Origin of the sequence: Amycolatopsis sp. MtRt-6, from assembly GCF_017308975.1 — a bacterium.
In the GTDB taxonomy this organism is placed as follows: Bacteria; Actinomycetota; Actinomycetes; order Mycobacteriales; family Pseudonocardiaceae; genus Amycolatopsis.
The window spans coordinates 1-43,672 of sequence record NZ_JADWPD010000054.1; the positions used below are offsets into that span (position 1 = coordinate 1).

Annotated in this window: 37 protein-coding genes and 1 pseudogene; 13 read left to right on the plus strand and 25 right to left on the minus strand. The window is 72.5% G+C overall.

Features of this window, described 5'->3' with window-relative positions; genetic code table 11:
- The first annotated feature begins 304 nt into the window (after nt 1–304).
- A pseudogene (locus I4Q55_RS47645) lies at nt 305–1,539 on the plus strand (IS30 family transposase).
- 127 nt (nt 1,540–1,666) lie between these two features.
- Here the strand turns inward: I4Q55_RS47645 and I4Q55_RS47650 are convergent.
- Nucleotides 1,667–2,551, minus strand: coding sequence for a cobalamin biosynthesis protein (locus I4Q55_RS47650; protein ID WP_206797583.1), 885 nt, complete (start codon nt 2,549–2,551; stop codon nt 1,667–1,669).
- A 41-nt stretch (nt 2,552–2,592) separates the two neighbouring features.
- A complete protein-coding gene (locus I4Q55_RS47655; RefSeq protein WP_206797585.1) occupies nt 2,593–3,297 on the minus strand; it encodes a FadR/GntR family transcriptional regulator in 705 nt (234 codons plus the stop codon).
- A gap of 102 nt (nt 3,298–3,399) precedes the next feature.
- Here I4Q55_RS47655 and I4Q55_RS47660 point away from each other — a divergent pair, with 102 nt between their 5' ends.
- The 4 genes from I4Q55_RS47660 (at nt 3,400) to I4Q55_RS47675 (ending at nt 6,175) form a co-directional block, all read left to right on the plus strand.
- Complete coding sequence (locus I4Q55_RS47660; RefSeq protein ID WP_206797586.1) at nt 3,400–3,894, plus strand: gluconokinase; 495 nt, start codon at nt 3,400–3,402, stop codon at nt 3,892–3,894.
- Nucleotides 3,891–5,258 (plus strand): gluconate:H+ symporter, encoded by a 1,368-nt coding sequence (locus I4Q55_RS47665; RefSeq protein ID WP_206797588.1) that lies wholly within the window; start codon nt 3,891–3,893, stop codon nt 5,256–5,258. The genes I4Q55_RS47660 and I4Q55_RS47665 overlap by 4 nt, the downstream gene beginning before the upstream one ends.
- Before the next feature lie 93 nt (nt 5,259–5,351).
- The gene (locus tag I4Q55_RS47670) at nt 5,352–5,675 is read left to right on the plus strand and encodes a helix-turn-helix transcriptional regulator (RefSeq protein ID WP_206797590.1); all 324 of its coding nucleotides are present in this window, start codon (nt 5,352–5,354) and stop codon (nt 5,673–5,675) included.
- Nucleotides 5,672–6,175 (plus strand): SRPBCC domain-containing protein, encoded by a 504-nt coding sequence (locus I4Q55_RS47675; protein WP_206797592.1) that lies wholly within the window; start codon nt 5,672–5,674, stop codon nt 6,173–6,175. The genes I4Q55_RS47670 and I4Q55_RS47675 overlap by 4 nt, the downstream gene beginning before the upstream one ends.
- A gap of 56 nt (nt 6,176–6,231) precedes the next feature.
- Here the strand turns inward: I4Q55_RS47675 and I4Q55_RS47680 are convergent, their stop codons facing one another.
- Genes I4Q55_RS47680 through I4Q55_RS47705 form a run of 6 tightly spaced genes read right to left on the minus strand, consistent with a single transcriptional unit; the run spans nt 6,232 to nt 12,907 of the window.
- Nucleotides 6,232–7,200 carry an N-acetylglucosamine kinase gene (locus I4Q55_RS47680; RefSeq protein ID WP_206797593.1) on the minus strand — a complete coding sequence of 323 codons (969 nt, stop codon included), beginning with the start codon at nt 7,198–7,200 and terminating at the stop codon, nt 6,232–6,234.
- The gene (locus I4Q55_RS47685; RefSeq protein WP_206797594.1) at nt 7,197–8,462 is read right to left on the minus strand and encodes a 6-phospho-beta-glucosidase; all 1,266 of its coding nucleotides are present in this window, start codon (nt 8,460–8,462) and stop codon (nt 7,197–7,199) included. The genes I4Q55_RS47680 and I4Q55_RS47685 overlap by 4 nt, the downstream gene beginning before the upstream one ends.
- The gene (locus tag I4Q55_RS47690) at nt 8,459–9,349 is read right to left on the minus strand and encodes a carbohydrate ABC transporter permease (RefSeq protein WP_206797595.1); all 891 of its coding nucleotides are present in this window, start codon (nt 9,347–9,349) and stop codon (nt 8,459–8,461) included. Before I4Q55_RS47690 ends, I4Q55_RS47685 begins: the two co-directional genes overlap by 4 nt.
- Nucleotides 9,346–10,329: a carbohydrate ABC transporter permease gene (locus I4Q55_RS47695; RefSeq protein ID WP_206797596.1), complete on the minus strand. Its 984-nt coding sequence runs from the start codon at nt 10,327–10,329 to the stop codon at nt 9,346–9,348. Before I4Q55_RS47695 ends, I4Q55_RS47690 begins: the two co-directional genes overlap by 4 nt.
- Complete coding sequence (locus I4Q55_RS47700; protein WP_206797597.1) at nt 10,326–11,684, minus strand: extracellular solute-binding protein; 1,359 nt, start codon at nt 11,682–11,684, stop codon at nt 10,326–10,328. The genes I4Q55_RS47695 and I4Q55_RS47700 overlap by 4 nt, the downstream gene beginning before the upstream one ends.
- An 11-nt stretch (nt 11,685–11,695) precedes the next feature.
- On the minus strand, nt 11,696–12,907 hold the full coding sequence (locus tag I4Q55_RS47705; RefSeq protein ID WP_206797626.1) for an ROK family transcriptional regulator: 1,212 nt from the start codon (nt 12,905–12,907) through the stop codon (nt 11,696–11,698).
- A 221-nt stretch (nt 12,908–13,128) separates the two neighbouring features.
- Here I4Q55_RS47705 and I4Q55_RS47710 point away from each other — a divergent pair, with 221 nt between their 5' ends.
- Nucleotides 13,129–13,605: a hypothetical protein gene (locus tag I4Q55_RS47710; RefSeq protein WP_206797598.1), complete on the plus strand. Its 477-nt coding sequence runs from the start codon at nt 13,129–13,131 to the stop codon at nt 13,603–13,605.
- A gap of 105 nt (nt 13,606–13,710) precedes the next feature.
- On the opposite strand, the gene nudC is transcribed toward I4Q55_RS47710, so the two are convergent.
- The 5 genes from nudC to I4Q55_RS47735 are packed head-to-tail and all read right to left on the minus strand — an operon-like array spanning nt 13,711 to nt 20,679.
- Nucleotides 13,711–14,724 (minus strand): NAD(+) diphosphatase, encoded by a 1,014-nt coding sequence (nudC, locus tag I4Q55_RS47715; protein ID WP_206797599.1) that lies wholly within the window; start codon nt 14,722–14,724, stop codon nt 13,711–13,713.
- A complete protein-coding gene (locus I4Q55_RS47720; RefSeq protein ID WP_206797600.1) occupies nt 14,724–16,103 on the minus strand; it encodes a pitrilysin family protein in 1,380 nt (459 codons plus the stop codon). The genes nudC and I4Q55_RS47720 overlap by 1 nt, the downstream gene beginning before the upstream one ends.
- Nucleotides 16,100–17,392, minus strand: a complete 1,293-nt coding sequence (locus I4Q55_RS47725; protein WP_206797601.1) for a pitrilysin family protein — start codon at nt 17,390–17,392, stop codon at nt 16,100–16,102. The genes I4Q55_RS47720 and I4Q55_RS47725 overlap by 4 nt, the downstream gene beginning before the upstream one ends.
- A 9-nt stretch (nt 17,393–17,401) precedes the next feature.
- A complete protein-coding gene (locus I4Q55_RS47730; RefSeq protein ID WP_206797602.1) occupies nt 17,402–18,970 on the minus strand; it encodes a DUF2207 domain-containing protein in 1,569 nt (522 codons plus the stop codon).
- Nucleotides 18,971–18,972: 2 nt separating this feature from the next.
- Nucleotides 18,973–20,679 (minus strand): DUF2207 domain-containing protein, encoded by a 1,707-nt coding sequence (locus I4Q55_RS47735; protein WP_242548034.1) that lies wholly within the window; start codon nt 20,677–20,679, stop codon nt 18,973–18,975.
- 500 nt (nt 20,680–21,179) lie between these two features.
- On the opposite strand from I4Q55_RS47735, the gene I4Q55_RS50470 reads away from it, so the two are divergent.
- Entirely contained in the window at nt 21,180–22,328 is a 1,149-nt protein-coding gene (locus I4Q55_RS50470) for a neutral zinc metallopeptidase (RefSeq protein ID WP_206797604.1), read from the plus strand.
- Nucleotides 22,329–22,436: 108 nt separating this feature from the next.
- On the opposite strand, the gene I4Q55_RS47745 is transcribed toward I4Q55_RS50470, so the two are convergent.
- A complete protein-coding gene (locus tag I4Q55_RS47745) occupies nt 22,437–23,378 on the minus strand; it encodes an RDD family protein (protein WP_206797605.1) in 942 nt (313 codons plus the stop codon).
- A gap of 35 nt (nt 23,379–23,413) precedes the next feature.
- On the opposite strand from I4Q55_RS47745, the gene I4Q55_RS47750 reads away from it, so the two are divergent.
- Entirely contained in the window at nt 23,414–24,421 is a 1,008-nt protein-coding gene (locus I4Q55_RS47750) for a stage II sporulation protein M (RefSeq protein WP_206797606.1), read from the plus strand.
- 1 nt (nt 24,422) lies between these two features.
- Here I4Q55_RS47750 and I4Q55_RS47755 read toward each other — a convergent pair whose 3' ends face one another.
- Genes I4Q55_RS47755 through I4Q55_RS47775 form a run of 5 tightly spaced genes read right to left on the minus strand, consistent with a single transcriptional unit; the run spans nt 24,423 to nt 29,655 of the window.
- Entirely contained in the window at nt 24,423–25,715 is a 1,293-nt protein-coding gene (locus I4Q55_RS47755) for a DUF58 domain-containing protein (protein WP_206797607.1), read from the minus strand.
- A 1-nt stretch (nt 25,716) separates the two neighbouring features.
- Nucleotides 25,717–26,688, minus strand: coding sequence for a MoxR family ATPase (locus tag I4Q55_RS47760; protein WP_206797609.1), 972 nt, complete (start codon nt 26,686–26,688; stop codon nt 25,717–25,719).
- Entirely contained in the window at nt 26,685–27,824 is a 1,140-nt protein-coding gene (locus tag I4Q55_RS47765; RefSeq protein ID WP_206797611.1) for a DUF4350 domain-containing protein, read from the minus strand. The genes I4Q55_RS47760 and I4Q55_RS47765 overlap by 4 nt, the downstream gene beginning before the upstream one ends.
- Entirely contained in the window at nt 27,821–28,462 is a 642-nt protein-coding gene (locus tag I4Q55_RS47770) for a DUF4129 domain-containing protein (RefSeq protein WP_206797613.1), read from the minus strand. Before I4Q55_RS47770 ends, I4Q55_RS47765 begins: the two co-directional genes overlap by 4 nt.
- Entirely contained in the window at nt 28,456–29,655 is a 1,200-nt protein-coding gene (locus tag I4Q55_RS47775) for a hypothetical protein (RefSeq protein WP_206797614.1), read from the minus strand. Before I4Q55_RS47775 ends, I4Q55_RS47770 begins: the two co-directional genes overlap by 7 nt.
- A 250-nt stretch (nt 29,656–29,905) precedes the next feature.
- On the opposite strand from I4Q55_RS47775, the gene I4Q55_RS47780 reads away from it, so the two are divergent.
- On the plus strand, nt 29,906–30,925 hold the full coding sequence (locus I4Q55_RS47780) for a neutral zinc metallopeptidase (protein ID WP_206797615.1): 1,020 nt from the start codon (nt 29,906–29,908) through the stop codon (nt 30,923–30,925).
- Here I4Q55_RS47780 and I4Q55_RS47785 read toward each other — a convergent pair.
- Together I4Q55_RS47785 and I4Q55_RS47790 are read right to left on the minus strand one after the other, a co-directional pair.
- Nucleotides 30,918–31,352, minus strand: coding sequence for a hypothetical protein (locus tag I4Q55_RS47785; RefSeq protein ID WP_206797627.1), 435 nt, complete (start codon nt 31,350–31,352; stop codon nt 30,918–30,920). The genes I4Q55_RS47780 and I4Q55_RS47785 overlap by 8 nt on opposite strands.
- Before the next feature lie 81 nt (nt 31,353–31,433).
- Complete coding sequence (locus I4Q55_RS47790) at nt 31,434–32,513, minus strand: TrkA family potassium uptake protein (RefSeq protein WP_206797616.1); 1,080 nt, start codon at nt 32,511–32,513, stop codon at nt 31,434–31,436.
- 91 nt (nt 32,514–32,604) lie between these two features.
- Between I4Q55_RS47790 and I4Q55_RS47795 the strand changes: the two genes are divergently transcribed.
- The gene (locus tag I4Q55_RS47795) at nt 32,605–32,967 is read left to right on the plus strand and encodes a hypothetical protein (protein ID WP_206797617.1); all 363 of its coding nucleotides are present in this window, start codon (nt 32,605–32,607) and stop codon (nt 32,965–32,967) included.
- A 143-nt stretch (nt 32,968–33,110) separates the two neighbouring features.
- Here the strand turns inward: I4Q55_RS47795 and I4Q55_RS47800 are convergent, their stop codons facing one another.
- Nucleotides 33,111–36,347 carry an ATP-dependent DNA helicase gene (locus I4Q55_RS47800; protein ID WP_206797618.1) on the minus strand — a complete coding sequence of 1,079 codons (3,237 nt, stop codon included), beginning with the start codon at nt 36,345–36,347 and terminating at the stop codon, nt 33,111–33,113.
- A gap of 229 nt (nt 36,348–36,576) precedes the next feature.
- Nucleotides 36,577–39,750, minus strand: coding sequence for an ATP-dependent DNA helicase (locus I4Q55_RS47805; protein WP_206797628.1), 3,174 nt, complete (start codon nt 39,748–39,750; stop codon nt 36,577–36,579).
- 172 nt (nt 39,751–39,922) lie between these two features.
- Between I4Q55_RS47805 and I4Q55_RS47810 the strand changes: the two genes are divergently transcribed.
- A complete protein-coding gene (locus I4Q55_RS47810) occupies nt 39,923–40,246 on the plus strand; it encodes an MGMT family protein (protein WP_206797619.1) in 324 nt (107 codons plus the stop codon).
- A gap of 28 nt (nt 40,247–40,274) precedes the next feature.
- The gene (locus I4Q55_RS47815; protein ID WP_206797620.1) at nt 40,275–41,132 is read left to right on the plus strand and encodes a siderophore-interacting protein; all 858 of its coding nucleotides are present in this window, start codon (nt 40,275–40,277) and stop codon (nt 41,130–41,132) included.
- 97 nt (nt 41,133–41,229) lie between these two features.
- Here I4Q55_RS47815 and I4Q55_RS47820 read toward each other — a convergent pair whose 3' ends face one another.
- Both I4Q55_RS47820 and I4Q55_RS47825 read right to left on the minus strand, forming a co-directional pair.
- Nucleotides 41,230–42,048: a uroporphyrinogen-III synthase gene (locus I4Q55_RS47820; RefSeq protein ID WP_206797621.1), complete on the minus strand. Its 819-nt coding sequence runs from the start codon at nt 42,046–42,048 to the stop codon at nt 41,230–41,232.
- A complete protein-coding gene (locus I4Q55_RS47825; protein ID WP_206797623.1) occupies nt 42,041–43,009 on the minus strand; it encodes a YafY family protein in 969 nt (322 codons plus the stop codon). The genes I4Q55_RS47820 and I4Q55_RS47825 overlap by 8 nt, the downstream gene beginning before the upstream one ends.
- A 63-nt stretch (nt 43,010–43,072) precedes the next feature.
- Between I4Q55_RS47825 and I4Q55_RS47830 the strand changes: the two genes are divergently transcribed.
- A complete protein-coding gene (locus I4Q55_RS47830) occupies nt 43,073–43,468 on the plus strand; it encodes a DUF3224 domain-containing protein (protein WP_206797624.1) in 396 nt (131 codons plus the stop codon).
- Nucleotides 43,469–43,672: the final 204 nt, after the last annotated feature.

Below are 43,672 nucleotides of genomic sequence, written 5' to 3' on the forward strand. Positions count from 1 at the left end.
TCGGCGGAGGCCAGTCGGGTCAGCACAGCCGGGATGGGAGAAGATGCAACAGCAGGCACGGCTCTCTCACAGATCATGGGCTTCGACAACCACATGATCACCACCGAGAGCCGTGCCTGCCTGCACCGACACGACTTTGCCGGAACCCCGCCCTCCGGCGGTTTCTAGGGGTGGTTGCAACACCTGAGTGTTCAGGAGTTGCTTCGTGTCCAGACGGGATCGGGATCGTGTCCCCGACTTCCTCTCCCGCCGTCCGGGTCGGCCTGGCCGGGCGTTGACCGCCGAACGAGCGGCCTACTTTGACCTGGTGGAAGCAGGGAAGCGGCCCGGCAGGTCGGGGTCAACTACCGGACTGCGAAACGCTGGCGCGCCGAGGCAGCCCAAGTCGCGGCGACGCCGCTGCCGGCACCGGCCGAGGTGTCCTCGCGGTTTCTGAGCCTGGACGAGCGGATCCGGATCGCCGACCGCCTCCACCAGCCCGGCATTTCGCTGCGGATGATCGCGACCGAGCTGGGCCGGCCAGTGTCGACCATCAGCCGCGAACTCGGCCGCAACCAACAACCCGACGGCACCTATCAACCGCACGCCGCGCACGAGCGGGCCGCCGAGCGGCGGGCTCGCCCGAAGGTCGGCAAACTGACCGCGGATCCGGCCTTGCGGGCAGTCGTGCAGGATGGGCTCGATGCCCGGTGGAGTCCGCAGCAGATCACCCGCCGGCTTCGCCGCGATTACCCTGACCGGCCGGAGTGGCATGTGAGCTGCGAAACCATCTACCAAGCCCTGTATGTGCAGGCCCGGGGTGGGTTGCGGCGTGAGGTCGCCGGCTGGCTGCGCACCGGCCGCATCGCCCGCCGATCGCACGTACGCCCGGATCAACGCCGGCCGCGGATGGCCACCCCGATGATGATGATCAGCGACCGACCCGCCGAAGTCGCGGACCGGGCGGTGCCTGGGCACTGGGAAGGCGACCTGATCATGGGCGCCCACAACCGCTCCGCAATCGGCACCCTGGTCGAACGCAACACCCGCTACGTGATGCTGCTGCACCTGCCCGAGGGCTACACCCCAACCCTGGTCCGGGATGCCCTCATAGCGAAGATCCAGACCCTGCCAACCCACCTGCGGCGGTCCCTGACCTGGGATCAAGGCAGTGAGATGCATTTGCATGGCCAGTTCACCGCGGCCACGGACATGCCGGTCTACTTCTGCGACCCGCACGCCCCCTGGCAACGCGGATCCAACGAGAACACCAACGGCCTGCTCCGCCAGTACTTCCCCAAAGGCACGGACATGCCGGTCTACTTCTGCGACCCGCACGCCCCCTGGCAACGCGGATCCAACGAGAACACCAACGGCCTGCTCCGCCAGTACTTCCCCAAAGGCACCGACCTCAGCGCCCACACCGCCGAGCACCTCGACACGGTCGCAATCGAGCTCAATGACCGGCCCCGGATGACCCTCGACTGGGACACACCCGCCGAACGCATGACACAGTTACTCACCACCCACAACCAGCAGCAGTGTTGCAACCACCCCTAGAAACCGCCTCCTCTGGGGGGGCGTCCCCAAGTCCATTCTATCGACCCCAGGCGACAAACCCGCCGAAAAGCAACCAGAGCGGCGCAGCAGTCCACAACCGACCGGCCCTGTGGACAAACAGCGAGTCTCAGCGCCGCCGCAGGCCCGCCGCCGCGGCCGCCACCACCGCGGTCGCCCCGGCCAGCCAGCCCACCACCCGGGACAGCTCCACCGCGCGCGTCACGTGGCCCGCGTCCGGGTTGCGGCCGACCCCCAGCACCGGCAGCTCCACCACTCCGTGCGGGTACACCGTCCGGCCGCCGACGCGGACCTCCAGCGCTCCCGCGAACGCCGCCTCCACGCGGCCCGCGTTCGGGCTCGGGTGGGCGATCGTGTCCCTGCGCCAGGCCCGCCACGCCCCACCGGCCGACCCGCCCACCACCGGCGCCGCCAGCACCGTCAGCGCCGCCGCCACGCGGGTCGGCAGCAGGTGGACCAGCTCGTCCAGGCGGTCCACCACCCAGTGGCCGCGGTGCCCCGGGCGCGATCGGCGCAGCAGGCTCACCGCCCGCGCTCCCAGCAGGCCCGGCACGCCCGCCAGCGCGCCCCACACCAGGGGGGCCACCACCGCGTCGGACGTGTTCTCCGCCAACGTCTCCACCGACGCCCGCGACAACGCGATGGCGGTCAACCCCTCGGTCACCCGGGGGTCCAGTTCGGACAGTGTCGCGCGGGCCGGCTCGAAGCGGCACTCCTCGAGGTCGCGGGCCAGTTCCGTGCCCTGCTGGGCCAGACCGGCCGCGCCGAGCACCGCCCACGTCGTCACCGCCGTCGCCGACGCCTGCGCCAGCGGCCTGCCGCGGCTCGCGCGCTCCAGCAGCGCTCCGCCCACGACCAGCGCGCCCGCCACCAGGACGCCCGAGCGGTGCGGGAGACCGCGGAACGCCGTCACCGGGGGCCGCCGCCGGGGGTCGCCGAGGACGCCGTCGGCCGCCACACCCAACACCAGTCCGATCGCGCGTGCCGCGCTCACCGTGCCCCCCGGCGGAAGAAAGTCCAGTTCCCGGGGGCAGGCTACTCGCCCTCCGGGCCGCCCTCCGCCACCAGGGCGGCGATCTCGTCGCGGGCCTGGACGACGATGTCGCGCATCGCCCGCTCCGCCCGGTCCGCCTCCCCGGCGGCCACCGCCGCGGCCACCTCGACGTGCAACGCCACCGCCTCCGGCTGCGGCTCGGGCGGCATCAGGCCGTGGCCGGTCCGCCCGGTGAGCACCTCCGCGACGACGTCCGACAGCTGCCTGAACATCGGGTTCCGGGACGCGCTGAGCAGCAGGTCGTGGAAGGCGATGTCGAACCCGAGGAACGCCGGCAGGTCGCGCGCCCGGGCCGTCCGTGCCAGCCGCTCCCCCAGCGCGCCCAGCCGGCCGCGCTCCTCCGGCGTCGCGCGCAGGGCCGCGAACCGCGCCGCGCACGGCTCGATCGCCGACCGGAGCTCGTTCAGCGTGGCGAGCGCGGCCGGGCGGGCCGGGCCGTCGAGCTGCCAGCGGATCAGCCGCGGGTCGTAGTGGTTCCACGCCGACGGCTCCCGGACGGTCACCCCGACCCGGCGCTTGCTGCTGGTCAGCTGCATCGTCTCCAGCACGCGGACGACCTCGCGCGCCACGGTCCGCGAAGCGCCGAAGCGCTCCTGCAACTCCTCGGAACGCAATACCGTGCCCGGCGCCAGCGAGCCGTTCGCGATCTCCGCGCCCAGCGCGTCCAGGACTTCCTCGTGCCTCACCCCCGCAGGCTATCCGTCTGACTCGATTAAGTAGTACTTCATCTTGAATAAGTAGTACTTTTGAGTTTCACTCACCTGGGCACAACGAAGTGGGAGGTGCGGATGACCGTCATCGTGGTGATGGGGGTGTCAGGCTCCGGGAAGACGACGATCGGCACGGCGCTCGCCGAGGCCCTGGGCGTCGAGTACGCGGAAGCGGACACGTTCCATCCGAAGGCCAACATCGACAAGATGACCGCGGGCACACCGCTGACCGACGAAGACCGCGCCCCCTGGCTGGCGGCCATCGCCGGCTGGATCCGCGAGCACCAGGCCACCGGCGGCGTCGTGACGTCGTCCGCGCTCAAGCGCCGGTACCGCGACGTCCTGCGCGGCGGTGGCGACGTCTGGTTCGCGCACCTGCACGGCGACCGCGAGATCCTCGCCGAACGCATGCAGTCGCGCTCGGGCCACTTCATGCCGGTGTCGCTGCTGGACTCCCAGCTCGCCGACCTCGAACCCCTCCAGCCGGACGAGCCGGGCGCGATCTTCGACATCCGCCGGACGCCCGCGGAGATCACCGAAGCCGCGCTGACCGCCTTCCGGGAGCGCGCGTGAACGCCGTCCTCGCCGCCGGCTGGACCGGCCACTCGACCCGCCTGATCATCGCGACCGTCGTCGCCATCGCCGTCATCGTCGTGCTGATCACGAAGGTGAAGCTGCACCCGTTCCTGTCGCTGGTGCTCGGCTCGCTCGCACTCGGGCTGACCGCCGGGATGCCGGTCGACAAGCTGCTCAAAAGCTTCACCACCGGCGTCGGCAGCACGGTCGCCTCGGTCGGCATCCTGATCGCCCTCGGCGCGATGCTCGGCAAGCTGCTGGCCGACTCCGGCGGCGCCGACCAGATCGTCGACACCGTGCTCGGCAAGGCCCGCGACAAGAGCCTGCCGTGGGCGATGGCCCTGGTCGCGGCGCTGATCGGGCTGCCGATGTTCTTCGAGATCGGCCTCGTCATGCTGATCCCGGTGGTGCTGCTGGCCGTCAAGCGCACCGGGAAACCGTTGCTGCTGCTGGGGATTCCCGCCGTCGCCGGGCTTTCGGTGCTGCACGGGCTCGTCCCGCCGCACCCGGGTCCGCTCGCCGCGGCCGGCGCGCTCAACGCGAACGTCGGTGTCACGCTGGCGTTCGGCCTGCTCGTCGGCCTCCCGACGGTGGTCATCGCGGGCCCGCTGTTCGGCAAGCTCGCGGCCAAGCTCGTCCCGGACGCCGTCGCACCCGAGCGGCTCATCCCGGAACGCGCCGACACCAGCAAGCCGCGGCCCAGCTTCGCCGCGACGCTCACGACGGTGCTGCTGCCGGTCGTGCTCATGCTGGCGAAAGCGCTCTCGGACATCCTGCTGGCCAAGGACAGCCAGGTCCGCAAGATCCTCGACTTCGCCGGTGACCCGCTGATCGCGCTGCTCGCGGCGGTCCTGGTGGGCATGGTGCTGCTCGGCCGCCCGGCCGGCCTCGGCCGCGAAAAACTGTCCACTGTGGTCGGTGACTCGCTCGGGCCGATCGCCGGGATCGTCCTGATCGTCGGCGCGGGCGGCGGGTTCAAGCAGACCCTGGTCGACGCGGGTGTCGGCGACGTCATCACCGGCCTGGCCAAGGACGCGAACCTGTCGCCGCTGCTGCTCGGCTGGCTGGTCGCGGTGGCGATCCGGCTGGCGACGGGCTCGGCCACGGTCGCGACGGTCTCGGCGGCGGGCATCGTGGCGCCGCTGGCCGCGACCATGGACCCGTCGCAGAGCGCGTTGCTGGTGCTGGCGATCGGCGCCGGGTCGCTGTTCTTCTCGCACGTCAACGACGCCGGGTTCTGGCTGGTCAAGGAGTACTTCGGCCTCTCGGTGGGCCAGACGCTGAAGAGCTGGTCGGTGATGGAGACGCTCATCTCGGTGGTCGCCATCGCGCTGATCCTGCCGCTGTCGTTGGTCGTTTAGCCGCGGCACGACGAACAGGCCGTCACCCCCGCCGGGGTGGCGGCTTTTTCGCACCGTTGACATGTGACCATTTGGTCACCTATTCTCGCTGACGTGCCCGACGACGACCTGGTGTTCAAGGCGCTGGCGGATCCGACCCGCCGGTTCCTGCTCGACCTGCTCTTCGAGCGTGACGGCCGCACGCTCACCGAGCTGGAGACCCAGGTGGAGATGACCCGCTTCGGCGTCATGAAGCACCTGAAGCTCCTCGAAGAAGCCGGGCTCGTCGTCGCCCGGAAGGAAGGGCGCGAGAAACGGCACTTCCTCAACCCCGTCCCGATCCGGGAGATCCACGACCGGTGGATCGACAAGTACACCGAGCGCCAGGTGACCGCGCTCCTCGAGCTCAAGACCGAACTGGAAGGCGAAGAACCGTGACGAACACCGTGCAGGTCCACCGCGTCTACATCAAGGCCACCCCGGAACGCATCTGGGAGGCCATCACCAAGCCCGAGTGGACGCAGAAGTACGGCTACTCCGGGCTCGTCGACTACGACCTCAAGCCCGGCGGCAAGCACCGCACGCGGCCGACGCAGGACTTCATCGACGCCGGGTTCACCGGCGACCTCGTCGACGGCGAGGTCCTGGAGGTCGACCCGCCGCGCAAGCTCGTCATCACCTGGAAGCTGCTGATGGGCCCCGAGGTCGCCGCCGAGCCCTACACGACGATCACCTACGACATCGAAGAGACGAAGACCGCGGGCACCAGACTGACCGTCACCCACGACGTCACCGGCGCCCCGAACACCGCCGCGCTGGTCAGCGGCCAGATGGAGGACGTCAACGCCGGGCCGGGCGACAACGCCGGCGGCGGCTGGGCCTGGATCCTCTCCGACCTCAAGTCGCTGCTGGAGACCGGCGAAGTCCTGGTCCCGTGAGGGGGGTCTGGCGGGACCGGCCCCGCGCCGCTTCGGCGCCGGTCCCGCCAGAGTCTTCAGCCGCGCTGGGTCGCCGCCTTGAGCGCCGCCTTCGCGGCCTCGGGCGCCCCCAGCGTGTCGAGCCCGAACAACGCCGCGCCCACCACCGGGTTGACGTCGACGACGCGGACCACCGCGCGCGGCGCCACCTTGAGGCATCGCTTCTCGATCTCCGCGATCACCGGCGCGCCGACGCCGGTCAGCACGCCGCCGCCGAGGACGATCTCCGGGGCGTCCCCGGTCAGGTCCAGCTCGCGGAGGATCACCGCCGCGAACACGCTGACCTCCTCGACGAACCGCGTCACGATGTCCTGCGCGACCTCGTCGCCCGCCGCGGCCACCTCGAACAGCAGCGGGCAGAGGCCGTGGATCGACGCCGGGTCGATCTCCTCGAAGTGCAGGCCCTGCACCACGTCCAGCAGCGTCGGCTGCCCGAAGTAGCGCGCCACGGCGGGCCGCAGGGCGGTGGCGGGGCCGCGGCCGTCCTCGGCGCGGACCGCCCACCACAGGGCCTCTTCGCCGAGCCGGTAGCCGCCACCCCAGTCGCCGGAGATCTTGCCCAGCGCGGGAAAACGGTGCACGCGGCCGTCCGGGCCGACGCCGGCGCCGTTGATCCCGGCGCCGCACACCACCGCGACACCCACCCCCGCGCTGCCCGCCCGAAGCAGTGCGAGGGTGTCGTTGCCGACCGTCAGCGTGTCGCTCCAGCCGCGGGCCGCGAGGGCCGCGTGCAGCACCTCCTCTTCCCGGGGGAAGTCGAGGCCGGCCAGGTACGCCGAGGTGTGCGCCGCTTCCGGGTGCGTTCCGAACGCGGGATACGCCGCCAGCACCAGTTCTTCCAGCGCCGCAACACAACCGGCGACGCCGATGTTCTGCGGCGACGCGCCGGGACCGCGCGAGGACCCCAGCACGACACCGTCTTCCGAGATCACCAGGACCTCGGTCTTGCTGTTGCCGCCGTCGATCGCGATGACTGCAGGCTTCATCCGCGGGCCCAGGGCAGGTACTCGCGGTTGATCTGGACCAGCGAGTCGGCGAGCGTGTCGGCCTTCGCGTACTGGCCGACCAGCGGGTGCGCGAGCAGGGCGTCGGCCACGCGGTCGCGGCCGCCCTTCAGCGCCGCCTCCAGGGCCAGGAACTCGTACGCCGTCGTCGCCGCGATGAGCCCGGCGAAGCGCTGCTCCACCGGCGGCTGCGGGATCGGCGTGGCGCCCTTGGCGTCCACAGTGGACCGGGCTTCGATCACGGCGTCGTCCGGCAGGAACGGGAAGGTCCCGTCGTTGCGGACGTTCACCACGTGCTCCTCGGCCGGGCCGCCGGCGGTCAGCGCGTGCACCAGCTGCACCGCGGCCTCGGAGTAGTACGCCCCGCCGCGCTTCTCCAGCGACTCCGGCTTGGTCACCTGCTCCGGGTCGAGGTAGATCTTCAGCAGCTCTTCCTCGACGTCGGAGACGACGTCCGCGCGCGGCCGCTCGGTGCGCTGCTTGGTCACCTGCTCGTCGTGCGCGTAGAAGTACTTCAGGTAGTACGACGGCACGACGTTCATCCGCCGCAGCCACTGCTCCGGGACGCTGACCTCGCGGGACAGGTAGTCCAGGTGCTCCGCCAGCAGCTCCGGCAGCCGGTCGACGCCGTCGACGAGCGCGCCGCGCTCCCAGCTCAGGTGGTTCAGCCCGGTGTGGACGAGCTTGACGTCGTCCGCGCCGACGCCCAGCAGCTTCCCGAACTGCCGCTGCAGGTTGATCGCGACGTTGCACAGCCCGACCGCGCGGTGGCCCTCGTTGAGCAGCGCCCGCGTCACGATGCCGACCGGGTTGGTGAAGTTGACGATCCACGTGTCGTCACCGGCGATCTTGCGGACGCGGTCGGCGATGTCCAGCACCACCGGCACCGTGCGCAGCGCCTTCGCCAGCCCGCCCGCGCCGGTCGTCTCCTGGCCGACGCAGCCGCAGGCGTGCGGGAACGTCTCGTCCGAGCGCCGCGCCCGCTGCCCGCCGACGCGCAGCTGGATCAGGACCGCGGACGCGCCGTCGACGCCTTCTTCGAGCGACTGCGTCGTCTTGATTCGCGCCCGGTGGCCGGCGTGGTCGAGCAACCGCTGGCTGAACCCGCCGACGGCTTCGACGCGGTAGGCGTCCGGGTCGACCAGCACGATCTCGTCGACGTCCAAAGTGGATCGGCGGCCGGCGATCCCGTCGATCAGCTCCGGCGTGTAGGTGGACCCGCCACCGACGACTGCCAGCTTCATCCCTTGACCCCCGTGAATGTGATGCCCTTGACGAACGACTTCTGCGCGAAGACGAACAGTACGATCACCGGCGCCATGATCAGCGCGGTCGCCGCCATCGTCATGTTCCACTCGACGTGGTGCATGCCGCGGAAGGACGCGATGGCCAGCGAAAGCGGCCAGTGGTCCTGGTTTTCGCCGGTGTAGAGCAGCGGCCCGAAGTAGTCGTTCCAGGTGAACAGGAAGCAGAACATGGCGGTGGCCGCGATGCCGGGCTTGGCCATCGGGATCAGCACCCGGTACATGGCCTGGAACTCGGTGCAGCCGTCGATCTTCGCCGCTTCGAGGTAGTCCTTCGGAATCGTCAAGAAGAACTGGCGGAGCAGGAAGATCGAGAACGCGTCGAAGAAGAAGTAGGGCACGATCAGCGGAACCAGCGTGCCGGTGAGGCCCATCCGCACCCACAGGTCGTACAGCGGGACGACGGTGACCTGCGGCGGCAGCAGCATCGCCGCCACCGTCAGCATGAAGAACAGGTTCTGCCCGCGCCACTTGAGCTTCGCCAGCGCGTACGCCGCCGGGATCGCCGAAAGCAGCGCACCGACCGTCGCCAGCGCCGAATACAGCAGGCTGTTGCCGAAGTATTCGAGCAGCGGCGCCTTCTGGAACACCTTGACGAAGTTCTCGAAGTGCCACTCGGTCGGCCACAGGCTCGCCGTCATGGCCTGGTCGCTCTTCATCACCGCGGTCAGGAAGACGAACAGCAGCGGCAGCAGGAAGATCACGCCGAGCGCGATCCCGATCGCGTGGGTGGCGATGAAGGACAGCCGCTTGTCCCAGTTCCGCTTGAACCGCACCTTCGGCGGTACGCCCGCCGCACGCTGCGGCGCTTCGGCCACGGCGGTCATGCGCCCTCCTCCTGGTGCTGGGACTTCCGCAGCTGCCGCACGAGAATCCAGGTGAAACCCGACGACACGATGAACAGCAGCACCGCCATCGCGGCCGCGTAACCCATGTTGAAGTAGCGGAAGCCCTGGACGTACAGCCAGATCGGGTAGGTCAGCGTCGAGTTCTGCGGCGCGCCGATGAGCTTCGAGTTGCCGGCGACGTCCGCGGTGCCCGCGCTTGCGGAGGCCGCCACGATCGCCTGGGTGAAGAACTGCAGGGCGTAGATGATCGAGTTGACCACGCCGAACAGCAGCACCGGCGAGATCGACGGCAGCGTCACGTGCCAGAACCGGCGGATCGGGCCGGCCCCGTCGAGCTCGGCGGCCTCGTACTGCTCGGCGGGGACGTCCAGCAGCGCGGCCAGGATGATGATCATCAGCTCGCCGGAGCCCCACAGCGCCAGCAGCGTCAGCGCGGGCTTCGACGTCTCCGGGCTGTTGAACCAGAGCGGGCCGTCGACGCCGACGAGCCGCAGGAACCGGTTGACCGGGCCGAACTCCGGGTTGAACACGAAGACGAACGCCAGCGTGGCGGCGGCGGGCGGGGCGAGCGCCGGCAGGTAGCAGAGGGTACGGACCAGGCCGACACCCGACTTGAGCCGGGAGATCACCGACGCGATGCCGAGGGAGAACACCACGCGGCAGACCGTCAGCACGACCACCAGCCACAGCGTGTTGTACGCGGCCGTGCCGACGAGCGGCTCGGTGGTGAACATCCGGACGTAGTTGTCGAAGCCGATGAACTGCGGCGGGTTGATCAGGTCGTAGCGGGTGAAGGAGTAGTAGACGGTGGCGATCAGCGGGTAGCCGAAGAAGATGAGGAACCCGAGGAACGCCGGGGCCATGAAGAACAGGACGGTCCGGCGGCGCTTGGCCCGGCGGGCCCCCGCCCGCACCTTCGCGGGTGCGGACGGGGAAGCCTTTTCGGCGAGCGTCGTCATCCGCCGGCGCCCTTCTGCTTCAGTTCGTCGTTGACCTGCGCGTCGACCTTCGCCAAGCCCGCGGTCAGGTCGGGCACCGCACCGGCCTGCCACTTCTCGGCGAAGTCGTTGACCGCCTTGAGGTGCGCGTCGCCGATCGGGGTGGTCTGGTTGGCGACCAGCTTGCCGCTGTCGTAGATGTCGAGGAACGTCTTGAACTGTGGCTGCAGGTCCAGCCGCGGCGAGGTCAGCGCCGCCTTGGTGCTGGGCACGTTCTTCAGGCCGTTGGCCATGTCCACCAGGGTGTCGGTGTCCAGGGTGACCTGCTTGATCAGCTCCCAGGCGGCGCCGGGGTTCTTGGCGCCCTTGGGGATCGCGATGATCGTGCCGGTGGTGAAGCCGCCGCCGTAGTGGTCGGCCATGGTGTCGAGCACCGGCGCGGGCGCGGTGGCGTAGTTGAGCGTCGGCGCCTGGTCCTTGAGGAACGCGGTGCGGAACTCGCCGTCGTAGATCATCGCCAGCTTGCCCTTGTGGAAGCCGTTGTCGGCGGAGTACTCGTCGCCGAGGCCGGCCTTGAACTGCTCGACCTTGTCGTGGCCGCCGAGGAAGTCGATCATCTTCTTCTGGAACTCGAACATCGCCTTCCAACCGGGGTTGCTCGCGAGGTCCGACTTGCCGTCCGGGCCGAGGAACGGCGCGCCGAAGTTGGGCGCCCAGTACTGGGCCTGGTTGGCGTAGAACGGCATCGAGGGCAGGAAGCCGGCGACCTTGATGGAGCCGTCCGGGTTGAACTCGGTGAGCTTCTTGGCGTCCTCGAACCACTCGGTGGTGGTCTTCGGCGGCGAGGTGATGCCCTTCGCCGCGAACATGTCCTTGTTGTAGTAGAGCCCGTAGACGTCGGCGAGCATCGGCATCGCGCACCGCTTGCCCTGGTACTCGGTGTAGTTGCGGACCGCCTCGGGGATCTGGTTGAGGTCGATCTTGTCGCGGTCGATGTAGGGCTTGAGATCCTGGAAACTGCCGGTGGAGCACCAGGCGCCGAGGTTGTCGGTGTAGAAGGAGATCGCGACGTCGGGCGGGTTGCCGCCGCGGATCGACTGGGTGAGCTTGTCGTCGTCCTGGTTGCCCTCGTGCTTGATCTCGATGTTGGGGAACTTGGCCTTGAGCTTGTTGAGGCCCGCCGTCACCACGCCGTACTCGCGGTCGGTGAACTTGGAGTACACGGTGAGCGTGAGCTTGTCGTCCTTGCCGGGCGCGGCGGCCGCGTCACCCCCGCTCGGGGCGGCGGCGCCGGAACAGGCGCTGGTCAGCAGGACGGACGCCGCGGCGGCGGCCACGAGCAGTGCGCCACGGCGGGTCCGGGTGGTCGGGGGCATGGCCCTCCTCCTCATCGGTCGGGGCTGGTCGATCGGGGACGGGTGCTGTCGCCCTCGGGCCGGCGCGACCCGAGGAGCGTGGGGGTGACGACGCCGAAGACGTCCTCACGGGTGGTCGCGAGCGCGGACTGCAGCGCGCCCGCCCGGACGGCGTTGCCCTGCACGGAAGCGCAGCCGACGGGCGTGCGCGGCAGGACGAGTTCGTGCAGCTTCTCCTGGACCAGCGCGGCGAACTCCTCGCCGCCGGCCCGGCTGGTGTCACCGCAGAGGAGCACGAGCTGCGGATCGGCGACGGCGACGAGGTTGGCGACGCCACCGGCGACCCGCTTGGCGAGGTCGTGCCGGAAGGGGTGGTGCGGTTCGGTCTTCGCCACGGCGTCCCAGGCGGTGGCGGCTTCGATGCCGTGCGCGGCGGCGAGCCGGCAGATGGCGGGTGAGTCGACGAGGTTGCCGAACCGGGCGCCGGCCTCGGGCCAGACGTCACCGGTGTCCTTGGTGGCGGGATCGGGCACGCGCATCCAGTCGATCTCGCCGCCCCCGCCGGTGGCGCCGCGCAGCAGCCGCCGTCCGATGACGACGGCACCGCCGACGCCTTCGGACAGCCAGACCATGACGAAGTCGTCGACGTCCTGGGCCATCCCGACGGTCATCTCCTCGACGGCGACCAGGTTGACGTCGTTCTCGATGAGGACGTCGACGCCGAGTTCGTCGCTGAGTTTCTGCGGGACGTCGAAGCCGAGCCAGCCGGGGATGTGCGGCGCGGAGGAGAGCAGCCCGGTCCGCGGATCGAACGCCCCCTGCGCGCCGATCACGACGTGGGCCAGGTCTTGCCGTTCGATGCCCGCTTCTTCGGCGACCTTCTGGAGTGCGTCCCCGAAGGCCCCGACGACGTCGGCACCGGCGTGCACGGGCAGCGGCGTCCGGTACTCGGCGAGCACGACCCCGGCGACATCGGCGACGACGAAGTCGGCCACGTGCGGCGTCAGATCGACGGCGGCGACGAAGGCGAGGCCGCCGTTGGCCGCCCAGAGCTGGGCGCGGGGTCCCCTGCCGCCACCTCTGACGCCGGCCTTCATGACGAGGTTGTCCTGTTCGAGCCGGGTGAGCAGCTGGGCGGTGGCGGGCTTGGAGAGCCCGATGGCGAGCTCGAGTTCGGCCCGCGTCAGGGGGCCCTCCCGCAGGAGGACCTCGATGGCGGCGCGGTCGTTGATCTCGCGCAGCATCCGCGGGCTACCGGCTCGCACGCGTCCCTCCCGGACTTAATTAGGATACTTTACAGACGGTTTCCGGCGACTGTAGTGAGCCGGGGCACAGCCGTCAACGGTCTCGTGAAACGGCGAGGTAACGCTTGAGCGGGCGTTGGGCCAGGTAGCGGGCGTACCAGTGAACGATTTGCGCCGGTCTTTCCCGGCCGGTCAGCGAATTTCGGGTTGCGGCGCCGGGGATGCTGGTCTTCGTGGACGTCGTGGCGCAGCGGGTGCGGACCACCTGGACCAAGCGGTCCCGGGGTGGCCCGGCAGCGGCTGTGCGCCACCGCGTGCCGGTCGCGTTTCCCCTGCCGCCGGGCGTGGGGCTGCACGAGGTGCAGGCCGACGAGTCGACCGGCTTCGAGCCGCGGTTCAGGGTGCGGCCTCTTGCCGAGCTGGGCGGTGTCCTGCTCCGGGAGGCGTCCACCGGGCTGTCAGTGCAGGTGGAGCCGGCCGCGATGAGCTGGCCGAACCGGGAGTGGCGGCCGGAACCGGTCCACCTCCGGCCGGGCGAGTGGCTGCGCTGGCAGATCAACTACCGCTTCGGCTCGACCTGCGAGTGCGGCAGCGACTGGAGCTACCGGCTGGACACCCTGAACCTGGCGTACGGCGGCCCGGTGGACTTCACGGGCAAGCCGACCCGCTCGGTGACCGAACTCGCCGACCTGCGCTGAAGGCACCGCAACAAGCGCCCCAATGTGGCCTTGGTTGCGTTCAACGCACCCAAGGTGGCCTTCGGTGCGGTCAACGCACCGAAGGCCACCGTGGGGCGCTCGGGCCTACTCCTCCGCGTCCGCCCAGGCCTTGAGCATCACGCGGGCTATCGATGAGTTGCCCGGCAGGATGATCTCCGCCGCCCCGTCGGCGATCGGCGTGGGCTTCGCAGCGCGGCCCGCGCTGTTCTCGAACGCCGCCCGGACCTCGGCCCGCGACACCCACAGCGCCTCTTCGATCTCGCCGTCCGCCGGGGTCAGGGGCAGCGACCGGTCCGCGCGGGCCGCGAACCCCAGCATGATCGACCGTGGGAACGGCCACGGCTGGCTGCCCAGGTACCGGACGTCCGAAACCAAAGCGCCCACCTCTTCGCGGATCTCCCGGACCACGCACGCCTCGAGGGACTCCCCCGCCTCGACGAACCCCGCCAGCACCGAATACCGCCCGGCCGGCCAGATCGGCTGGCGCGCCAGCAGTACGTGCGAACCGTTCGTTCCCTCAAAAGAATGGACCAGGCAGATCACCGCCGGGTCCGTGCGGGGGTACTCCTCGCGGCCGCAGCCCGTGCACTTGCTCGCCCAGCCGAACTGGACCAGGTCCGTCTCGCTCCCGCAGCGCGTGCAGAACTTCGCCTGACGCCGCCAGAAGCGCAACGCCTGCGCCGTCGTGAAGAGCCCCGCCGACGTGTCGTCCAGGAGGTCGCCGTAGCCGCGCAGCTCGACCCAGACCTCGCCGTCCGCGCGCGGGACCTCCTCCACGAAGCCCCAGCTGCCCGCCATCTTGACCGTGTCGGCCTCGCCCGACGGCCCGCCCGGCACCGACCAGTAGTCGACGTCCTGCCACTCGCCGAGGAACACCGCGTCCGCGGGCGGCGACGCGCCGAAGTCGACCGCCTTGCGGAACGCCAGCGTCGACGTGCCCTCGACGACCGGCGTGCGCCCGGTGTCGTCCAGGAGGACGACCCGGGCGTCGGCCCAGCGCGACGTCAGCCGCGCGGGGTTGGTGCGCAAGCCTTCCTGGCGGTCCACTGTGGACCGGGACAGGGTCGGCAGGGCACCGAGGGTGAACGGGACGGACATCAGGCGGGCTCGCCCACGACGACGTCGCCGAGCGCCAGGAGCTTGCGCTCGAGCACCGCCGCGTCGCCGACCACCACGCCCGTGAACCGCTTCGGCGCGAAGTACTTCAGCGCCGCTTCGGCGACCTCGTCGGCGGTCACCGCCGCCACCCGCGCCGGGTGCTCGTTCAGCCACTCCAGGCCGAGCCCGGTCGACGCCAGCGCCAGCACCTGGCCCGCCAGCCCGGCCTGCGACGACGTCGACGTCAGCAGTGAGCCGATCGCGTACTGCCGCACCGACTCCAGCTCGTCGCCCGCCGGCGGGACCTGGCCGAGGCGGCCCAGCTCGTAGCGGGTCTCCAGCAGCGCCGGGGCGGTCGCGTCGGTCGCGGTGTCCGCGTCGACGTTGACCACCGCCGTGCCGTCGGTGAACTCGAACCCCGAGTGCGCGGAGTACGTGTACCCCTTGTTCTCGCGGATGTTCTCCACCAGCCGCGACGAGAAGTACCCGCCGTAAGCCAGGTTCGCCAGCTGCAGCGCCGCGTAACCCGGGTCCGTGCGCGGGACCGTCTGCGCCGAGAGCCGGATCTGCGACTGCACCGCACCCGCGCGCGGCACCAGCAGCACGCTCGGCCCGGTCAGGTCGGGCAACGGCGGCAGCCGCACGGCGGAGCGGTCCGACGCCCAGCCGCCGAGCACCTTCTCCAGCTCCCCGATCACTCCGGCCGGGTCCAGGTCGCCGACCAGCACCATCACCGAGCCGCGCGGCAGCACCGACGCCTGGTGCAGCGCGCGGACCTGCTCCGGCGTCACGACCGCGACGTCTTCGGCGCGCGGGACCTCACGGGTCGCCGGGTGGTCGCCGTAGCGGTGCTTCTGCAGGGCCTCGCGCGCGATCGTGCGCGGCTGGGTGCGGGAGACGGCGATCCGCTCGACCAGCCGCTCCTTTTCGCGGGCGATCTCCTCGTCCGCGTACGTCGCCCCGGTGAGGACGTCGCCGAGCACGTCGAGGAACGTCGGCAGCTTGCCGGCCAGCGCGGACCCGGTCAGCACCAGGCGCTCCGGGTCGACGCCGGCGCCGATGTCGCCGCCGATCAGCGCCAGCTCGGCGTCGATCTCGATGCGGTTGCGGCGGGCGGTGCCGGTGAGGATCGTCTCGGCGAGCACCTCGGCCGTGGCCGGGTGCAGGGCGTCGTCGCCCGCGAACGGGATCCACAGCCGCGCCTCGACCATCGGCACGGTCGCCTTGCGCACGGCCAGCACGCGCAGGCCGTTCGCCAGCGTGGTGTCCACATGGGACAGGTCGGCGGCGGCCCGCTGCTCGCCGAGCGGCGGCAGCGGCCGCGGCCCCCGCGCGGTGCGGCCGATCTCCTCCGCGCTGCGGTGCGTTGCTGAAGTCACTGCTCGTTGTTCCCTTCCGAAGCGGGCTTGACCACCAGCACGGCGCGCGCGTCCGGGCGCAGCGCCTTCGCCGCCGCCGACACGGCCTCCGCGGTGACGGCGGACATCCGGTCCGCGAGCCGGTACACCAGCGACGCGTCGCCGTAGAGCAGCTCGAACGAGCCGAGGGCCAGAGTCCGGGACACCAGCCTGTCGTGCTCGGAGTGCAGGCTCGCCGTCCAGCGGGCGGTGACCTTGCGCAGCTCCTCCTCGCTCGGCGGGGTCTCGGCGAGCTTCTCCAGCTCGTCGTCGAGCGCGGCGAGCACGCGCTCGCGGGGCACCTCGTGCGGGTGGATCAGGGTGATGGTGAACGTGTCGGGGTCGCGGGCCTCGAACGGCCCGAACAGCCCGGCGCCGGCGCCGATGTCGACGACCAGGGGCTCCTTGTGCACGAGCCGCTGCTGCAGGCGGGAGCCGTCGCCATCGGTGAGCACGCCGGCCAGCACGAGGTAGGCCAGATAGCTGTCGACGTCGTTGATCGGGTCCGGCATCCGGTAGCCGATGCCGAGCGCGGGCAGCGGGGCGTGCGCGTCCTCGATCTCGCCGCGCAGCTCGGTGGTCGGCAGCGGCTCGGCGAAGGACGGCCGCTCCGGCGCCGGCCGGTGCGGGACGTCGCCGAAGTGGTCTTCGATCAGGTTCTTGGCGTTGTCGACCTCGAAGTCGCCGGCCACCGTGAGCACGGCGTTCGCCGGCGAGTAGTAGGTGTCGAAGAACGCGGCGCAGTCGTCGACCGTGGCGCTTTCGAGGTCCTCGAAGCCGCCGTAGCCGTTGTGGGCGTTGGGGAACGTCGAGTACAGCACCGGCGGCAGGGTGATCCACGGGAACCCGCCGTACGGCCGGTTCAGCACGTTGAGCCGGATCTCCTCCTTGACGACGTCGATCTGGTTCGCCAGGTTCTCCGCCGTCAGCTTGGGCGCGCGCATCCGGTCGGCTTCGAGGAACAGCGCGCGTTCGAGCGCGGCGCTGGGCAGCACCTCGAAGTAGTCGGTGTAGTCCGGGTGGGTGGACCCGTTGAAGGTTCCGCCGCTGGACTGCACGTGCCGGAAGTGCGCGAGTTTCTCCAGGCTCTCGGAGCCCTGGAACATCAGGTGCTCGAAGAGGTGCGCGAAACCGGTGCGCCCCTCCGGTTCGGAGCGGAAACCCACGTCGTAGTGCACGCTGACGCCGACCACCGGCGCGGTCGCGTCGGGGGCGAGAACCACGCGCAGACCGTTGTCGAGGGTGTATCGGACGAGCTCGGGATCGGCCATGGCCCCACCCTACGACGGCTCGGCGGTCGCATGCGTCCCGACTGGCTGGTGAGAAGTGGTGTCCCGGCCGGCGGCGTCGAGCAGCCGGGCGCGGCGCGCGGCGGCGAACGTCCCGGCCAGCGCCGTCGCGAACGATCCGGCCTGGTCAGGGGTGACGTCGCCGGCGTGCCAGTAGATCGACGGCGGGTGCTTGAGGTGATCGAAGGCGGCCACCCACGACGCCAGTTCGCCCAGAGCGAGCGCGTACGGCAGGCCGCGGGAGAAGACCTGCTCGCGCTGCGGCTTGTCGAAGTCCTTCGCCCGGGTCGCGGCGACGCCGCGAAGCCGGCCCGCGACGTCGGCGCCCGCCCGGCGGCGCGCGGGCAGGGCCGCCGAGGCCCCGGCGGTGACGACCCCGGCCAGCGCGAGGATGACGCCGAGCTGGGCGTACCCGACGGTCAGGGCCAGCAGGACGGTGAGGAACACGCCATAGCAGACGATTCGGATCCCAGCCCGGCGGAGCCGGCGCGTCGCGAACCAGCCGCGCCGGACGACGTCGGCCGCCAGCTCCGTGCGGGGGAGCTCGACGTGCCGTCGCCGCAGTTCGGCGAGGGTCACCGGCTCGTCCGGGACGACGGCCTCGTACACCGCACGCTCGAAGCCGGTCAGGTGCTCGTCGGGCGGGTTGCGGCGGGCCAGCCGCCAGCCGCCGTCCTCGGCGCTCACCCAGAGGTAGTTGCGGACGGCGAGGTCGAGCACGGTCGCGGCCAGGTCGAGCGGCCCGGACCGCCCACGCAGGAGAAGGCCGACGTGGCCCGGCAGCGCCCCGGCGGGCGAGGCGAACTCGCCGTTCGCGGCGAGCAGGCTCGCTTTCGCCGGCTTCGCCGCATCGGCGTCGCGGCGGCGAGCCGCCCAGACCAGCGCGGCCAGGGCCAGGAGGAGCGCGCCGAAGCCCGCCCAGGCCCAGCCGACCGGCGCGGTGAGCACGAACGCGCCGCCGAGCGTCTTCGCCGGGACCAGGACCTCGTTGGCCGGAACGGTGCCCGCGGGCAGCTCGACGATGGCGGTCATCTGCTGACCGGCGGCGAGGTTCTGCTGGCTGAAGCGGGTGAGCCCGGCGTGGTCGATCTGCGCGGCCCCGCACGGCAGATCGCCGACGGTGCAGTCGACGGCGGTGGGGATCTTCGGCGCCGCGAAGGAGGCGCGGAGGAACTTCAGCTGGGCGGTCCAGCCACCGGCCAGCTCCCAGGTGACCGTGTCGCCGGCGACCGCACCGTCCACTGTGTACCGGACGATCGAGGTGCCGGAGGTGAGGTGGACGGTGAAGGCGCCGGAGTCCACGGTCGCCGTCCCGGTGCCTTCCAGGACGACGTCGCGGACGCCGTAGACGCGGTCCCGGTTGTGGGGTGCCGGCACCCGCAGGGCGACCCGGCGGTCCATCGTGAGGCCTTCCGGGACCGAGATCGCCTCGACGACCGAAAGCGAGCCGTCGCGCTGGACCTTGAGCTGGATCTCCGCGCTCTGCGGCACGGTGGGCAGGGGCGGCTCGTCGGCGGGGCCGGCCGCCAGCGCGAGCGCCAGCAGCGCTCCCGCGAGCACGGTCAGCGGGCCGCGGCGGCGGTGAGCACGCCGTCGAGCGCGGTCAGGAAGGACGGGAAGCGCGCCCCGAACCGGCGCAGATCCGGGTCGGCCTCCATGCCGCCGTACCAGTACAGCCCGGCCGAGCCGTCCGCCGACGGATTGAGCGCGGCGAAGGCGCCGAGCCAGCGTTCGGTGTCGCCCAGCACGACCGCGTACGGCAGCGAGCGGGAGAACACCAGTTCGCGGTCGGCCGGCGGGATGTCGTCGGCCCGCGCGGTGTGCAGGTAGTCGAGCAGGCCGCGGACCTGGCCGGCGAGGGCCCGGCCGCGGGCGGTGCGGGACGGCAGCAGCGCGGCCACCGCGACGACGGCGAGCCCGGCGAGCGCGACGGCGACGCCGAGGAGGGCGTACCCGGCGGTGAACGTGAGCACCGCGGTGGCGACCAGGCCGAGCGTGAACACGCCGGCGCCGAGCCAGGTCAGCCGGCCGCGGGCGGTGTCCGGGCGGCGGGAGAACCAGCGCTTGGTGACGACGTCGGCGTACATGGCGTCGCTGATCCGGCGCAGGTCGAGCCCGCCGCGGGCCCTCAGCTGCGAAACGAGCACGGCGTCGGTGCCCGGCGGCAGCAGGGTTTCGCAGACGGCGCGTTCGAAGTCGTGGAGGTGCTCGTCCGGCGGGTTGCGGCGGGCGATCTGCCAGTCGGGCCCCGGGACCTCGGCCAGCCACAGGTAGTTGCGGACGGCCAGGTCGACCACGGTGGCGCTGATGTCGACGACGTCGACGGTCTCGTCGACGACCGTGCCGACCTGGCCGGGCAGCACGCCGTCGGGGCTGGCGAAGAAGACGCGGTCGCCGTCGCGCAGGAGGACCTCGACCGGGCCGGTGGCGGTGCGCAGCGCACCGGCGTCCTGCTTGCGGCGCCGCCACACGAAGACGGCGGCCGCGCCGAGGAGGGCGAGCAGGACGGCGAAGGCGACGCCGGTCAGCGGCGTCAGCGCGAAGGCGTTGGCGAGCAGGCCGATGTCGGCGAACTTCGCGTTCGCCGGGACGGTGCCGGCGGGCAGGCCGACGAGCAGGTCGACGCGGTCGCCGGGGCGCACGTCGTTCTGCTCGAGGCGGACGGCGCCGGTGTGGTCGAGCTCGGCGAGGGTGCAGCGCTGGTTCGAGCCGACGGGTCCGGCGAAACAGTCCACAGGGGACAATTGCGGCGTCGGCGCGATGAGGGAAGCGGTGAGCTTGGTCAGCGGCGTGTCGAAGCCGCTCGCGACCTGCCACCGGGCCTGCTGGCGGCCGTTCTGGTCGGCGACGGCGCCGTCGACGGTGTAGGTGACGCTACTGGTACCGGCGGGGAAGGTCAGGACGAGCTGGTCGCCGGTGAGCTGGCTGGTGGCTCCCTCGGTCTTGACGTCCCGGACGGCGAAGACGCGGTCCTGGTCGTCGCTCGCGGGGACTTTCAGCGGGACGCGCGAGACGAGCTGCTGCCCGCCGGGGACGGTGACGCGTTCGGTGACGGCGAGGCTGCCGTCACGCAGGACCTTGAGGGCGACATCGGCGGTGGGACCGGCGGGCGGCTGGACGTCCTGCCCGGTGAGCAGCTGCGGTTTCTTGCTCTGGTCTTCGGGCAGGTTCGGCAGGACGGGCCCGGCGGAGGGCCCTTGCGCGGCGGCGCTCCCCCCGCCCAGCACGACGACAGCGGCGGCGACCGCGACGGCGGTCCCCCATTTCATCGACACAGCACCACACCCTAGAGCACTCGATCTATGCTGACGCCCGGAACGGCGCGATCACCGCAGGTACGCCGCTTCCGACGGGGAAATCGCACGGGGGGTTCCACTCGATGACGCACGGCCCGCAGGGTCATGGTCCGCAGGGTCCTGGTCCGCATCCGCACGACCCGCGCCGGCCGTTGCCGCCGCCGGGGATGAGGCCGCTGCCGCCGCCGGGGGTGCGGCCCTTGCCGGGCCAGGGTGGGCCGCCGAACCGGGGCGGTGGGCCGGGGCAGCAGCCGCCGGCTTCCGGTGGTGCCCCTGGGCAGGGTGGGCCGTTCCCGGGTCGCGCGCAGCAGCCGCCCGCTCCCGGCGGTGGCCCTGGGCAGTCGAATCCGTTCGGGCCCCCGGCACAGCAGCCACCCGCTCCCGGGCAGGCCAGGCCGCCCGCAGTGCACGGCCCGCCCAGCCCGTTCGGCACCCCCGCACAGCAGCCGCCCGGGGCGCCGTTCCCGGGCCAAGTGCCGGGCGCACCGCCGTTCGGCCGCCCTCTGCCACCGCCCGCGCGAGCCCCGCTGCCGCCGGCCGCCCCTCCCGTCGTCGCCCCGGGCTATGCCGGGCCGCCCGCCTTCGGGCCGCGGTTCGCGCCCGGGTACACGCCCTACGTCGCCAAGAAGTCGAACGCCGGCGCCATCGTCGCGGTCGCCCTCTTCGCGATCGTGGCCGTCGTGGGTGGGCTCGTCGCCGCCGTTGCGCTGTCCGGGAACCACAAGCAGCACGTCGCCGACGCCGGCTACTCCAGCACCTACCCGAGCACCACCGCCGACGAGACCACCACCGAGGCGACGACCGAAACCACCTCCTCGACCACCGAGGAAACGACAACCGCCCGCACCACCGCGCGGCAGACACCGACGTCGCGGCCCCCGGCCGGCCCCCGCTCGGTCGCGGCCACCGGGAACAACCCGCTCTTCGGCGACCCGGACTACGGCCTGCAGAACATCCCGTGCTCGCTGAGCCGCTGGGCGACCGACCAGAACAGCGTCCAGCGCTTCTTCCAGTCCGGCATCGGCTGCCTCGACGCGATGTGGTCGCGCATGCTCGGCGCGGTGGACCTGCCGTTCCGGTCGCCGAAGCTGGCGGTGCCGCGGTCGATGTCGGAATCGTCGACCCCGTGCGGCAGCGGCGGCACGACGACCGGCGTCACGCCGTTCTACTGCTCGGCGAACGACACGATCTACATGCCGATGGACCGCATCGAGATCGACGTGTGGGGCAACCACCCCGGGCCGTACCTGTCGATCTTGGCCCACGAGTACGGCCACCACGTGCAGAACCTGTCCGGCATCACGGAGGCGTTCGCCGACCAGCGCTACGAAGCGGGCGCCGACTCGGCGACCGGCCTGGAGCTGTCGCGGCGCATGGAACTCGAGGCGCAGTGCTTCTCCGGCATGTTCCTCGGCTCGGCGTCGGTCTCCGGCGGCTCGGTCGACAAGAACATCTACAACGAGGCCTGGAACGCCCAGGACCGCGGCGACGACTACGCCCGCAACGGCAAGCGCGACCACGGCAGCGCCAAGCACAACATCAGCTGGTGGCAGCACGGCGCGACGAAGAACCGCAACCAGCAGTGCAACACGTGGCTCTCGCCGCCGGGCGACGTCTCGTAGCGACGGCCCAAGCGCCCCAATGTGGCCTTGGTTGCGTTCAACGCACCCAATGTGGCCTTCGGTGCGTTGAACGCACCGAAGGCCACATTGGGGCGCTCGTAGCGCCGGTCAGCTCGGCGGGGTGAACGGGTTCTCCGCGGGCACCGGCGTCCCGGACGGCGGTGTCGGCGGATCCGGCTGTGCCACGGCCGGGACGCCCGGCGCCGGTGACCAGGGCGAAGCCGCCTGGGCGGGGAAGGGCTGGGCGGGGTGCGGCTGCGGCGGGAAGCCGGGCCGGGCCGCGTACGCCTGGAACGCGCGGGCGTGGTCGCGGTTGCGGCGCTCCGCCAGCACCGCCGCCAGGAACGCCCACGGCGGTACCCCGGGCGGCACCGGCGTGCCCAGCGCGTTGCCGACCTGCTGCGCCAGCCCCCAGCCCAGCGCGTGCGACGCCTCCGGGCGCAGCTCGCGGAACCGGGCGAGGAACTGGCGGCTCGCCAGCGCGAGGTCGTCCGGGAGGCGGGTCAGGTCGAGCTGCGCCGCCCAGCCCTCGAGGCCCGGTGGCATGCCGATCGCCGCGTACGCGGGCCCCTCCGCGACGCGCTCGCGGATCACCAGCGTCCCGGCCAGGAAGTCGCCGACGCGGCGGCCGTTCGACGAGCACAGCGACACGATCACCGCGACCGCGCCGAACAGCCCGAGCGCCCAGAAGTCGACGACGAAGCCGGCGAGCCCGCGCACCAGCGCGTGCCGGAAGCGGATCGGGCCGCCGTCGACGCGCACCACCCGCAGCCCCACCGCCATCTTGCCGAGTGAGCGGCCGCGCGAGAGCGTCTCGAACGTCACCGGGTAGCCGACCATGATCAGCACCACGAACACCAGCATCAGCGTCAGGAAGAGGGCTTCGTCGGCGAACGGCACCGTGAAGGTGAGCACCATGACAGCGCCCAGCAGCAGCGCGAACTGCACGAGCACGTCCAGCGCCATCGCGAGCGCGCGGCTGGCGAGCTTGGCCACGCGCAGGTCCAGCACGACCGCTTCGCCGGTGACCAGTTCCGATTCCTCGTGCACGAGGACCAGCGTATAGACCGGATAGGGTGGTCGGCGTGGATGTGGACGTCTTCGTCGCTGCGCACGCGGCGGAGTGGAACCGGCTCGGCGAGCTGACCAAGCGCGGCACCAAGCTGACCGGGCCGGAAGCCGACGAGCTGGTGACGCTCTACCAGCGGACCGCGACGCACCTGTCGATCGTCCGGTCGGTCGCGCCGGACCCGGCCCTGCTCGGCCGGCTGTCCGATCTGGTCGCCCGGGGCAGGTCGGCGGTTTCCGGGTCGCACAACCCGGCCTGGCGCGAAGTCGGCCTGTTCTTCACGCGCCGGTTCCCCGCCGCGGTCTACCTGTCGCGGCGCTGGTGGATCCCGGCCGCGCTGGTGTCGATCGCGGTGATGGCGGTGATCTCCGTCTGGGTCGCGCGCGACCCGGTCGTGCGCGCGTCGCTGGGCACCCCGGCCGAGCTGCGCGAGCTGACCAGGCCCGGCGGCGACGCCGAAAGCTACTACTCGACCGGCCCGGCGGCGTCCTTCGCGGCCCGCGTGTGGACGAACAACGCGTGGGTGGCGGCGACCTGCCTGTTCCTCGGCGTCGCGCTGGGCCTGCCGGTGATCGGCGCGCTCTGGCTGAACTCGCTCAACGCGGGGGTGATCATCGGCGCGATGAGCGCGGCCGGCCGCGGCGACGTGATGATCGGCCTCCTGCTCCCCCACGGCCTCCTGGAGCTGACGGCGGTGTTCGTCGCGGCGGGCACGGGCCTGCGGCTCGGCTGGACGGTGATCGACCCGGGCCGCCGGTCCCGCACGGCGGCGCTCGCCGAGCAGGGCCGTTCGGTGGTGGTGATGGCGCTCGGGCTGACGTGCGTGCTGTTCGTGACCGGCGTGATCGAGGCGTTCGTGACGCCGTCGGGCTGGCCGACGTGGCTGCGGGTGGGCATCGGCGTGGTGGCGGAAGTGGCCTTCCTGGTTTACGTGTACACGCTCGGGAGGCGCGCGGCGAAGGACGGCGAGGCCGGCGACCTCGACGCCCGAGACGCCGGCGACGCCCTGCCCGAAGCCGCCTGACTCAGAGCCGTCCGGCGGCCTTCAGGGCCAGGTACCGGTCCGCCAACGCCGGCGGCAGCTCCTCCGGGACCGCGTCCACCACGCTCACCCCGTGCCGCACCAGGCGCTCGGTCATCCGGCTGCGCTCGGCCGTCGTGCGCGCCGCCGACGCCGCGTCGTAGACCGCTTCCGCGTCGCCGCGGGCCGTCAGCATCTCCGCCACCCGGGGGTCCGCCACCGACGCCACCACCAGCTCGTGCCGGCCGGTCAGCGAGCTCAGCACCGGGAACAACCCCTCCTCCAGCGGTGCCGCGTCCAGCCCGGTCAGCAGCACCACCAGCGCGCGCCGCCGCGTCCGCTGAAGGACCTCCGCGATCATCCCGCGCGCGTCCGTCTCGACCAGCGACGGCTCCAGTGGCGCCATCGCGTTCACCAGCGACGTCAGCAACGCCGCCCCCGACGAGCCCTGCACCGCCGCCCGCAACCGGCGGTCGTACGCCAGCAGGTCGACGCGGTCCCCCGCCCGGGAAGCCAGTGCCGCCAGCAGCAACGCCGCGTCCATCGCCGCGTCGAGCCTCGGCGCGTCGCCCACCCGGCCCGCCGAGACGCGGCCGGTGTCGAGGACCAGCACCACGTGCCGGTCGCGCTCGGGGCGCCACGTCCGGACCATGACGTCCGCCGCGCGGGCGGTCGCGCGCCAGTCGATCGACCGGACGTCGTCGCCGATGACGTACTCGCGCAGCGAGTCGAACTCCGTGCCCTGGCCGCGGATCAGCACCGCGTTGCGGCCGTCGAGCTGCTGCAGGCGCGCCAGCCGCGACGGCAGGTGCTTGCGGCTGTGGAACGGCGGCAGCACCCGCACCGTCCACGGCACCGCGTGCGAACCCTGCCGGGCGGCCAGGCCCAGCGGCCCCACCGAGCGGACCGTCACCCGGGCCGCCGTCCGGTCTCCGCGCCGCGTCGGGCGCAACGCCGTCACCAGGGCCCGCCGCTCGCCCGCCGGGACGCGCAGGGCGTGCCGGTCCGCGGCACCCGCCGAAGGCGGCCACGCGTCGCGCAGCTGCCCGCGCACCGGACGGCGGCCGGGGTTCGCGACGACCAGCGTCACCTCGCACGGCTCGCCGAGCCGGACCGACGTGTCGCCCGAGCGCGCGAACGTCAGCGACCGGACGCCGCCCGCCAGCACGAGATCCACGACGACCAGCACCAGCAGCACCGCGCCGACCGCCAGGATCCCGGTCGTGGACGGCAGCAGCAGCCCGACCACCAGGGCGCCGAACAGCGCCAGCGCCCCGAGCCTTCCGGTGACCGCCATGTCAGCGCGGCACGGGCACGGACGCGAGCACGCGGTCCAGCACGCCGTCCGCGGTGACGCCCTCCAGCTCCGCCTCCGGCCGGACGTCCAGGCGGTGCCGCAGCGCCGGCCGGGCGAGGGCCTTGACGTCGTCGGGGGTCGCGTAGTCGCGGCCGGCGAGCCACGCCCAGGCCCGGGTCACCGCGAGCAACGCCGTGGCGCCACGCGGCGAGACGCCGATGCGCACCGACGGCAGCGACCGCGTCGCCCGGCACAGGTCGACGACGTACCCGATCACCTCGGGCCCGACCGTCACCTTCGCGACGGCTTCCCGCGCGGCGGCCAGCTCGGGCGCGCCGGCGACCGCCTTGAGGCCCGCCGCCGCGAGGTTGCGCGGGTCGAAGCCCTGCGCGTGCCGCCACAGGATGCCGATCTCGTCCTCGCGCGAGGGCGCCGGCATGGTCAGCTTGAGCAGGAACCGGTCCAGCTGCGCCTCCGGCAGCGGGTAGGTGCCCTCGTACTCCACCGGGTTCTGGGTGGCGATCACGATGAACGGGTCGGGCAGCGGCCGCGACTTGCCGTCGAGCGAGACCTGCCGCTCCTCCATCGCCTCCAGCAGCGACGACTGTGTCTTCGGCGGCGTGCGGTTGATCTCGTCGGCGAGCAGCAGGTTCGTGAACACCGGCCCCTCGCGGAAGGAGAACTCGCCGCTGTGCGCGTCGTAGACGATCGAGCCGGTGACGTCGCCGGGCATCAGGTCCGGGGTGAACTGCACCCGCGTGGTCTCCAGGTCCAGTGCCGCGGCCAACGCCCGCACCAGCAGCGTCTTCGCCACCCCCGGGACGCCTTCGAGCAGCACGTGCCCCCGGCAGAGCAGCGCCAGGATCAGCCCGGTGACCGCGGCTTCGTTGCCGACGACGGCCTTGCCGACCTCGGCGCGCAACGCGATCAGCGCGTCGCGGGCCCCGGTCGCGTTCTCGGTACCGCTGGTCAAGTTCGCCCTGCCTCTCGTTCCACCCTGTCCAGTTCGTCCGCCAGCCGGACCAGCGCGGGGTCGTCCGGCACCGGCGGGCCGTAGAGGACCGCGCCGACGTCGTTCGCCGACCGGCCGGTCCGCGTGCTCACCGACGCCACCAGCGCCTGCGCGTCGGCGTCGCGCGGCAGCCCCAGCGCGGTCCGCAGCCGGCCGCGGGCCGCCTCCCGCAGCGTCTCACCCGCGTGCCCGGCGGCCTTCGCCCGCCGGTACAGCCGGGCCCGGCCCTCGGCCGTTTCCGCCGCGCGGACGACGATCGGCAGCGGCTCGGTGACGACCGGGCCGAGCCGGCGGGCCCGCCACAGCGCCAGCAGCGCCACGGCGGCGAACGCCTGCGCGGCGCCGTAGTACCAGCCGTCCGGGATCAGGTCGAAGATCGACCGGCGGGAGTCGTCCAGCGCCGGGTCCGACGTCGTCGGCAGGTACCAGACGAGCTTGGGGTGCGCGCCGAGCAGGCGCAGCGCCAGCGCCGCGTTGCCCTGTTCGGCGAGCCGCGCGTTGGTCAGCGGCGCCGGCGTGCCGAGCAGCGTCGTCGTGCGGTCCCCTTCGGCGAGCTGCAGGAGCGTGCCACCGCCGTCCTCGCCGGGGTAGCACGAGCGCGCGCCGGGCGAGGCGTAGCCGATCCCGCCGAGCGTGGCCTCGCCGGCCGCGACCGCCGCGGCGACCGTGCACTGCGGCTTGAGGGTGCCGATGTCGCTGTGCCCGGCCGGGTGCACCAGCGGCAGCGAATCACGCAGCGTCGCCTCCCCCGGCGTCACGAGGACGACGTCGGCCGCGCGCTCCCGCAGCGTGTCGAACCGCTTGGCGGGGGCCAGATCCGGGGCGGTCACCAGCAGTGTCGCGTCGTCGCCGACTTCGGCGTCCGCTTCGGCGATCGTGTGCGCGACCCGGACGTCGACGCCCTGGTCCTTCAGCAGGGCCGCGAGGGCGTGCGCGCCACCCTGTTCGTACGAACCGGGTTCGAGCGCGCCGTAGGCCTGTTCGCCGCGGCCGAGCAGGAGCAGGGCGCCGGTGAGGAAGATCAGGGCGAGCAGGGCCAGGGGGACGCGGGCGCCGCGCCAGACCCGGCGCACGTCCGGCGAAACCGAGGTCGTCACGAGGCCGCCATGGCGACCGGCCGCTCACGGCGGCAGCGTTCGTCCAGCTCGGTCAGCGCCTGGTACGCGGCTTCGGTGCCTTCGCGGCCGCCGTAGTGGACGTCGTCGAAGAGCCGCGCGCCCCGCCGCAGGTCGTCCGCGACGTTCGGCAGCAGCACCCCGGCCTCGGCGGCGGCCTCGTCGGCCGTCCGGCCGGAACGGGTGTCGAGCAGCGCGCGTTCCTCCAGGGCCCGCACGACGGCGCGGAAGCGGTCGCGGACGGCGTCGTCGAACCGGCCCGCGGCGGCGGCTGCCGCGGCCGACCGGCGGTAGTCGTCCGCGTTCCTGCGCTGCCCGCCGAAGACGACGCGATCGGCCCGCGCCGCGCGGGCGACCTTGCCGGTGCGCAGCCGGATCACCACGGCGAGCACGATCAGCAGCGCGAGGACCAGCAGCACGCCGAAGATCCCGCCGGGGACGTCCGAGGCCAGGCTGTTCAGCAGCTTTTCCAGCTGCTCCCCCAGCCACTGGCCGATCTCCTGCAGGAAGCTCGGCCGGGCGTCCCGGTACTTCGGGTCCGAGAGCTCCGCTTCGGCCGCGCGCCGGGCCGCGTCCCGGTCGATGTCGACCGGGACGTCGGTGAGCCGGAAGGTCACCACGCCTGCGGCGGCTGGACCCCCGCGGCACGGGCCAGCTCGATGTCCATGCCTTCGCGGCGCATCCGCTGGTCGAGGTAGACGATCACGGTGACCAGCGCGACGAACGGGATCGAGATCGTGCCGGCGATGACCTGGCCGGCCGAGGCCAGCAGCAGGTCGCCGGTGCTCGGCACGGTCACCTTGGCCGGGTTGAACAGCTGGCTGAACGTCCCCGTGCCGATGGTGAACGGCAGCGAGATGATGTTCTGGAAGAACCCCTCGATGATCTTGGCCAGCAGCAGCACGCCGAGCACCCGCCAGAACGCGCCGGAGACCAGCTTGACCGACCGCGCGAACGCCGTCCGGAACGTCCCGCGTTCGAGCACGAGCGCCGGCGCGGCCAGCGCCCAGAACGTCCAGGCGAGCACGCCCGGGATGATGCAGAGCATGATGCCGATGGTGCTCAGGAGCGAGTAGACGAACGCCACGCCGAGCAGCGGCAGCAGCCGCGGCTGCACCTCGCGCCAGGCGATGCCGAAGCTGACCTCGCGGCCCAGCGCGGCGCGGCCCATCACCGCGGCCATCAGGCCGGTCGTGACGGTCAGCAGGAACGTCGTGATCAGCGACGAGGAGATCAGCACGAGGAACAGGTCGCCGAACGTGCCGAGGAGGGCGTCGCGGAGCTCTTGATCGGTCGCCGCCGGGCCGAGCTGGGCCGTCGTGGCGAAGCTCGCCAGGTCCGTGAGGATGTACTTCTGCAGCACGAACGTGATCGCGGCGGTGAGCACCGACGCCACCGCGCCGATGCCGAGCACCAGCAGCGCGTGCCGGCGGATCGCGGTGATCGCGCCGTCGAGGATGTCGCCGATGTTGAGCGGCCGCAGCGCGATCACGCCCGGCTTGCCGAGCCCGTTCGGGTTCCAGCGCGGCGGCTGGTACGGCGCCTGCGGGTACTGCGGCTGCTGCTGCCCGGTGAACGGCGGCAGCCCGCCCGGCTGGTGGGTGGGCCCGTGCTGCCAGCCCGGGGGCGGCGCCGGCGGCGTGGCCTGCGCGTCCGGCGCCTGCCAGCCCCGCGGCGGCGTCGCCGGTGACGCGGCGTGATCTTCGGGCCGTTTCGGCTCACCCGATCCGGGGGCGGCAGCCGGGGGCACGCCCTGGCTCGGAGTCGGCGTGTCGGCGCACTCGCCGCCGGGCGCGCCACCGGTGTCTGTCATCGAAGCCCCTCGCCTGCAGTACCTGGTTGGCAACACTCTCTCAGAGCCGATTGCACCCGGCCAGACCTGGGGTGACGTCCGCGCGCCGTGACACCGCGCGCACGGACGGGTGCGAGACGCCCCATTCCCCCGATATGCTGAATGGCGGGATCGGGTACCCCCGGTCCGTACCGAGACCCTTCGGGACTGCCTAGTGACGCAACCGCCCCCCGGCCAGGTACCGCCTCGCGGGACCGTCCAGCCGCCGCCGGTGCCGGATGCGCAACCGGATCTCCCGTGGCTGGGCCGCCCGCACACCGTGTCCGCGCCGAAGCGCCGTTCGCCGGCGGCGGTGATCGGCGTGTGCCTGGGCGCGGTGGCCGTGCTGGTGCTCGGCCTGGTCGCCATCGTGGCCCTCAACCGCGGCAACACCCCGCTGGCCAACCCCAACTTCCGTGACGCACCGTCGTCCCAGGACAGTCCCGCGCCGCTGCCGCCCGGTGGCGCCGGTGCCCCGGCTTCGGCGTCGAACCCGGCGACCGAGCCGTCCGAGCCCAGCGCGACCGGCCCGCAGAAGATCCTCAAGCTCGCCGACCACCCGATCCTGCAGGACCCGAACGCCGGCCTGCAGAACCGCGTCTGCACGCTGCCGCCCTGGCAGAGCACGCAGGCGGGCGCGGAAGCGTTCTTCACCGCCGCCAGCAAGTGCCTCGACGCCGCGTGGGGCCCCTTCCTCGAGGCCTACCGCCTGCCGTTCACGCCGCCGTCGCTGCACTTCCCGACCGGCGCGAGCTTCGAGACCGAGTGCGGCACCATCCAGGTCGGCATCGCGACGGCCGCGTACTACTGCGAAAACAACCTGTACGTCCCGTTCCGCGGCCTGCAGACCGACCAGTACGGCAACAACCCCGGCGTCTACCTGGCCCTGTTCGCCCACGAGTACGGCCACCACGTCCAGGAGGTCGCCGGGCTGATGGACGCGGCCTGGCAGAAGATCTACGAGGCGGGCCAGAACAGCCCGGCCGGGCTCGAGATGTCGCGCCGCAAGGAACTGCAGGCCCAGTGCTTCTCGGGCATGTTCCTCGGCGCGCACGTCGACCAGGGCGGCACGATCACCCGCGACATGTACAACAAGGCCTGGAACGACCAGGAGACCCGCGGCGACAACACGTCCCGCAGCCACGACCACGGCACGAACGCGCACTACGCGGCCTGGTGGCGGGCGGGCGCGACGAGCAACCGGATCGCCGACTGCAACACCTTCGCGGCGCCGTCGTCCGAGGTCAGCTAGCCGGTTCGGGCCGGGCTGCCTTGGGGCGCAGCGGGATGCTCAGCCAGAGGTAGACGAACATCCCGCCGGAGAAGCACGCGAACACCAGCAGCGCCAGGCCCAGCGGGCGCCGGGCGTCCGACGAGCCCATCGACGTGTCCGCGACGGTGACGGCGACCGGGCCCTGGTCCGGCAGCGTCTCCGGGACGGCGACCTCGATGCGTTCGCCCTGGCCGTGCCCGCAGCCGTCGAGCGTGCCCTCGTGGGTCTTCCCGGTGACGGTGAACTTCACGGTCTCCTTCGCGTCCGACGCCCCGCACGGCGCCGGCTTGGTGACCTCCGCCTGCACCGGCGCGCCGAGGACGTCGTTGCCGATCCCCAACAGCCCGGGCCCGGCCAGCCAGGCGAGCAGCACGACGAGCACGCCCGCCGCGGCGGGGATCGCCACCGTGGGCCACTTGAGGGCGAGGGATCGCGGGGGCACCCGGCCATGGTTCCAGATCCCGCGGGCAAAACCCAGGCGCCCTGGTCAGCGCTCGATCTTCTCCGCCTGCGTCACCTTCTTGACGTACAGCAGCTTGTCGCCCGGCTCGATGGCGTCGGCCTGCGGGGCGTCGATGCGGTAGAGGACACCGTCGCGGACCAGGCCGAGCACGAGATCGCCCAGGTGCCGCGGCGACCCGCCCTCTTCGGACGGTTCGACCGCCCGCTCGGCGATGGCCAGGCCCGATTCGGGCGTCAGCAGGTCCTCCATGATGTCGACGACCAGTGGCGTCGACGTCGCCATGCCGAGCAGCCGCCCGGCCGTCTCGCTGGAGACCACGACCTGGTTGGCGCCGGACTGCTTGACCAGGTGGACGTTCTCCGCTTCCCGCACCGACGCGACGATGTGCGCCTTCGGGGCCAGCTCGCGGGCGGTGAGCGTGACGAGCACCGCGGTGTCGTCCCGGTTCGGGGCGACCACGACCGCGCGCGCGTGCTGCACCGCGGCGACGCGCAGGACGTCGGACCGGGTGGCCGAGCCGTGCACGGCGACGAGACCGAGCGCGCTGGCCGCGTCGAGGGCCTGCTGGTCGGTGTCGACGACGACGATCTGGCCCGGGGCGATGTTCTCGTCGCCGAGCAGCGCGTTGACGGCGGACCGGCCCTTGGTGCCGAACCCGACGACGACCGTGTGGTCGCGCACCTTCGTCCTCCACTTCTGGATCTTGAACGCCTGGCGGGAGCGCTCGGTGAGCACTTCGAGCGTGGTCCCGACCAGGACGATGAGGAAGAGCACCCGCAGCGGGGTGATCACCAGGACGTTCACCAGCCGGGCGGACGACGTGGCCGGCGCGATGTCGCCGTAGCCGGTCGTCGACAGCGAGACGGTGGCGTAGTACAGGCTGTCCAGCAGGGACAGGCCGTCACCGTTCGCGTCGCGGTAGCCGTCGCGGTCGAGGTAGACGATGATCACCGTGGCCAGCAGCGCGAGCGTCGCGCCGATGATCCGCTTGACGATCGAGCGGAGCGGGCTGATCGTCAGCTCGGGCATCCGCAGGATGCCGACGAGCTCGTGATCGGGCCGATCGGTGAGACTGCCCAGCGGCAACCGCTTCAGGGCCTTCATGCACCTGCTCCCAGCGGCAGGTGTCGAGCGTCACTCACGCCCGGAGGATAGCCGAACCGGACACCACGCCGCCGCGTGAAACGATGCATTCATGGCAACCTCGCAACGGCCCGCGCACCTGCTGGCGGCCGCGCTGGGCTTCATGGGCGTCCTGCACTTCGCGGTCCCGAAGCCGTTCGACGGCCTGATCCCGGCGTCGTTGCCGGGGTCGCGGCGGGCCTGGACGTACGGATCGGGCGTGGCGGAGCTGGCGGTCGCGGCCGCGGTGGCGGCCCCGCGCACCCGCCGTCTCGGCGGCCTGGCGGCGGCGTTGCTGTTCCTGGGCGTGTTCCCGGGAAACGTGAAGATGGCGCTGGACGCGCGCACCACGCCCCAGCGGGCGATCGCCTGGGCCCGGCTGCCGCTGCAGTGGCCGCTGATCGCGTGGGCCCTGAAGGTCCGCGACAACGCGTAACCCGTGATCAGCGGGGCATCACGCGTGTCTGAGCGGGCATCACGCGTGTCTGGAGAGGCATCAGCCCGATACCCGCCTGATCACGCGTGATGCCCCTTCAATCACGTGTGATGCCTCTCTGATCACGAGAGATGCCCCTCGGATCACGCCTCGGGGAGGTCGCGGAGCAGCCGGCGGAGGCCTTCCGGGTCCAGCAGGTCCGCCGGCCGGACCGTGCGGTTCGCGCGGACGTAGTGGAACGCCGCGCGGACCCGCTCCACCGGGACGTCCTTCAGCGCCGCCCACGCCATCCGGTACGCCGCCAGCTGGACCGACAGCGCCGGGATGCGGGACTCCGGTGGGACCGCGCCGGTCTTCCAGTCGACCACCGTCCAGCCGCCGTCGGGGTCGGCGAACACCGCGTCCATGCGGCCGCGCAGGGTGATGCCTTCGACGTCCGCCGAGAACGTCACCTCCACCGCCACCGGGACCCGCGCCGCCCACTCGCTCTTCTCGAACTCCGTCCGCAGTTCCTCGAAGTCCGCGTCGGGGGCCTCGCCGAAGTCGGCCGCGCCCGGGAGGTCGTCGATCTCGATCAGCTGGTCGCCCGCGAACCGGCGCTCCAGCCAGCCGTGGAACTCGGTGCCGCGGCGGGCGAAGCTGTTGGGTTCCACCGGGAGCGGCCGGCGCAGTTCGCCGGCGAGCCGGGCGGCGTCGTCGGCCAGGGCGACCAGCTGGCTCACCGACAGCCGCGACGGCAACGGAACCCGGTGCACGTGATCGTCCTTGCGCGCCCACTCCTCCAGCAGGACGTCGGTGTCGGTCACCCAGCCGTCGGGATCGTCGTCCTCTTCTTCCGCCGAAGGCACGGAAGCCAGCGCCTCGGACACCAGCTCCACGCCGGTCTGCACGCCGGTGCGGCGGTCGCCCAGCGGGTCGACCGGCCAGCGCGCCGCCCGCGAGTCCGAGACCAGCGGGTTTTCGTCGTCCTCGGTCGGCTCCGGCGCCCACTCGGCGAGCTGCCCGACGCCGGTCTCGCGCAGCACGTCGGCGATCTCGGTGAGGAATTCCGACGGCCCCTTCGCCCGGCTGCTGCTTTCGTTCCACCAGTGCCCGGAGACGATCAGCGCGTGCTCGGACCGCGTCAGCGCGACGTAGCAGAGCCGCCGTTCCTCCGCCTGCTCCCGCTCGACGAACCCGGCTTCGTGCAGCTCCAGTCCTTCTTGGACTTCCTTGCGGTCGTAACCCTCCGCGATGTGCAACGCAGGCAGGTCCTCGGCGTCACCGCGCAGCTTGGCCGGCAGCGACGTCGCCGTCCGCAGCCACGACGACGACCGCCGCCGTCCGGGGAACACCTCGTGCACCAGGTGCGGCACCGCGACGACTTCCCACTCGAGGCCCTTCGCCGAATGCACGGTGAGCACCTGCACCCGGTCCGGCACGACCTCGACCTCGCCCGGGGTGAGCCCGTCTTCGGCGTGCGCGGCGGTGTTCAGATAGTCCACAAAGGACAGCAGAGTCGCCGTCGGCGCCGTCTCGGCGTAGTCGGTGACGACTTCGGCGAACGCGTCCAGGTGCGCCCGCCCCGCGGAGCCCGGCCGGGCCAGGGATTCGACGTCCAGCAGCATCGTGCGTTCGACGTCGGCGACGAGCTCCGGCAGCGACTGGTCGAGCCGCCGCCGCAGCGCGGCCAGCTCCCAGCCGATCCGCCGGATGCGTTTGTACCCCTCTTCGGAGTAGCGCGCCGGGTCGCCCGGCTCGTCGATGGCGTCGATCAGCCCGGCCTGCTCGACGCGCTCGACGACCAGCTCCGGCGTGTCGGGTTTCTCGGGGCTGGACAGCTCGCCGGCCCGCCGCCACAGCGCGGCGACGTCGGCGGCCGAGAGCCGCCAGCGGGCGCCGGTCAGCAGCCGGGCCGCCGCGCTCCCGGACAGCGGGTCCGCGAGCACTTTCAGCGTCGACACGAGGTCCGCGACCTCGGGCTCGTCGAGCAGCCCGCCGAGCCCGACGACCTCGACCGGCAGCCCGCGCGCCCGCAGCTCGGCGGCGATCGGCGCCATGTCGGCACGGCGCCGCACCAGCACCGCCGCGGTCGGCGGCTTGCCGGTCTCCTCCTGGTGGGCGTACCAGCGGCGGGCGAGGGCGTCGGCGGCCCACGCGCGCTCGGCGCGGATGTCCGGCAGCAGCGCGCACGCGATGTCCGCGGGGCCGACGCCTTCCCGCGCCCGCAGCCGTTCGACGCCGAGGCCGCGGGCGCGCAGCGGTTCGGCGATCGCGTTCGCGAGGTCCAGGATCTCCGGCGGGTTGCGGAAGCTGGTCAGCAGCCCGAATTCGTGCGCGGGGACGAGCCGTTCGCCGTCGAAGCGCGGGAAGTCCGTGGTGAAGCGGGGCAGGTTGGCCGCGCTGGCGCCGCGCCAGCCGTAGATGGCCTGCGCGGGGTCGCCGACCGCAGTGACCGGCATCGGCGGGTTTTCGACGCCGCCGAACAGCGCCCGCAGCAGCACGCGCTGGGCGTGGCCGGTGTCCTGGTATTCGTCGAGGAGGACGGCGCCGTAGCGCTCGCGCTCGCCGCGCACGACCGACGGGTACCCGCCAGCCAGCTGGGCGGCGAGGGACATCTGGTCGGCGAAGTCGAGCGCGCCTTCGTTGCGCTTGCGGCGGTGGTAGTCGTCGACCAGGGGCAGCAGCGCGAGCCGGAAGTGTTGCGCCGCCATGATTTCGGTGAGCTTCTGCGGTAGCGCGGCCCGCTGTCCCTTGGCACGCGGGGCGTTCTCGATGACGCGGCACAGCCACGACGTGTACTCGGCGAGCTGTTCGGTGGAGACGAGATGCTCACCCAGCTCACCGGCGAGGGCGAGGAGATCGGCGGTGACGGTCGGCGGGACGCGGTCGGTGTCGAGCTCGTTGTCCCAAGTGGACACCACGCGGTGCGCGATCTGCCACGACGAGGTCTCGGACAGCAGCCGGACGCCGGGCTGGACCGGGAGGCGCAGGCCGTGTTCGGACAGCAGGCGCCCGGCGTAGGCGTGGTAGGTGAGGACGGTGGGTTCGCCGGCGACGACGGTGGACCGCAGCCCGCCGGTCGGGTCGAGGCGGTCGAGGAGGCCGGAGCCGGCGAGGCGGCGCAGCCGGGCGCGGACGCGTTCGCCGAGCTGGCGCGCGGCTTTCCGGGTGAAGGTGAGGCCGAGGACGCGATCGGGGCTGACGATGCCGTTGGCGACGAGCCAGACGACGCGCGCGGCCATGGTTTCGGTCTTCCCGGCCCCGGCGCCGGCGACGACGAGCGAGGGTTCGACGGGCGCGGCGATGACGGTCGCCTGTTCGGGCGTGGGCCGGTGCAGCCCGAGGGCGTCGGCGAGTTCGGCGGGCTCGACGGGGTTGGCGATGACGAGCGGGCTCACGGGCGCGCCTCGCGGAGACGCGGGCCGCGCGCGGGGAAGGAACTCACCGGATAGTTCACAAGCCTGGCGCCCGATCGCTTCCCCGCACCACCGAGCGAACTCACCGGATAGTTCACAAGCCCGGCGCCCGATCGGCTCCCCGGCCGCCACCCTGCTGAACTCACCGGGTAGTTCACAAACCCGGCGCCCGCCCACTTCCCCACACCACCGAGCGAACTCACCAGATAGTTCACGGCCCCGGCACCTGCCGCCCCTCGGGGCGCAGCGGGCAGCACCCCCGCGCCGGACACCGGTCGCAGTCCGGGTTCTCCTGCGCCTGGTAGTCCGGCCCCGCCGCCGACGCGGCCGCCTTCTGCACCAGCTCCAGCCACTGCTTGCCGCCGACCTCGTCGAGCGGCGGCTGCGACCGCTCCGTCGACCCCGTCTTGTTGTTGGCCTTCGCGACGTACACCAGCCGCGCGCCGCCCGCCTCCGTCCGGCCCTCGATCGCCCCCAGCAGCACCGCCAGCTGGTACGCCGCCAGCTGCGGGTGCGCCTCAGCCTCCGCGCCCGACACCGGGACCTTGCCCGTCTTGATGTCCACGATCACCGGCCGGCCCTCGGAGTCGAGCTCCACCCGGTCGACCCGCCCGCGCAGCAGGACTCGGACGTCGTCCGAATCCCCGGACGGCAGCTCGACCTCGATGTCCTGCTCGACCCCGGCCTCCTTGAGCTCAGCCCGGCTGCGCTCCAGCCACGTCGTGAAGTTCCGCAGCATCTGCTCGACCCGCCGCCGCTCCCGCCGCGAGAACCACGGCGCCCCCGCGTCGACGCGCACCCAGGCCTCGTCCAGCGCGCGCTGCAGCTCCGCGTCCGTGCTGCCGGACGCGACCGCCTGCGCGAGCCCGTGCACCAGCGTGCCCGTCACCGCCGCCAGCTGGGCCGGGTCGCTGCCGCCGTGGCGCTCGATCATCCAGCGCAGCGGGCACTTCGTCAGAATCTCCACTGTGGACGGTGAGATCCGGATCAGGTCGCCCGGCGGGTGCACCGGCTCGTCGCTGGACGCCGGCAGCAGGCCGTACCACGTGGCGGGATGCGCGCCGGGTACGCGAGCCTCGGCCAGCCGCGCCAGCTGCTTCGCCGCACGACGCCGCCGCGCAGGCTCCGCCTTGTCGTCGCAGACGACCTCGCGCAGCTCTCCCACCAGCTCGGCGAGCACCAGCGAGCGGCCCGGCGGCTTCATCCGCGAGTCGAGCCCGCCGTCGTCGGCGCCGTTCTCCTCCAGGTCGTCGAGGAACCGGGACGGCTGCTCGTCCTCCCCCGACACCGCCGTGACCAGCAAAGTCTGCTTCGCCCGGCTCATCGCGAGGTAGAACAGGCGCCGCTCCTCGGCGAGGATCGGCGCGGTCTGGGAGACGGCGTCGTCGTCGACCCCGGCCATCAGGTCCTTGAGCCGCTCCACACCCAGCACGGATCCCCGCAGCCGCAGGTCCGGCCACGCGCCCTCCTGGACGCCGGCGACCGCGACGACCGTCCATTCGCGACCGGCGGCGGCGTGCGCGGTCAGCAGCGAGACGCCGTCGGACGGCACAGCCGCCGGCGCCAGGGTGTCGCCCGCGATCCGTTGCGCACCAAGGTAATCGGCGAAGGAGGCGACGCTCGCGCGCGGCAGCCGGTCGACGTACCGGCCCGCGGCGTCGAACAGCGCGACGACGGCGTCGAGGTCGCGATCGGCCTGCGCCCCCAGCGAACCCCCGCGCTCGACCTGCTTCAGCAGCTTGTCCTGGAGCCCGCTTTCCCGCCACAGCTGCCACAGCACCTGTTCGACGCCCTCGCCGCGCGCCACGGCCTGGTGCGTGACGCGCAGCAGCCCGCCGACACGCCGCACCGGCTCGGCCTCGGCGTCGGCCAGCCCGGCGAGGATGTCGCCGCCGCGCAACGCTTCCACCAGCAGTTCGTCGCTCGAGCGCTGCCCGCCGCCGGCCAGTTCGAGCCGGCGCAGACCGCGCCGCAACCGCCGCAGCGCCAACGGATCCGCGCCGCCGAGCGACGACGAAAGCAGCATCTCCGCGAGGTCGACGTCGAGCAGGTCGGGCGACGGCGCGAGCTTCAGCACGGCCAGCAGCGGCCGCACCGCGGGCTGCTTGGCCAGCGGCAGCTCCTCGGTCGCCGACCCGATCGGGACGCCGGCCGCGCGCAAGGCGCGTTGCAGGACAAGGAAAGTCCGCGCGGGCGACCGGACGAGCACCGCGATCTCCGACCACGGCACGCCGTCGACGAGGTGCGCGCGGCGGAGCTGGTCGGCGATCCAGCTCGCTTCGGCGGCCGGCGTCGGCATCACGCGGACGCGGACGTTCCCGCCGGTGGCTCCCTTGGGGGGCACGATCTTGCGGTGCGGCGACGCACCCGGGAGCGTCGCGCCGATCTTCGCCACGGCCAGGCGCACGGCCGGGGCCAGCCGGTGCGCCGTGGTGAGCGTGACGGTCCGGCTGCCGTCCGGGTCGGCGTCGGCGAACAGGCTCGCGTCGGCGCCGCGGAAGGAGAACACGTTCTGGTCGGGGTCGCCGGCCACGACGAACTCGGCCGCGGTGTGCCCGATCACCCGCACCAGGCTGGTCTGCAGCGGGTCGAGGTGGTGGGCGTCGTCGACGAACAGGTGCCGGACGCGGGTGCGCTCGCGTTCGCGCAGCTCGTCGTCGTCCTCGAGGGCGAGCAGGGCGGACGTGACCAGCTCGGCGGCGTCCAGCGCGGGCGCGCTCGCCACGCCGAGCGCGTTGCCGCCCGCGCCCTGCAGCTGCGTGACCTCTTCGTACTGCGCCCAGAACTGCCCGGCGGCAATCCATTCGTCGCGGCCGCGGCGGCGGCCCAGCTCGGCGAGGTCTTCGGGGCCGAGCCCGCGCTCGGCCGCGCGCATCAGCAGGTCGCGCAGCTCTTCGGCGAACCCGGGGACCATCAGGGCGGGCCGCAGCGACTCGGGCCAGTACTCGGCTTCTTCGTCGAGGTCACCGGCCAGGAGTTCGCGGACGACGACGTCCTGCTCGGCGCCGGCGAGCAGCCGCGGCGGCGGGAGTTCCCCGGCCATCGCCTCCAGCCGCAGCAGGGAATAGGCGTAGGAGTGCACGGTGCGCACGAGCGGTTCGCGGACGGTCCGGGGCAGCGGCCGCGCCTGTTCGGGGTCGGCGGTGAGCCGGCGCGTGATGTCGGCGCGCAGCGCGTCGGCGGACCTGCGGGACGTGGTGAGCACGAGCACGCTCTCCGGGTCGGCGCCCTCGGCGATGCGGCGGGTGGCGGCCGAGGCCAGCAGCGCCGTCTTGCCGGTGCCGGGGCCGCCGAGCACGCGGCGGAACCCGCCGGGTGCGGAGAGCAGCCGCCGGGCGCTTTCGTCCCAGGTGAACGAGGGTGTGGCGGTGATCGGCGTGCGCACCAGCCGCGCGTCCGCCTGCGCCGTTCGCCTCCCGTTCACCCCGCGATGGAATCACGACCGGAGTAACGGGTGCGGCACCGGCACGCCTTAACGAGCGCGCGTTCGGTGAAGGTGCCCGGCGGTGCGGTGGATGGTTGCGAAAAGTGTCGTACCCGTGCGGCACAGTAGGGACATGGACGACGTTCTGCACGAGCGCGTGCGGGAGATCATCGAGTCGGTGCCGGCCGGCACGGTGGCGACGTACGGCGACATCGCGGCCCTCGCGGGCGCGCCGTCGCCGCGGATGGTCGGCGCCATCCTGGCCGAGGACGGGCACGACCTGCCGTGGCACCGCATCCTGCGCGCGAACGGCACCCCGGCCCCGCACCTGGTCCACGACCAGCTGGAGCGGTTGCGGGCCGAAGGCGTGCTGGCCGACGGCCAGCGCGTCGACCTGCGGAAGTACCGGTGGAAGCCGGAAGGAGAGGAGGACCACGGACCGGAAGGGCTGTTCTAAAACCGAATATTTAGGTTAGCCTCGCCTAATGACGACTCAGGTGGAGAGCCCGGCCTTGACGTACCACCGGGCGGCGGTCACCGCTGTCCGGCTGCTCACGCCGCACATGGTGCGCGTGACGTTCGCCGCGGAGAGCTTCCGCGAGGTGCCGGCCGGGGCGCCCGACCAGTACGTCAAGGTGTTCTTCCCGCTGCCCGGGCAGGAGGCGCCGGTGCTGCCGGAGACCGGCTCCGACGTGCTGTCCTGGTACCGGACGTACCTGGCGATGCCGGACGACGTCCGCCCGCCGATGCGCACGTACACGGTCCGGGCCCACCGCCCCGACGCGGCGGAGCTCGACGTCGACTTCGTGCTGCACGGCGATTCCGGGCCGGCCTCGGCGTGGGCGTCGCGGGCGCGGGAGGGTGACCGGGTGGCGTTCCTGGGGCCGCACGGGCTGTACGCACCCCCCGACGGCAGCGACTGGCAGCTGCTGGTGGGCGACGAGACGGCGCTGCCGGCGATCGGCGCGATCGTCGAGCGGCTCCCGGCGGGCACGCGGGCGTCGGTGTACGTCGAGCTGGCGGACCGCGCGGATCGGCAGGCGTTCGAGACGCGCGGAACGGTGGAGGTCCACTGGGTGCTGCGCGGCGCGCGGCCGCTGGGCGAGGCGTTGGTCGAGGCGCTGCGCGGAGCGGCGTTCCCGGGCGGGACGCCGTACGCGTGGGTGTCCGGCGAGGCGGGCGTGGTGAAGTCGGTGCGGCGCCACCTGGTCCGGGAGCGCGAGGTCGACAAGCGGCTGATTTGCTTCACGGGCTACTGGCGGCAGGGGATCAGCGAGGAGGCGGCGGGCCGCGAGGCGGTCCGCGCGGCCGAGGCGGGCGAGCTGCCGGCGGACGAGGACTGACCGCCCGGGCCCAAGCGCCCCAATGTGGCCTTCGGTGCGCTCAACGCACCCAATGTGGCCTTCGGTGCGTCCGGCGCACCCAAAGCCCGGCGCGGGTCTACTCCACCGGGTCCTTGCCGAGCCGCGTGACCAGGAGCTTCACCAGCGCGCCCAGCCGCTGGCGGTCGGGCTGGGCCGTCTCGACTCCCGCCGCCGCCAGTGGTGCCGCCGTCACCGGGCCGACGCACGCCACCAGGGGGCCGCCGCGCAGGGCGGTGAGCAGCTGCGGGTAGCGGCCGGACGTGCGGGCCAGCGTCAGGAAGTTCGCCGCGGCCGGGGCGCTCGTGAACGCCAGCGCGTCCAGCTCGCCCACCAGGACCGCGTCGATCAGGTCGTACACCGGCGTGACGTCCGGCGGCGACGTCCACCGGTACGGCTGCACCTCCGTCAGCCAGGCGCCGGCTTCCACCAGCGGCGCGGTGAACTCCGGCAGCGGTGTCCCGTGCAGCTGGACCGCCGTGCGCTGCCCGAGCACGCCCGCCGCGGCGACGGCCTCGAACAGTTCGGCGTTCGACTCCGACGCGGCCGAGAACGTCTCCCGCAGCCCGGCGCCGCGGACCGCGCCGACCGCCTTCGGCCCGCGGGCGTAGATCCGCGACTCCCGCAGATGGTCCACCAGCTGCTCCCGCAGGCCCCAGCCCGCGGCCGCCTCCAGCCAGCCGCGGAAGCCCGCGCCGGTCGTGACGACCGTGATGTCGACCGGCGACTTCACCACCTTCAGGGTGGCTTCGTGCAGCTGGGGGTCGGTGTCCAGCGGCACGATCGTGATCGTCGGCGCGTGCCGGACGTCGGCGCCGTAGCGTTCGAGGGCCGCGATGAATTCGCCGGCCCGCCGCTCGGCCGTGACCCCGATCGCGATGCCGCTCAGCTCACCCATAGAACGCGCCCATCTCCTCGATCGCTTCGGCCAGCTCCGCCCGCAGGTCCGCGGGTTCCAGGACCTCCAGGTGCGGCCCGAAGCGCAGCAGCTCGCCGATGGCCGGTTCACCCGGCTCCACCGGCAGCTCCACGGTGAGCCAGCCGTCCGCGTCGGGCTCGTTCCGGCAGTCGCGCAGGGCGCGGGCGCCGACGGAACCTGCGTAGAACGGTACGAGAGCCTGCGCCCGTGGCGAAAGCCGCACCACCGCCACGCGCGGGAACATCCGGCGTTCGAACTGCTCGGACCACTCCTGCCAGTACCGCGCTAGGTCGAACCCGGCCGGCCGCTCGAACACCTCGCCGAGGTCGGTCAGCTCCAGCACCCGCGAAATCCGGTAGGTCCGGTCGGTGCCTTCGCAGCGGCCCGCGAGGTACCAGTTGCCCGCCTTGAGGATCAGGCCCAGCGGCTCCAGCTCCCGTTCGACGACCCGCTGCCCCCAGCGTTCGTAGCGGATCCGGATCCGGTGCGACGACCACACGGCGTCGGCGATCGCCGACAGCGCCGGCAGGCTTTCGATGCCCCGGTGCCAGCCGGGGACGTCCAGGTAGAACCGCTCGGCGACGCGGCCGGCGCGGTCGCGCAGCTCGGCGGGCAGCGCGGCGTACAGCTTGAGCTGCGCCGCCGCCAGGACGGTGCCGAGGCCCAGCTCGGCGGCGGCCACCGGCAGCCCGGCCAGCGACAGCGACTGGGCCTCTTCCTCGGTCATCCCGGTGAGCCGGGTGCGGTAGCCGTCGACCAGCCGGTAGCCGCCGGTCCGGCCGCGGTCGGCGTACACCGGGACGCCGGACGCCGAGAGCGCGTCGATGTCCCGGTAGACCGTGCGCACCGAGACCTCGAGCTCTTCGGCCAGCTCCTCGGCCGTCATCCGGCCGCGGTTCTGCAGCAGCAGGAGGACGGACAGGAGGCGGCTCGCACGCATGGCCGGAATTCTGGCAGAAATACCTGACACGAGCTGACAGGTATGCCCGGCAGGGTGGTCCCCATGAACACATTCACCACGAAGAACTGGGAAGAGAAGATCGTCAGCGGGAGCGAAGGGGGCCCGCGGGTGGCGTACGCGCGCGCCACCTTCGCGTACAGCGGTGTCATCGAGGGCGAGTCGACCTGCGACCTTCTGCTGTACTACGCGGGCGAAGGGTACGAAAGCGGCGAGACGACGTCGCCGAGCTTCGAGCGCTTCGAGGGTAAGGTCGAGGGTCGCGAAGGGACGGTCATCATCCGCCACGAGTACACCTTCGATGCCAAGGGCATGGCCTCGACGTTCACCGTCGTCCCCGGCTCGGGCACCGGCGAGCTGGCCGGGATCACCGGCAGCGGCACGTCCGGGGGCGCGCTCGGCGAGGACAAGATGGGCTACACCTTCGAGTACGCGTTCTAGTAGTACTTTGTTAGGTCTTGGCGTGTCGTGGGGACGTGGAGCAGGCTGGGTGATTTCATGCTTCGGTGACTCCTGACGAGCTTGTCCATGTCCGGCAATGTCTTGAGTCCTTTGCGGCGGAGGTGTTCGCTCCTTTGGCCCGGTCGGATCAGCGGGCCAAGGGCGAGACGTATCTGCGGGGGCTGTTGCTGGATGGGCGGCGTA

Coding starts and splice junctions, on each gene's coding strand:
- I4Q55_RS47685 (WP_206797594.1), bottom strand. CDS start 8,462: ATGAAGCTGGCAGTCGTCGGTGGCGGGTCCACCTACACGCCGGAGCTG.
- I4Q55_RS47755 (WP_206797607.1), bottom strand. CDS start 25,715: ATGGCGGTCACCGGAAGGCTCGGGGCGCTGGCGCTGTTCGGCGCCCTG.
- nudC (WP_206797599.1), bottom strand. CDS start 14,724: ATGTCCGTCCCGTTCACCCTCGGTGCCCTGCCGACCCTGTCCCGGTCC.
- I4Q55_RS47695 (WP_206797596.1), bottom strand. CDS start 10,329: ATGACGACGCTCGCCGAAAAGGCTTCCCCGTCCGCACCCGCGAAGGTG.
- I4Q55_RS47795 (WP_206797617.1), top strand. CDS start 32,605: ATGGCAACCTCGCAACGGCCCGCGCACCTGCTGGCGGCCGCGCTGGGC.
- I4Q55_RS47700 (WP_206797597.1), bottom strand. CDS start 11,684: ATGCCCCCGACCACCCGGACCCGCCGTGGCGCACTGCTCGTGGCCGCC.
- I4Q55_RS47710 (WP_206797598.1), top strand. CDS start 13,129: ATGCTGGTCTTCGTGGACGTCGTGGCGCAGCGGGTGCGGACCACCTGG.
- I4Q55_RS47725 (WP_206797601.1), bottom strand. CDS start 17,392: ATGGCCGATCCCGAGCTCGTCCGATACACCCTCGACAACGGTCTGCGC.
- I4Q55_RS47815 (WP_206797620.1), top strand. CDS start 40,275: ATGACGACTCAGGTGGAGAGCCCGGCCTTGACGTACCACCGGGCGGCG.
- I4Q55_RS47705 (WP_206797626.1), bottom strand. CDS start 12,907: ATGCTGCGCGAGATCAACGACCGCGCCGCCATCGAGGTCCTCCTGCGG.
- I4Q55_RS47820 (WP_206797621.1), bottom strand. CDS start 42,048: ATGGGTGAGCTGAGCGGCATCGCGATCGGGGTCACGGCCGAGCGGCGG.
- I4Q55_RS47825 (WP_206797623.1), bottom strand. CDS start 43,009: ATGCGTGCGAGCCGCCTCCTGTCCGTCCTCCTGCTGCTGCAGAACCGC.
- I4Q55_RS47790 (WP_206797616.1), bottom strand. CDS start 32,513: ATGAAGGCCCTGAAGCGGTTGCCGCTGGGCAGTCTCACCGATCGGCCC.
- I4Q55_RS47775 (WP_206797614.1), bottom strand. CDS start 29,655: ATGACAGACACCGGTGGCGCGCCCGGCGGCGAGTGCGCCGACACGCCG.
- I4Q55_RS47830 (WP_206797624.1), top strand. CDS start 43,073: ATGAACACATTCACCACGAAGAACTGGGAAGAGAAGATCGTCAGCGGG.
- I4Q55_RS47690 (WP_206797595.1), bottom strand. CDS start 9,349: ATGACCGCCGTGGCCGAAGCGCCGCAGCGTGCGGCGGGCGTACCGCCG.
- I4Q55_RS47680 (WP_206797593.1), bottom strand. CDS start 7,200: ATGAAGCCTGCAGTCATCGCGATCGACGGCGGCAACAGCAAGACCGAG.
- I4Q55_RS47810 (WP_206797619.1), top strand. CDS start 39,923: ATGGACGACGTTCTGCACGAGCGCGTGCGGGAGATCATCGAGTCGGTG.
- I4Q55_RS47735 (WP_242548034.1), bottom strand. CDS start 20,679: ATGAAATGGGGGACCGCCGTCGCGGTCGCCGCCGCTGTCGTCGTGCTG.
- I4Q55_RS47660 (WP_206797586.1), top strand. CDS start 3,400: ATGACCGTCATCGTGGTGATGGGGGTGTCAGGCTCCGGGAAGACGACG.